33 protein-coding genes (1 of these 33 only partly in view) are annotated in these 57,671 nt (G+C 75.2%); 12 read left to right on the forward strand and 21 right to left on the reverse strand.

Translation table 11 applies throughout. The features are described 5' to 3' along the window. Nucleotides 1-308 precede the first annotated feature (308 nt). Nucleotides 309-2,444: a SpoIIE family protein phosphatase gene (locus ACIA8Q_RS15530; protein WP_360211017.1), complete on the forward strand. Its 2,136-nt coding sequence runs from the start codon at nt 309-311 to the stop codon at nt 2,442-2,444. 86 nt (nt 2,445-2,530) lie between these two features. Here the strand turns inward: ACIA8Q_RS15530 and ACIA8Q_RS15535 are convergent, their stop codons facing one another. Beyond that, a complete protein-coding gene (locus ACIA8Q_RS15535) occupies nt 2,531-3,604 on the reverse strand; it encodes a hypothetical protein (protein ID WP_360211019.1) in 1,074 nt (357 codons plus the stop codon). A 260-nt stretch (nt 3,605-3,864) separates the two neighbouring features. On the opposite strand from ACIA8Q_RS15535, the gene ACIA8Q_RS15540 reads away from it, so the two are divergent. Beyond that, nucleotides 3,865-7,164, forward strand: coding sequence for an AfsR/SARP family transcriptional regulator (locus ACIA8Q_RS15540; RefSeq protein WP_396317294.1), 3,300 nt, complete (start codon nt 3,865-3,867; stop codon nt 7,162-7,164). A 203-nt stretch (nt 7,165-7,367) separates the two neighbouring features. Here the strand turns inward: ACIA8Q_RS15540 and ACIA8Q_RS15545 are convergent, their stop codons facing one another. The 20 genes from ACIA8Q_RS15545 to ACIA8Q_RS15640 all read right to left on the reverse strand — a co-directional run bounded on the left by ACIA8Q_RS15545 (nt 7,368) and on the right by ACIA8Q_RS15640 (nt 47,218). Beyond that, nucleotides 7,368-7,607, reverse strand: coding sequence for a hypothetical protein (locus ACIA8Q_RS15545; RefSeq protein ID WP_360211023.1), 240 nt, complete (start codon nt 7,605-7,607; stop codon nt 7,368-7,370). A 123-nt stretch (nt 7,608-7,730) separates the two neighbouring features. Beyond that, the gene (gene ddaH / locus ACIA8Q_RS15550) at nt 7,731-8,543 is read right to left on the reverse strand and encodes a dimethylargininase (RefSeq protein ID WP_360211025.1); all 813 of its coding nucleotides are present in this window, start codon (nt 8,541-8,543) and stop codon (nt 7,731-7,733) included. A gap of 93 nt (nt 8,544-8,636) precedes the next feature. Next, entirely contained in the window at nt 8,637-9,932 is a 1,296-nt protein-coding gene (locus tag ACIA8Q_RS15555; RefSeq protein ID WP_360211027.1) for an MFS transporter, read from the reverse strand. A 6-nt stretch (nt 9,933-9,938) separates the two neighbouring features. Beyond that, nucleotides 9,939-23,318, reverse strand: a complete 13,380-nt coding sequence (locus ACIA8Q_RS15560) for an amino acid adenylation domain-containing protein (RefSeq protein ID WP_396317295.1) — start codon at nt 23,316-23,318, stop codon at nt 9,939-9,941. Nucleotides 23,319-23,362: 44 nt separating this feature from the next. Next, nucleotides 23,363-24,358 carry a TauD/TfdA family dioxygenase gene (locus ACIA8Q_RS15565; protein WP_360211031.1) on the reverse strand — a complete coding sequence of 332 codons (996 nt, stop codon included), beginning with the start codon at nt 24,356-24,358 and terminating at the stop codon, nt 23,363-23,365. 8 nt (nt 24,359-24,366) lie between these two features. Further along, nucleotides 24,367-24,579 carry an MbtH family protein gene (locus ACIA8Q_RS15570; RefSeq protein WP_360211033.1) on the reverse strand — a complete coding sequence of 71 codons (213 nt, stop codon included), beginning with the start codon at nt 24,577-24,579 and terminating at the stop codon, nt 24,367-24,369. 155 nt (nt 24,580-24,734) lie between these two features. Further along, nucleotides 24,735-25,919 (reverse strand): cytochrome P450, encoded by a 1,185-nt coding sequence (locus tag ACIA8Q_RS15575; RefSeq protein ID WP_360211035.1) that lies wholly within the window; start codon nt 25,917-25,919, stop codon nt 24,735-24,737. Beyond that, the gene (locus tag ACIA8Q_RS15580) at nt 25,913-26,698 is read right to left on the reverse strand and encodes a thioesterase domain-containing protein (RefSeq protein ID WP_360211037.1); all 786 of its coding nucleotides are present in this window, start codon (nt 26,696-26,698) and stop codon (nt 25,913-25,915) included. The genes ACIA8Q_RS15575 and ACIA8Q_RS15580 overlap by 7 nt, the downstream gene beginning before the upstream one ends. 7 nt (nt 26,699-26,705) lie before the next feature. Continuing rightward, nucleotides 26,706-28,502: a non-ribosomal peptide synthetase gene (locus ACIA8Q_RS15585; RefSeq protein ID WP_360211039.1), complete on the reverse strand. Its 1,797-nt coding sequence runs from the start codon at nt 28,500-28,502 to the stop codon at nt 26,706-26,708. A gap of 9 nt (nt 28,503-28,511) precedes the next feature. Beyond that, a complete protein-coding gene (locus ACIA8Q_RS15590) occupies nt 28,512-32,960 on the reverse strand; it encodes an amino acid adenylation domain-containing protein (protein WP_396317296.1) in 4,449 nt (1,482 codons plus the stop codon). 32 nt (nt 32,961-32,992) lie between these two features. Further along, nucleotides 32,993-37,834, reverse strand: coding sequence for an amino acid adenylation domain-containing protein (locus ACIA8Q_RS15595; RefSeq protein WP_396317297.1), 4,842 nt, complete (start codon nt 37,832-37,834; stop codon nt 32,993-32,995). A 137-nt stretch (nt 37,835-37,971) separates the two neighbouring features. Beyond that, nucleotides 37,972-39,255 (reverse strand): glutamate synthase-related protein, encoded by a 1,284-nt coding sequence (locus ACIA8Q_RS15600; protein WP_360211123.1) that lies wholly within the window; start codon nt 39,253-39,255, stop codon nt 37,972-37,974. A gap of 83 nt (nt 39,256-39,338) precedes the next feature. Further along, nucleotides 39,339-40,331, reverse strand: a complete 993-nt coding sequence (locus tag ACIA8Q_RS15605; protein ID WP_360211045.1) for an asparagine synthetase A — start codon at nt 40,329-40,331, stop codon at nt 39,339-39,341. 154 nt (nt 40,332-40,485) lie between these two features. Further along, nucleotides 40,486-41,778, reverse strand: a complete 1,293-nt coding sequence (locus ACIA8Q_RS15610; protein WP_396317298.1) for a methylaspartate mutase — start codon at nt 41,776-41,778, stop codon at nt 40,486-40,488. Continuing rightward, nucleotides 41,775-42,167: a cobalamin B12-binding domain-containing protein gene (locus ACIA8Q_RS15615; RefSeq protein ID WP_387900015.1), complete on the reverse strand. Its 393-nt coding sequence runs from the start codon at nt 42,165-42,167 to the stop codon at nt 41,775-41,777. Before ACIA8Q_RS15615 ends, ACIA8Q_RS15610 begins: the two co-directional genes overlap by 4 nt. Before the next feature lie 325 nt (nt 42,168-42,492). Further along, nucleotides 42,493-43,758, reverse strand: a complete 1,266-nt coding sequence (locus tag ACIA8Q_RS15620; RefSeq protein ID WP_360211051.1) for a helix-turn-helix domain-containing protein — start codon at nt 43,756-43,758, stop codon at nt 42,493-42,495. 402 nt (nt 43,759-44,160) lie between these two features. Further along, on the reverse strand, nt 44,161-44,814 hold the full coding sequence (locus tag ACIA8Q_RS15625) for a hypothetical protein (RefSeq protein ID WP_360211053.1): 654 nt from the start codon (nt 44,812-44,814) through the stop codon (nt 44,161-44,163). A 224-nt stretch (nt 44,815-45,038) separates the two neighbouring features. Next, on the reverse strand, nt 45,039-45,431 hold the full coding sequence (locus ACIA8Q_RS15630) for a nuclear transport factor 2 family protein (RefSeq protein WP_360211055.1): 393 nt from the start codon (nt 45,429-45,431) through the stop codon (nt 45,039-45,041). A 136-nt stretch (nt 45,432-45,567) separates the two neighbouring features. After that, nucleotides 45,568-45,954 carry a metalloregulator ArsR/SmtB family transcription factor gene (locus tag ACIA8Q_RS15635; protein WP_360211057.1) on the reverse strand — a complete coding sequence of 129 codons (387 nt, stop codon included), beginning with the start codon at nt 45,952-45,954 and terminating at the stop codon, nt 45,568-45,570. Nucleotides 45,955-45,988: 34 nt separating this feature from the next. Beyond that, nucleotides 45,989-47,218 (reverse strand): MFS transporter, encoded by a 1,230-nt coding sequence (locus ACIA8Q_RS15640; protein WP_360211059.1) that lies wholly within the window; start codon nt 47,216-47,218, stop codon nt 45,989-45,991. A gap of 268 nt (nt 47,219-47,486) precedes the next feature. On the opposite strand from ACIA8Q_RS15640, the gene ACIA8Q_RS15645 reads away from it, so the two are divergent. From ACIA8Q_RS15645 to ACIA8Q_RS15690, 10 genes are all read left to right on the forward strand, one after another. Next, nucleotides 47,487-48,080 (forward strand): TetR/AcrR family transcriptional regulator, encoded by a 594-nt coding sequence (locus tag ACIA8Q_RS15645; protein ID WP_396317299.1) that lies wholly within the window; start codon nt 47,487-47,489, stop codon nt 48,078-48,080. A gap of 411 nt (nt 48,081-48,491) precedes the next feature. After that, nucleotides 48,492-49,052, forward strand: coding sequence for a nuclear transport factor 2 family protein (locus ACIA8Q_RS15650; protein WP_396317300.1), 561 nt, complete (start codon nt 48,492-48,494; stop codon nt 49,050-49,052). A gap of 300 nt (nt 49,053-49,352) precedes the next feature. After that, nucleotides 49,353-50,327: a dTDP-glucose 4,6-dehydratase gene (gene rfbB, locus ACIA8Q_RS15655; protein ID WP_387899669.1), complete on the forward strand. Its 975-nt coding sequence runs from the start codon at nt 49,353-49,355 to the stop codon at nt 50,325-50,327. Between the two features lie 51 nt (nt 50,328-50,378). Next, a complete protein-coding gene (gene rfbA / locus ACIA8Q_RS15660; protein ID WP_360211067.1) occupies nt 50,379-51,248 on the forward strand; it encodes a glucose-1-phosphate thymidylyltransferase RfbA in 870 nt (289 codons plus the stop codon). Further along, the gene (locus tag ACIA8Q_RS15665; protein WP_387899672.1) at nt 51,245-52,180 is read left to right on the forward strand and encodes an acyltransferase; all 936 of its coding nucleotides are present in this window, start codon (nt 51,245-51,247) and stop codon (nt 52,178-52,180) included. The genes rfbA and ACIA8Q_RS15665 overlap by 4 nt, the downstream gene beginning before the upstream one ends. Continuing rightward, nucleotides 52,177-53,409: a hypothetical protein gene (locus tag ACIA8Q_RS15670; protein ID WP_396317301.1), complete on the forward strand. Its 1,233-nt coding sequence runs from the start codon at nt 52,177-52,179 to the stop codon at nt 53,407-53,409. The genes ACIA8Q_RS15665 and ACIA8Q_RS15670 overlap by 4 nt, the downstream gene beginning before the upstream one ends. Next, nucleotides 53,409-53,912 carry a hypothetical protein gene (locus ACIA8Q_RS15675; RefSeq protein WP_360211073.1) on the forward strand — a complete coding sequence of 168 codons (504 nt, stop codon included), beginning with the start codon at nt 53,409-53,411 and terminating at the stop codon, nt 53,910-53,912. Before ACIA8Q_RS15670 ends, ACIA8Q_RS15675 begins: the two co-directional genes overlap by 1 nt. Before the next feature lie 19 nt (nt 53,913-53,931). After that, on the forward strand, nt 53,932-56,133 hold the full coding sequence (locus ACIA8Q_RS15680) for a prenyltransferase/squalene oxidase repeat-containing protein (protein WP_360211075.1): 2,202 nt from the start codon (nt 53,932-53,934) through the stop codon (nt 56,131-56,133). Between the two features lie 139 nt (nt 56,134-56,272). Next, on the forward strand, nt 56,273-57,067 hold the full coding sequence (locus tag ACIA8Q_RS15685) for an amidohydrolase family protein (protein WP_360211077.1): 795 nt from the start codon (nt 56,273-56,275) through the stop codon (nt 57,065-57,067). Between the two features lie 221 nt (nt 57,068-57,288). Continuing rightward, on the forward strand, nt 57,289-57,671 hold the beginning of the coding sequence (locus tag ACIA8Q_RS15690; protein WP_360211079.1) for an aldo/keto reductase. Its footprint extends 469 nt past the window's final position; only the first 383 of its 852 coding nucleotides appear in the window; it begins with the start codon at nt 57,289-57,291; its stop codon lies beyond the right edge, outside the window.

A 57,671-nucleotide genomic window follows, 5' to 3' on the forward strand; every position in this document is an offset into this window, starting at 1 on the left:
GCGTCGCCTCGCCCGGTCCGGGCGGGTGAGGCGACAGCCACGCCGAGTGGTGGGACGGCCACGCGCCGGTCACCGTGGCGTACGACATCGGCGGCTGAGGTCACGGTCGGGTCCGCGGTTCGCGCGTCGATGCCGAGGCCGCGCCCCCTGGATAGACTGACCAGGCGTTCCAGGAACGGACCGGGCGCGGGCGGCGGAGCACCTACGGCGCCACGTCGTCGCGCGTGTACGCCACTCTCCGTGACCGCAGCGGGCAGGGGCGAGCCGGTCGTGGGGCGGCGGGCCATCGATCGGACGGGAGCCCTGCCATGGCAAACGCGTCCAGGTCTCCGGGCGGCTACGACCCCCGGATCACCCGCCCCGTGTCCGCCCGCGCCCCGTCGCCGTCGGCGGCCCGCCAGGGCGCCGCCGAGCCGACCGCGGCCAACGACCGGCTGGCGCTCAACGGCATGGGCAGCTTCGACTGGGACCTCGACAAGGACACCTACCACCTCGACGACGTGGGCCTGGACGTGTTCGACCTCCGGGCCGACGAGTTCGACGGACACCCCTCGTCACTCTCCGCCAGGGTGCTGCCGGCGGACAGCGAGCGGCTTGACGAGGCCGTCTCGCTCGCGCTGCGCGAGGGGCACCTGACCTTCGCGTGCTACTTCCGCCTGGTCTGCCGCGACGGGTCCCTGCGCTGGGCGCACACCCAGGGGCGCGTCCTGCGCGACCCGCAGGCCCGGCCGTACCGCATCGTCGGCATCGTCCGCAACGCCGAGGAGGAGCTGGCCCACGCCGAGGGGATGCGCACGCTCGCCGCCGACCGGCGCCGCCAGACCGACTCCGTGCGCGCCACCACCGAGGCCCTCGCCCGCGCCATCACCGTCCGCGACGTGACCGGCGTGCTGACCGACAGCGAAGGGCTGCGACGCTTCGGCGCGGACGGACTGGCCCTCGGGCTGGTCGACGGGGACGTGATGCGCCTCGTCGCCGCGACCGAGCAGCCGTCGGCGGAGCTCAGGGCCCGGGACGACCTGTCGCTGACCCACCTGGGCGACGGCCTGCCACTGTCCGAGGCCGTGCTCACCCGGCGCCCGCGGTTCGTCAGCACCAGGGAGGAGCTCACCACCCGCTACCCCCGGCTGCTGCCCTACGCCGAGGAGATGGGGATCGAGGCGGCGGCCTTCCTGCCGCTGGCCGCCCAGGCCCGCTCCATCGGCGCGCTGGGCCTGTTCTACCGGGACGGGCGCCCCTTCAGCACCGAGGACCGCAATATCTGCATCGCGCTCAGCAGTGCCGTCGCGCAGTCCCTGCAGCGCGCCATGCTCTTCGACCAGGAGCGCGAGTTCGCGACCACGCTCCAGAACACCATGCTGCCGCGCCGCATCCCCGAGATCACCGGCGGCGAGGTGGCCGTCCGCTACCGTGCCGGCCACAGCGGACGCGAGGTGGGCGGGGACTGGTACGACGTCATCCCCCTGCCCGGTCGGCGGGTCGGTCTCGTGGTCGGCGACGTGGAGGGGCACGACAGCCACGCGGCCGCCATCATGGGCCAGTTGAGGATCGCCCTGCGGGCCTACGCCACCGAGGGACACACGCCCGCCACGGTGATGGCCCGCGTGTCCAGGTTCCTCGCCGACCTCGACACCGAACGGTCCGCGACCTGCATCTACGTCGACGCCGACCTGGAGACCGGGACGCTGCGCCTGGTGCGGGCCGGCCACCTCGAACCGCTCGTGCGGCGCGGCACCGGCCTGACCGCCTGGGCCGGCGTCCGCGGCGGTCTGCCGCTCGGCGTGGCCACGGTGTTCGGCCAGGACTCCTACCCCGAGACCCGCCTCGACCTCAACCCCGCGGACACCCTGCTGCTGTGCACCGACGGAATGGTCGAACACCCCGGCCGGGACATCACCGACGGCCTCGACGCGCTCGCCGCCGCCCTGCGCGCCGGCCCGCTCGACACCGAGGCGCTCGCCGACCACCTCTGCGGCAGCCACCCCAGCCGCCTCGACAACAGCGACGACCTGGCGCTCCTGCTGCTGCACCGCGCAGCCGTACCCGGCGCCCACACCACCCGGCAGATGACCCAGCACGTCCACCAGGCCGACCCGGAGGGGCTGGCGGAGACCCGGGCCATGCTCCGCCAGGCCCTGGCCGCGTGGGGTGCGACCGACCTGCTGTCCGACGTCGAACTCACGGCGGACGAACTGATCACCAACGCCCTGGTCCACACCGACGGGGGCGCACTGCTCACCATCGAACTGCGGGCCGGAACCGCCCCCTGCATCCGCCTGGAGATCCGGGACCGCTCCAGCGTCCTGCCGCGCCGCCGGGCCCCCGGCGAGACCGCCACCTCCGGCCGCGGGCTGCTGCTGGTGGACGCCCTCGCCGGGAGCTGGGGCGTGGAGCCGCTCGGCAGCGGCAAGAACGTCTGGTGCGAGTTCCCGCTGGCGGCCTGACCGCCGCGCCTGACCGCCGCGCCCGGCCGACCGCGGCACGGCCCGCGGCCGCGGGGCCAGCGGCGGTGGGGTCAGCGGCCGCGGGGTCAGCCACGGTGGGGTTGCGGGGCGCCGAGGCAGGGGGACGGGTGCGGGGTGGTGGGGGCCGTCGCGTCCCAGGCCTGGAGGGCGGCGAGGGCGGCGGCGCGTTCGGCCGGGGCCGGCCGGTCGCCCTCCGCGGTGAGCAGGTAGTCGGCGACCGGGGTGAGCAGCAGGGTGGCGGCGCCGGCCGGCAGCAGGAGGGCCTCGTCCCAGCGGTGCCGGATGACGGTGCGGCGCAGCAGGGTGCCGTGCCGCGGCCGGAGCGGGCGGGCCTCGGTGCGGCGGCGCCGGAGCTCGGGGCCGACCTCGGCCTCCAGGACGGTGCGCACTCCGCCCAGCGGGCCCAGCGGCACGTGCTCGGCGGCGAGGTCGAGCAGGGCGACGGCCTCCGGGGCCAGCCGGTAGGCGGCGACCACCGCGGCGGTCTCGACGGGTTCGAAGGGCTGTCCGGCCAGCTGGGCCACGTCGATGACGTCGCCCGGGCCGAAGGGGCGGCGGAGCCCGTCCTCGGCGAGGGCGATCAGGCACTCGACGTGGTCGTCGGCGGCCAGGTAGGGGCGGACCGGGACGGTGGCGAGGTCGCCGGTGAGAGCGGCGGTCGCGACCCGTACCTGGTACCAGGGGTCGAGCAGCGGGTCCTCGGCCGGCCAGCGCAGGGTGACGGCGGTGTGCCGGGGCCGCTCGCCGAGAAGGGTGACCTCGACGGACTCCACCGGGTGGTCGGTGACCAGCCGGTTGACGGCCTGCCAGAGCGTGGCCTCGGTCGGGCTGACGAGGGCGAGTTCGCCCAGCGGCCGCGGCAGGTCGGACGGGTAGTGGGCGGCCAGCGGCAGGTCCCGGATCGGCCGGACCCCGGTGGCGTCGGCGAGGTCGTCGGCGATCCCGGCGTAACAGCGGGCCCGTTCGCGGGCGCGCTGCAGCTCGGCGCGGGCGTGCTCGCCCATCCGGACGCCCTCCCGGTCCAGCGCGGCGAGCACCAGGTAGGGGAGGTTCCGGCCTGCGCGGGCCCGGTGGAGCAGTTCGACCGGGCCGGCGCCCGGATCGAGCTCGAGCAGCCGGTAGAGCAGGTCGGTGTTCATGGGTGTCCGCCTCCGAGGGCCGTGGGTGGTCGCCGGGCGGTGGCGGGGCGACCGGGTGTGTGGCGGGTCCAGCGGTGCGTGCCGCGCCGACCGTGGACGCCACACCGGTGATTGTGGTGGGCGCCGATCAACACCGGATCACCACGGGCTCTACGATCCCTCGACATTTCGACGGGTGCCGTGGGTTGATAGGGGCTCATCAATCGGGGGCGGGCACGTGCTGGGGCGGGGGCGAGCACATGAAGCGGGCAGGTGCAGGAATGGGTGATTTCCGGTTCTCCGTGCTGGGGCTGATGCGGGCGCAGCGCGGTACCACCGTGTTGAAGGTCGGCAGCCCGCAGCAGCAGGCGATGCTGGCGGTGCTGCTGCTGCGGCCGGGGCACGGTGCGAGCGCCACGGACCTGATCGACGCCCTGTGGGGCGAGGAGCCGCCGAGCACCGCGATGACGACGGTCCGGACGTACGCCTGGCGGTGGCGCAAGGTGCTGCACGGCGAGGGGCCGGACGCGCCGAACGTGCTGACCTCGGTCGGGGACGGCTACCGGCTGGTGCTGCCGAAGCACGCCGTGGACGCGGCGCAGGCGGAGGAGCTGGCGGCGCAGGCCGAGCGGACGGCGGCGGCCGGGGGGCCGCAGCAGGCGCGTGATCTGTTGAACCAGGCGCTGGAGTTGTGGCAGGGCGAGCCGCTGGTCGGCATCCCGGGGCCGTTCGCGCAGCGGCAGCGGCAGCGGTTGCAGGAGCTGCGGCTGACGCTGCTGGAGGAGCGGATCGCCCTGGACCTCGCGCTGGGGCGGTTCTCCCGGTGCATCCCGGAGTTGACCTCGCTGACCACCGAGCACCCGTTGCACGAGCGGGCGTACGGGCTGCTGATGCGCGCGCTGTACCAGGCCGGAAGACAGGCGGACGCGCTGGCGGTGTACCGGAGCGCGCGTCAGTTGTTCCTGGCGGAGCTGGGGGTGGAGCCCGGGTCGGAGCTGGAACTGCTGCACCAGCGGATCCTGGAGGGCGACCCGTCGCTCGCCGCGCCGGCGCCGTCGGCGGTGGTCGTGTCCGGCCCGGACGGCGCGAACGGCTTGAACGGCTTGAACGGCGCGAACGGGCTGAACGGCCCGAACGGCGCGATCGGGCTGAACGGCGTGCACGGCCCGAGCGGCCCGAGCGCCCCGAACGGGTCGGCCGAGCCGCGGGTCGAGCCGCCGTACCCGCCCGCCGCGCCCGCCGTGACGGACAGGGAGTCGGCCGCCACACCCGCCGGGGCCCCGGCGACCGCCCCCCGCCCGGCCCAACTGCCGCCCGACGCTGCGGACTTCACCGGCCGCACGGTACTGGTCGAGCGGCTGGGCGAGGCGCTCGGCGCCCCGGACCGGCGGGCGCTGGTGATCGCGACCGTGGTCGGGATGGGCGGGGTCGGCAAGACCGCGCTGGCCCTGCACGTCGCCCACCGGGTCCGCGACGCCTATCCGGACGGGCAGCTCTACGCCGACCTGCGGGGCGCCGACGCCACCCCGGCGGACCCGGAGGCGGTGCTCTGCGGCTTCCTGGTGGCGCTCGGCGTGCCGGCCGACGCGGTGCCCGAGGGGCTGGACGCCCGCTCGGCGCTGTTCCGTTCGGTCGTCGACGGCCGGCGCCTGCTGCTGGTGCTCGACAACGTCCACGACACCGCGCAGATCAGACCCCTGCTGCCGGGTGCGGTCGGCTGCGCCGTGCTCACCACCAGCCGGACCCGGCTGTCCGGCCTGCCCGCGCCCGTCCAGGCCGATCTCGGGGTCTTCGAACCGGAGGAGGCCCTGGAGCTGCTGGGCCGCACCATCGGCGCGGAGCGGCTGGCGGCCGAGCCGGAGGCCGCCCGGGACCTCCTGGTCGTCTGCGGCCACCTCCCGCTCGCGGTCCGGATCGTGGCGGCCCGGCTGGCGGCCCGGCCGAGCTGGACGGTGCAGACGCTGGGCCGCCGGCTGGCGGTCGAGCGCCGGCGGATCGACGAGCTGCGCATCGGCGACCTCGAGGTGGAGGCGGCCTTCGAACTGAGCTACCGCCAGTTGTCGCCCGCCCAGGCCCGGGCGTTCCGGCTGGTCGCCTCGGTGGACGGGCCGGACATCGGGCTGCCCGCCGCGGCCGCCCTGCTGGACCTGGACGAGTACGACGCCGAGGACCTGCTGGAGGCCCTGGTGGACGTGGCGATGATGGAGTCGCCGTTCCCCGGCCGTTACCGCTACCACGACCTCCTGCGCGCCTTCGCCCGGCGACGACCCGACGGCCCCGGCACGACGCTGGAGGCCCGTGACCGGCTGCTCGACCACCTGCTGGCCACCGCCTGCTCGGCCTTCCAGTACGCCGTCCCCGGGGACCCGGCCGCCGGCGCGCTCGGTCCGGCGCGCGGGCCGGGCGTGGCGCTCGGCAGCCCGGACGGCGCCCGGGCCTGGGCCGAGGCGGAGGGCTCGGGGGCGATCGCGGTCGCCGCCCAGGTCGCCGCCTGGACGATGGCCGAGGCGCCGGCGGCACCGGACGGCACCGGCGCGCAGGGCGCCCTCCCGGATCCGCTGCGGGCCGCGATCGACCTGCTGATCGCGCTCACGCCCTTCGTGCTGGCCCCGCCCGGTGCCCGGCTGGCCGCCACGGCGGACGCCCTGGCGGCCGCGGCGGACCACCGCGCCGACCCCCGGGCAGCGGGCCGGGCGCACTTCCTGCGCGGCAACGTCGCCCTGGCCACCACCCGGCTGGAGGAGGCCGAGGCGGCGGGCCGCCTCGCCGTGGCCGCCTCGCGCTCGGCGGGAGACACGGTGATCCTGCGCCAGGCGCTGAACGACCTCGGTCTGGTCTGCCAGTTCCTCAGCCGCTACGACGAGGCCGTCGAGCACTACGACGAGGCGTTGCTGCTGGCCCGCGAGCTCGGCCACCGCTCGGGGGCGCTGGTGACGACGGTGAACGCGGCGCTGGCGCGGGTGCGCAGCGGCCGGGCCGCCGAGGCGGTGGAGATCTGCCACGAGGCGCTGGCCGAACTGCGTACCCGGCACGACGATCCGGGCCGGGCGTACACCCTGTACGTGCTGGGGCTGGCGCTGCACGGGCTGGAGCGGCACGAGGAGGCGGTGACCTGGTTCGGCGAGTGCCTGGCGGTGGCCACCGCGGCCGGTCTGCAGGCCCGGGCCGCGCACGCCCGCTACCGGCTGGCGGACAGTCTGCGGTCGCTGGGCCGGACGGAGGAGGCGTTCGAGCACGCCGGGCGGGCGCTGGAGCTGTGCGAGGAGCTGGGGGCGGAGCGGGACCAGGCGCAGGCGCTGGTGGTGCTGGGCCGGACGCTGGCGGACCTCGGGCGCGGGGCCGAGGCGCGGGGCCGGTGGCGGGCGGCGCACGCGATCTTCGTCCGGCTGGGGCTGCCGGACGCCCGGGAGGTGGCGGGGCTGCTGGCCCGGGGATCCGGGGAGGGCCCGTCGGTCGCGGGCGGGGACGGGGGCCCGTCGGTCCGGGAGGGGGACGCCGTCGCGTCGGTCCGGGAGGAGCGACGGGGGAAGGACCGGGAGGCGGCGGTCGTGCCGCTGACGGGCTGCCGGCCGGGGCGTTGACCTGCTGCGGCGGTCGAGGCGACGCGGGGGCGGGTCACACGCCGGGTGGCGCGGGGGCGGGTCACACGCCGGGTGGCGCCGGGCCGGGTCACCGCCGGGCGGGGTGACGGGTAGGGGCCGCTGCCGGGCGGGGTGATCCCCAGGGGGTCACCGCCGGGCCGGATGTCCCGGGAAGAATCGATCCTGCAGTCGGAGCCGCCCGCTCAGGAGCCGGTGCTGTTCCAGTCGCCGGTGCTGCCGTGCACGGTGGTGGAGGTCGGGGTCGGGGCGGCGGGGGTGGGAGTCGGGGTCGCGTCACCGACCACCACCGTCGCCGACCCGGTGCCGGCCGCCCCCGCCACCGCGGCCGTGGCGGTGACGCCTGCGCCGAGGGCGATGGCCACCCCGAGGCCGGCGGCGAACAGGCGGCGGCGGGCGGAGGCGGTGGCCGGACGCTTCGTCATCTCTGGTGCTCCCTTGGTCGCTTCCCTGGTGGGGAAGGGCTCCTTCGTGGTGTGGCACCAGTCTTGCGGGGGCCGTTCAACGGCCGATCTACGGCGGAGCACCGATGGTCACCGACCGCCGGATCAGGCCGCCGCGCGGATCTCCAGGGTGCAGCACTTGACGCTGCCACCGCCCTTGAGCAGCTCGCTCAGGTCCATCCCGATCGGCCGGAAGCCGCGCTCCCGCAGCCGCGCCGCCAGGCCCACCGCCGCCTCCGGCAGCACCACGTGCAGGCCGTCGCTCACCGCGTTCAGCCCGAAGACCTCGGCGTCGGCCTCGCTCACCAGCAGGGCGTCCGGGAAGAGCCGGCGCAGGACGGCCCGGCTGCCGGGCGAGAACGCCTCCGGGTAGTACATGATCTCGTCCCCGTCGAGCACCGACAGCGCGGTGTCGAGGTGGTAGAAGCGCGGGTCGACCAGCTCCAGGCCGACCACCGGCCGGCCGAAGAACTCCTGCGCCTCGGCGTGGCCCTCCGCCACGCTGCGGAAGCCCCGGCCGGCCAGCACGTAGCCCGCGGTCAGCAGGAGGTCGCCCTCGCCCTCGTTGACGTGCTCGGGGTCGTGCGTCGCGAAGCCGCGGTCGCGGAACCACTCCAGGTAGGCGGGGCCCTCCGCGGCCCGTTCGGTGTTGCGGAAGCGCGCGCCGAGCACCCTGCCGTCCACGACGGTGGCCCCGTTGGCCGCGTAGACCATGTCGGGCAGGCCGGGCAGCGGGTCGATCAGGTCGACCCGGTGGCCGAGTTCGGCGTAGAGGGCGTAGAGCCGCTCCCACTGGGCGACGGCGAGGTCGGTGTCCACCGGTTTGGCCGGGTCCATCCACGGGTTGATGGCGTAGGTGACGTCGAAGTGGGTCGGCCGGCACATCAGGTAGCGGCGCGGACGGGCGGTGCGGGTCATCGGGATCCTCCGGATGCGGGGCGGGGAGAGGTGGGGGAGACGGCGGGAGAGGGGACGGGGAACGCGGGTGCGGCAGGAGCGGATGACGGATGGTCAGGCCGCGGGCTTGGACGGCCGGGTCGGGAAGTCCCGCAGGCCGCGCAGCGGGCTGGCCAGCAGCAGCAGACCGGCCGAGAGCAGCACCCCGGCCATCACCCAGATGGTGGTGCGGGCGCCGAGCACCTCGCCCAGGTAGCCGCCGAGCAGGGCGCCCACCGGGATGGCGCTGTAGTTGAGGGTCGCGGAGCTGGCCCGGATCCGGCCGATCAGCTCGGGCGGGCAGTAGGCCTGGGAGAAGCTGCCGGCCAGGACGTTGCCGGCGACCACGCCGCAGACCGCGACGGCCCAGGCGAGCGCGCTCACCGCCAGCGGCAGCCGCTCGCCCGCCAGCGGCAGCAGCAGGATGAACGGCGCGGCCACCAGCTCGCAGGCCAGCAGGCCGCGCGCGGTGCCCAGCCGGCGGGCGATCCGCCCGGCCAGCATCGCCCCGGCCAGGCCGCCGACGCTCACCAGGGCGAACACCGCGCCCACCGCGCCCGGTTCGATCCCGACGCTGCGGACCAGGAAGACCGTCTGCACCGCCTGGATGCCGTTCAGCCCCAGGTTGCCGACCGCCGCGAAGCAGGCGAAGGTCCGCAGGTACGGGTCGCGCAGCAGGAACCGCACGCCCTCGCCGATCTCGCGCGGGATGCCGCGCCGCTCGGACGCCGGCGGGGGGTGCTCCTGCGTCCTGATCCGCCGCAGGCAGATCGCCGACACCAGGTAGGTCAGCGAGTCGACGAGCATCCCGCTGGCGGCACCGAAGGCCTGCGAGAGCAGACCGGCCGCGCCCGGCCCGGCGATCTCCGCCGCCGAGGCCCCGGAGCGCAGCTTGACGTTGGCCTCCAGCAGGTCGGCCTTCGCCACCAGGGTGGGCAGCACCGCGCCGTACGCGGTGGAGAAGAACACCTTCACCGCTCCGGTCAGCAGGGCCACCACCACCAGCTGGGCGAGCGAGAGCGCCCCCAGCCAGGCGGCCACCGGGACGCTGCCGAAGAACAGGAGCAGCAGGAGGTCGCAGACCAGCATCACCCGCAGCCGCGGCCAGCGGTCCACCCAGGCGCCGGCCGGAAGGCCGAGGAAGAGCCAGGGCAGCCAGGCGGCGGCGTTGATCACGCCCACCGCGAGCGGGCCTGCGCCCAGGGTGACCACGGCCACCAGGGACAGCGCCACGCTCCCGACGGCGGTGCCGAGGTTGCTGGTGGTCTCACCGATCCAGAGCCGGCGGAAGTCCCCGTGGGCCCAGAGCCCCCACCGGCTGCGCGGCGGGCGCGGCGGCGCCGGTGACTCGATCGGGACGGTGGTGGTCATCGCGGATCACGCTCCAAGCTTCTCGGCGAGCACGGCGGCGATCCGTGCGAGGGGTTCCGGCCCGGCCAGCTCGCCGTGCGCGCAGTCGAGGCGGTGGGGCTCGACCGCCCCGTCCAGGTACGGGTGCCAGGCCTGCTCGTACGGCCAGTCGGCGGGCTTGCCGGTGGTGGCCCCGAAGAAGACGGCGGGGCCCCGGTAGCGGTCGGGCACGTGCTCGGCCATCAGCTTGCGGTGCCGGTCGAAGACCTCCGGCAGGACGGCGACCGCCTCGCCGAGCACGGCCCGCAGGTCGGCGAGCCCCCGGCCGTCCGCCGGGTCGTAGCCGAGCGAGTGGAGCAGTTCGGCCAGGGTGTCGACGGCCTCGACGGGCGGGGCGTCGTCGGTGCGGGCCGCCGGCGCGCCGTCCAGCAGGGCGAGCAGGCCGACCTCGGCGCCCTCGGCCTGCAGGCGGACGGCCATCTCCTGCGCGACGACCGCGCCGAAGGACCAGCCCAGCAGGTGGTACGGGCCGTCGGGGCGGACCGCGCGGATCTGCCGCACGTAGTCCTCGGCGATCTCGGCGACGCTCGCCGGTGCGCCGCCGCGCAGGCCGCGGGCCTGGAGGCCGTAGACCGGCTGGTCGGGGCCGAGGTGGCGGAGCAGGCCGGAGTAGACCCAGCTGATGCCGGCCGCCGGGTGGACGCAGAACAGCGGGGGGCGGTCGCCGCCGGTGCGCAGCGGCAGCAGGACGTCCAGGGCGTCGGCGGCCGGGCCGTGGTCGAGCCGCCGGGCGAGCCCGGCCACGGTGGGCGCCTCGAACAGCGCCCGCATGCCGGGGTCCGTGCCGAGGGCGGTGCGGACGCGGGCGAGCAGCTTCATGGCGAGCAGGGAGTGGCCGCCGAGGTCGAAGAAGTCGTCGTCGATGCCGACGGTCTCCAGGCCGAGGGTCTCGGCGAACAGCTCGCAGAGGAGCTCCTCCTGCGGTGTCCGGGGGGCGCGGCCGCCGGTGAGCAGTCCGAAGTCCGGTGCGGGCAGTGCCGCCCGGTCGAGCTTGCCGCTGCCGGTGAGCGGCAGCGCGGCCAGCGGGACGACGGCGGCGGGCACCATGTAGCCGGGCAGGTGTCCGGCGGCGAAGGCGCGCAGTTCGGCGGTGTCGACCGGGCCGTCGGTGACGACGTAGGCGACCAGCCGCAGGCCGTCCGGGTCGGGCAGGACGGCGGCGGCGCCCACGCCCGGGTGGAGGGTCAGCACGTGCTCGATCTCGCCGAGTTCGATGCGGAAGCCGCGGATCTTCACCTGGTGGTCGGTGCGGCCGAGGTACTCCACGCCGCCGTCGCGGGTGCGGCGGGCGAGGTCGCCGGTGCGGTACATCCTCCCTCCTTGCCCGCCACCGGGCAGGAGGGGCCCGGCATCCGGCTCGAAGGGGCAGGCGACGAAGCGTTCCGCCGTCAGGCCCGGCCGGCCCAGGTAGCCGCGGGCCAGACCCGGACCGGCCAGGTACAGCTCCCCCGGCACGCCCGGGGGGACGGGGTTGAGGTGCTCGTCCAGGACGTACGCCCGCACACCGGCGATCGGGCCGCCGAGCCCGGGGCGCTCCACCGCGTCCAGCGGCTGGGCGAGGGCGTAGACGGTGGCCTCGGTCGGGCCGTACAGGTTGTGGGCGGCGGTGCCCGGTGCCGCGCGCAGGCTCGTCCACAGCTGCTGTCCGACGGCCTCGCCGCCGAGCACCAGCACCGGCGGTGCGGCGGCGTCGAGCAGGCCCTCGGCGAGGAGCTGCTCGGCGTAGGACGGGGTGACGTCCATGGCGCCGATGCCGGCCGCGCGGACGTGCCGGACCAGCGCGGCCGGGTCGCGGCGCAGCTCGTCGCCGATCAGGTGCAGCTCGTGCCCGGCGAACAGCCAGAGCAGGCTCTGCAGGGATCCGTCGAAGCCGAGCGAGGCGGTGAGCGCGACGCGCAGCCGGCCGTGGGCGGCCTCGGCGGTGGCGATCAGCCCGCCGCGGTGGGCGGCCAGCAGGGCGGCGATGCCCCCGTGCGGGACGACGACGCCCTTGGGGCGGCCGGTGGATCCGGAGGTGTAGATGAGGTAGGCGGCGTTGTCGGCCGTGGCGCGCGGTGCCGGGTCGGTGTCCGGTCCGTCGGCCGCGCCGAGGTTCAGGGTGGGCCGTGCGGTCAGGGCCTCGGGCTTCGGCCAGCCCTCGTCGGTGAGGACGAGGGCGGCGCCCGCGTCGGCGAGGGTGGCGGCGGTGCGCTCGGCCGGGTGGTCCGGGTCCAGGGGCAGGTAGGCGGCGCCCGCCTTGAGCACGGCGAGGATCGCGACCACGCTCCCGGCCGAGCGCGGCAGGGCCAGGGCGACCACCGACTCGGGGCCGACGCCCGCCCCGATCAGGTGGTGGGCGAGCCGGTTGGCGCGGGCGTTCAGCTGGGCGAAGGTCAGCCGGGTGTCGCCGCAGACCAGGGCGACGGCCTCCGGGGTCGCGGCCGCCCGGGCCGCGAAGGCGGCCGGCAGCAGCGGGACCTCGGCCGGCAGGGCGGGGCCGGCCGTGGGCAGGGCGGCCCTCTCCTCGGCGGAGAGCAGCTCGACCCGGCCGATCGGCAGCCCGGGCTGCGCGGCCACCGCGGCCAGCAGCCGGCCGAACCGGACGGCGATCGCCTCGACCGTCGCGCGGTCGAACAGGTCGGTGGCGTAGTCGATCGCGCACTCCAGCCCGGCGGGCGCGCCGTCCGCGTCGAAGGACTCGCCGAGGCCCACGCTCAGGTCGAACTTGGCGACCGTCCCGTCGGAGGACTCGACGGAGGCGTCGAGCCCGGCCGGGGCGAACGGCGCGGAGTCCCCCTGGCCCTCCAGCAGCAGCGCCACCTGGAAGAGCGGGTGGCGGGCCAGCGAGCGGGCCGGGTTGAGCTCCTCGACGAGCCGCTCGAAGGGCACGTCCTGGTGGGCGTGGGCGTCGAGTTGGGTCTCCCGGACCCGGGCCAGCAGCTCGGTGAAGCTCGGGTCGCCGGAGGTGTCGGTGCGCAGCACCAGGGTGTTGACGAAGAAACCGACCAGGTCGTCCAGGGCCTCGTCGGAGCGCCCGGCCACCACGGAGCCGATCGGCACGTCGGTGCCCGCGCCGAGACGGGTGAGCAGGGCGGCGAGCGCGGCCTGCAGGGTCATGAACATCGTCACCCGGTGCTCGCGGGACAACTCGCCCAGCGCACGGTGGAGTTCGGCGCCGTAGGGCACCACGACCCGGTCGCCGTGGTGGCCGGCGGTCGCCCGGCGCGGCCGGTCCACGGGCAGCGACAGCTCCTCCGGCAGACCGGCCAGCGCCTCGCGCCAGTAGCCGAGTTGGCGGGAGAGCAGGCTCTCCGGGTCGTCCTCGGCACCGAGCAGCCCGCGCTGCCAGAGCGCGTAGTCGGCGTACTGGACGGGCAGCGGCGCCCACTGCGGGGCGGCGCCGTCGGTGCGGGCCGCGTAGGCCGTGGCGAGGTCCCGCAGCAGCGGGCCCATCGACCAGCCGTCCCCGGCGATGTGGTGCAGGACCAGGGCGAGCAGGTGCTCGCCGGGCGCGGACGGGATGACGTGGGCGCGGACGGGCAGGTCGGCGGCCAGGTCGAAGGGCCGGGCGGTGCAGCTCGCCGGCGCGGTGCCGGGCGGCAGCAGCTCGACGCGGACCCGGGCCTGCTCGGCGGGCAGGATCCGCTGGTGGGGGGTGCCGTCCTCCTCGGCGATCAGGGTGCGCAGGCTCTCGTGCCGGGCCACCACGTCCCCGAGCGCCAGCTCCAGCGCGGCGGTGTCCAGCTCCCCCGCCACGCGCAGGACGAGCGGCAGGTTGTAGAGGGCGCTGGGGCCCTCCATCCGGTCGATCAGCCAGAGCCGCTGCTGGGCGAAGGACAGCGGCAGCCGCTCCGGCCGCGCACCGCCCCCGGTGAGTGCCGGGCGCCCGGAGCCCTCGCCGCCCAGGCGGGCGGCCAGCCCGGCCACCGTCGGCGCCTCGAAGACGTCCCGGATGCCCAGTTCCGCGCCCGACGTGGAGCGCACCCGGCTGAGCAGCTTGGTCGCCAGCAGCGAGTGCCCGCCCAGGTCGAAGAAGTCGTCGTCGATGCCGACGGAGTCCAGCCCGAGCACCTCCGCGAACAGCCCGCAGAGGATCTCCTCCTGCGCCGTGCGCGCCGCCCGGCCGGCCGACAGCGCACCGAAGTCCGGGGCCGGCAGGGCCCGGTGGTCGACCTTGCCGCTGCCGGTCAGGGGCAGCGAGTCGAGCAGGACGACGGCGGCGGGCACCATGTAGCCGGGCAGCGATTCGGCGGCGAACCGGCGGAGCTCGGCGGCGAGTTCGGGCGTGTCCCGGTCCACCGTGCAGTAGCCGACCAGCCGGTCGCCGGTCTCGCTCTCCCGGATGGTGACCACGCACTGCCGGACGGCGGGGTGGCGTGCCACCACCTGCTCGATCTCGCCGAGTTCGACCCGGAAGCCGCGGATCTTCACCTGGTGGTCGGTGCGGCCGAGGTACTCCACGCCGCCGTCACGGGTGCGGCGGGCGAGGTCGCCGGTGCGGTACATCCTCCCTCCTTGCCCGCCACCGGGCAGGAGGGGCCCGGCACCCGGCTCGAACGGGCAGGCGACGAACCGTTCCGCCGTCAGGCCCGGCCGGCCCAGGTAGCCCCGGGCCAGACCGGTGCCGGCCAGGTACAGCTCCCCCGGCACGCCCACCGGCACCGGGTTGAGGTGCTCGTCCAGGACGTACGCCCGCACACCGGCGATCGGGCCGCCGAGCCCGGGGCGCTCCACCGCGTCCAGCGGCTGGGTGAGCGCGTACACGGTGGCCTCGGTCGGGCCGTAGAAGTTGTGGCCCGCGGTGTCGGGGTGCTCCCGCAGCCGCTGCCACAGGGCCTGGCCGATCGCCTCGCCGCCGAGCAGCAGCAGGCGCGGGGCGGGCGCGTCCAGCAGGCCCTCCTCGATCAGCTGCTCGGTGTAGGACGGGGTGAGGTGCAGGGCGTCGATGCCGGCCTCGGCGGTGTGGCGGACCAGCGCCGCCGGGTCGCGGCGCAGCTCGTCGCCGATCAGGTGCAGCTCGTGCCCGGCGTACATCCAGAGCACGGGCTCCAGGGAGGCGTCGAAGCAGAGCGAGGCGGTGAGCGCGATCCGCTGCCGGCCGTGGGCCTGTTCGGTGCGCTGGATCAGGGCGGCCCGGTGGGCGGCCAGCAGGGCGGCGACGGCGCCGTGCGGGACGACGACGCCCTTGGGGCGGCCGGTGGAGCCGGAGGTGTAGATGACGTAGGCGGCGTCGCCCGGGTCGACGGCGCGCTGCGGGTCGGCGGAGCGGGCCGGGTCGAGGGCGTGCTGCGGGTCGGCGCTGCAGCGCGGGTCGGCGGCGCCGTCCGCGGGGGGTTCGGTGACGTCCAGGGTCCGCAGCCCGGCCAGGACCTCGGGCAGCGGCCAGCGGTCGTCGGTGAGGGCGAGCGCCGGGCGGGCGTCCGCCAGCATGTGGGCGGTGCGCTCGGCCGGGTACTCGGCGTCCAGCGGCAGGTAGGCGGCGCCCGCCTTGAGCACGGCCAGCATGGCGACCACCGTCTCCGCCGAGCGCGGCAGGGCGAGGGCGACCACGGACTCCCGGCCCGCGCCGGCGGCCAGCAGGTGGTGGGCGAGCCGGTTGGCGCGGGCGTTCAGCTGGGCGAAGGTCAGCCGGGTGTCGCCGCAGACCAGGGCGACGGCCTCCGGGGTCGCGGCCGCCTGGGCCGCGAAGGCGGCCGGCAGCAGCGGAGCCTCGGCCGGCAGGGCGGGGCCGGCCGTGGGCAGGGCGGCCCGCTCCTCGGCGGAGAGCAGCTCGACCCGCCCGATCGGCAGCCCGGGCTGCGCGGCCACCGCGGCCAGCAGCCGGCCGAACCGGACGGCGATCGCCTCGACCGTCGCGCGGTCGAACAGGTCGGTGGCGTAGTCGAGGGCGCAGTCGATCCCGGTGAGCTCGCCGTCGGGGCCGAAGGACTCCTCGGCGATCAGGCTGAGGTCGAACTTGGCCGATCCGTTGCCCGCTCCGAGGGGTTCGACGCGCAGGCCCGCCGTGGCCGGCTCGGCCTGCTCGTTGCTCTGCAGCACCAGCATGATCTGGAAGAGCGGGTGACGGGCGAGTGAGCGGGCCGGGTTGAGCTCCTCGACCAGGCGCTCGAACGGGGTGTCCTGGTGGGCGTAGGCGCCCAGGGCGGTCTCCCGGGCGCGGCCGAGCAGCTCGGTGAAGCTCGGGTCGCCGGAGGTGTCGGTGCGCAGCACCAGGGTGTTGACGAAGAAGCCGACCAGGTCGTCCAGGGCCTCGTCGGAGCGCCCGGCCACCACGGAGCCGATCGGCACGTCGGTGCCCGCGCCGAGACGGGTGAGCAGGGCGGCGAGCGCGGCCTGCAGGGTCATGAACATCGTCACCCGGTGCTCGCGGGACAACTCGCCCAGCGCACGGTGGAGTTCGGCGTCGAGGCCGAGCGCCACCCGGCCCCCGCGGTGGGAGGCGACGGGCGGGCGGGGGCGGTCCGCCGGCAGCGTGGCCTCCTCCGGGAGGTCCGCCAGGGTCGCTCGCCAGTAGGCGAGTTGGCGGGCGGCCAGGCTCTCCGGGTCGTTCTCCTCGCCGAGCAGCCCGCGCTGCCAGAGCGCGTAGTCGGCGTACTGGACGGGCAGCGGCGCCCAGCCGGGGGCGGCGCCGTCGGTGCGGGCCGTGTAGGCCGAGGTGAGGTCGCGGACCAGCGGGCCGAGGGACCAGCCGTCGCTGGCGATGTGGTGCAGCGCCAGGACCAGCACGTGCTCCTCCGCGGAGACCCGCAACAGGGTGGCGCGGAGCGGGAGTTCGGTGCGCAGGTCGAAGGCGTGCCGGCACAGCCCGGCCACCGTGTCGGGCACCTCGTCGGCCGGGCACTCCCGGGTGTCGAGCCCGACGGCGGCCTCGCCGACGGGCAGGATCCGCTGGTGGGGGGTGCCGTCCTCCTCGGCGATCAGGGTGCGCAGGCTCTCGTGCCGGGCCACCACGTCCCCGAGCGCCAGCTCCAGCGCGGCGGTGTCCAGCGGCCCGGTCAGGCGCAGCGCCAGCGGGGCGTTGTAGAGGGGGCTGGGGCCCTCCATCCGGTCGATCAGCCAGAGCCGCTGCTGGGCGAAGGACAGCGGCAGCCGCTCCGGCCGCGCACCGCCCGCGGTCAGCGCCGGGCGCCCGGAGCCCTCGCCCAGGCGGGCGGCCAGCCCGGCCACCGTCGGCGCCTCGAAGACGTCCCGGATGCCCGGCTCGGCGCCCAGCGCCACCCGCACCCGGCTGAGCAGCTTGGTCGCCAGCAGCGAGTGCCCGCCCAGGTCGAAGAAGTCGTCGTCGATGCCGACGGAGTCCAGCCCGAGCACCTCCGCGAACAGCCCGCAGAGGATCTCCTCCTGCGCCGTGCGCGCCGCCCGGCCGGCCGACAGCGCACCGAAGTCCGGGGCCGGCAGGGCGGAGCGGTCCAGCTTGCCGTTGGCGTTGAGCGGCAGCGCGTCCAGGGCGACGACCGCGGCCGGGAGCATGTAGCCGGGCAGCGTCCGGGCGGCGGCGGCACGCAGCCCGGCGGTGTCCAGCAGGCCGTCGGCGACCACGTAGGCGATCAGCCGCAGCCCGTCCGCGTCGGGCAGGACGGCGGCCTGGAGCACCTGCGGGTGGGCCGTCAGGGCGCGCTCGATCTCGCCGAGCTCGATCCGGAAGCCGCGGATCTTCACCTGGTCGTCGGTGCGGCCCAGGTACTCCAGCTCGCCGTCGCGGGTGCGGCGGACGAGGTCACCGGTGCGGTACATCCTGGCGCCCGGCTCGAAGGGCGAGGCGACGAAGCGCTCCGCGGTCAGGCCCGGGCGGTGCAGGTAACCGCGGGCCAGGCCGGCGCCGGCCAGGTACAGCTCCCCCGGCACGCCGACCGGGACGGGGTTGAGGTGCCCGTCCAGGACGTGGGCGCGGGTACCGGCGACGGTGCGGCCGAGGACGGGCCGCCCGGTCGCCGCCAGCGGGTGGGTCAGGGCGTCGACGGTGCACTCGGTGGGGCCGTACAGGTTGTGGGCGGCGGTGCCCGGGGCCTCGCGCAGCCTGGTCCAGAGCGCCTGGCCGACGGCCTCGCCGCCGAGCAGCACCAGGGCGGGTGCGGGCTCCTCCAGCAGGCCCTCCTCGATCAGCTGCTCCGCGTAGGAGGGGGTCACCTCCAGCACGCCGATCCCGTGCTCGCGCACGTGGCCGACCAGGGCCCGGGCGTCGCGCCGCACGTCGCCGCCGATCAGGTGCAGCTCGTGGCCGGCGACCAGCCACAGCAGGCCGTCCCAGGAGGCGTCGAAGCAGAGCGAGGCGGTGAGCGCGACCCGCTGCCGGGCGGTGCCCGCCATCACGCCGGTGCGGTGGGCGGCGAGCAGCGCGGCGATGCTGCCGTGCTGGACCACGACGCCCTTGGGGCGGCCGGTGGAGCCGGAGGTGAAGATGACGTAGGCGGCGTCGGACGCCGCGGCCCGCGGGGCCGGGTCGGTCTCCGGGGTGGCGGCGTCGTCGCCGAGGTCCAGCACCGGGTGCCCGTGGAGGACCTCGGGCAGCGGCCAGCGCCCGTCGGTGAGGACCAGCGCCGGGCCCGCCTGCGCCAGGGTGTCGGCGGTGCGGTCGGCCGGGTACTCGGCGTCCAGCGGCAGGTAGGCGCCGCCGGCCTTGAGCACGGCGAGGACGGCGACCACCGTCTCCGCCGAGCGGGGCAGGGCCAGCGCCACCACGCGCTCGGGGCCGATGCCCGCGGCGATCAGCCGGTGGGCGAGGCCGTTGGCCCGGGCGTTGAGCTGCGCGAAGGTCAGGGAGAGCTCGCCGCAGACCAGCGCCACGGCGTCCGGGGTGGCGGCGGCCTGCGCCTCGAAGGCGGCCGGCACCAGCGGCACCTGCCCGGGCAGCGGCGTGTGGGCGTCCGCGGCCCGCTCCTGCTCCGTCAGGACGTCCAGCTCGGCGACGGAGCGGCCGGGGTCGGCGGCGACCTGGCGCAGGATGGTGTCCAGGGCGGCGGCGAGCCGTTCGGCGGTCTCGCGGTCGAACAGGTCGGTGGCGTACTCGAGGACGCCGGCCAGCCCCTCGCCGGCGCCGCCGGCGCCCTGCCGCTCGACCAGGCGCAGGGTGAGGTCGAAGGTGGCCGTGCCGAAGTCGACCGGCTCCTCCGTCACCGTCACGCCGGGCAGGTCCGGGCCGTCCTCGGCGGCGCCGGCGAAGGCCAGCATCACCTGGAACAGCGGGTGGCGGGCGGTCGACCGGGTCGGGTTCAGCTCCTCCACCAGCCGCTCGAACGGCACGTCCTGGTGGGCGTGGGCGGCGAGGTCGGTCTCCCGCACCCGGGCCAGCAGGTCCGCGAAGCTCGGCCGGCCGGACAGGTCGGTGCGCAGCACCAGGGTGTTGGCGAAGAAGCCCACCAGCTCGTGCACGGCCTCGTCGAGGCGCCCGGCCAGCGGGGTGCCGACGGGCACGTCGGTGCCCGCGCCGAAGCGGTGCAGCAGGGTGGCGTACGCGGCCCGCAGGACCATGAAGAGGGTGACGCCGTGCTCGGCGGCGAGTGCGGTGAGCCGGGCGTGCAGGGCGGCGTCGAACTCCAGCGGGACGACGGCGCCGCGGTGGGTGGCGACCGGCGGCCGCGGGCGGTCCAGCGGCAGCGGCAGCTCCTCGGGGACGCCGGCCAGCGCCTCGCGCCAGTGCGCGAGCTGCCGGGAGACCGGGCTGTCCGGGTCCTCCTCCGAGCCGAGCAGTTCGTGCTGCCAGAGCGCGTAGTCGGCGTACTGGACGGGCAGCGGCGCCCACTGCGGGGCGTCGCCGTCCACGCGGGAACGGTAGGCCCGGGTGAGGTCGCGGTAGAGCGGGCCGAGTGAGGCGCCGTCCCCGGCGATGTGGTGGACGACCAGGACCAGGACGTGCTCCCCGGCTCCCTCGCTGCGCAGGTAGGCGTGGACGGGGAGGTCCGCGGCGAGGTCGAAGGTGTGGCCGGCGAGCTCGTCGGTCGGGCGGTCGGTGACGGTGAGCAGGCCGGTGGCGGGGGCGTCGAGGACCCGCTGGTACGGCGTGCCGTCCTGCTCGCCGAAGACGGTGCGCAGGGCCTCGTGCCGCCGGACGACGTCGCCGAGGGCGGCCTCCAGGGCGGCCGGGTCGAGCGGGCCGTGCAGCCGCAGGGCGAGGGTGACGTTGTAGGTGGCCGAGGGGCCGTCGGCCTGGGCGAGGAACCAGAGCCGGCGCTGGGCGAAGGAGAGCGGCACCCGCTCGGGCCGGGCGACGGGCCGCAGGGCGGGGCGGGCCGGGGCGGGGGCCTCGGCGGCGCGGTCGGCGAGCCGGTCGACGAGTCCGGCGACGGTGGGGGCCTGGAAGAGGTCCCCGATGGAGAGCTCGACGCCCAGCTCGGTGCGGGCCCGCCCGGTGAGGCGGGTGGCGAGCAGCGAGTGGCCGCCGAGCGCGAAGAAGTCGTCGTCGATGGTGATGTCGTCGATGCCGAGCAGCTCGCCGAAGAGCTCGCACAGGGCCCGTTCGCGCTCGTCGCGCGGGGCGCGGCCGGTGCCGTCGGCGGCGAGGTCGGGGGCGGGCAGGGCCCGGCGGTCGACCTTGCCGTTGTCGTTCAGCGGCAGGGTGTCGAGGACGACGACGGCGGCGGGGACCATGTAGCCGGGCAGCGAGGTGCCGGCGAAGGTCCGCAGCTCCTCGGGGGTGAGCGAGGCGTCGGCGGTGCAGTAGGCGACGAGGCGGGTGTCCCCGGGGCGGTCCTCGCGGGCGATCACGATGACCTGGCGGACGGCGGGGTGGCGGGAGAGCGCCGCCTCGATCTCGCCGAGTTCGATCCGGAAGCCGCGCAGCTTGACCTGGCCGTCGATCCGGCCGAGGAACTCCACGGCGCCGTCGGCGCGCAGCCGCACGAGGTCCCCGGTGCGGTACATGCGGGAGCCGGGTTCGTCGGACGGGTCGGCGAACGGGCAGGCGACGAAGCGTTCGGCGGTCAGGCCGGGCCGGTTGAGGTAGCCGCGGGCCAGGCCGGCCCCGGCGATGTACAGCTCGCCCGGGACGCCGGGCGGGACGGGCTGCAGCCGGGCGTCGAGGACGTGGCTGCGCATGTTGTCCAGCGGGCCGCCGATCGGCACCCGGGGGCCGTCGAGGTCGGCGTGGGTGAGCGGGTGGTGGGTGGCGAAGGTGGTGGTCTCGGTGGGTCCGTAGACGTGGGCGAGCAGCAGGTCGGGGCAGGCGTCGAGGACGCGGCGCATCAGGACGCCGGAGGCGGCCTCGCCGCCGGTGCAGACGACGCGCAGGGCGGCGAAGGTCTCCGGGGCCTGTTCGGCGACCAGGTCGAACAGGGCCTTGGTGAGGAAGGCGGCGGTGACGCCGTGGCGGCTGGTGACGGCGTGCAGGGCGGCGGCGTCGAGGGCGCCGGGCGGGGCGACCACGACGGTGCCGCCGGCCAGCAGCGGCGTCCAGATCTCGTAGGTGGCGGCGTCGAAGGCGTGCGGGGAGTGCAGCAGGACCCGCTGGTGGCGGCCGTCCTGCCAGCGGCGGTCGGCGGCCAGGTCGAGGACGTCGCGGTGGCGCACGGCGACGCCCTTGGGCCGGCCGGTGGAGCCGGAGGTGTACATCGCGTAGGCGAGCTGGTCCGGGTGGACGGGCACGCCGGGGCGGTGGGCCGGGGCGCCGCTCTCGTCGCCGGGGCGGACGACCGCGGCCCGGTGCGGGAAGCCGGGGTCGGCGCGGTCGGTGAGCAGCACGGGGGCGCCGGTGTCGGCGAGCACGTCGGCCATCCGCTCGGGCGGCAGGCCGGGGTGCATGGGCACGTAGCAGCCGCCGGCCTTGAGGACCGCCAGGGTGGCGACGACGACGTCGACGGAGCGTTCCATCAGCATCGCGACGGGGGTCTCGGTGCCGACGCCGAGGGAGATCAGGTGGTGGGCGAGCCGGTTGGCGCGGGCGTCGAGCCCGGCGTAGTCGAGGGTGCCGCCGTCGTGGGCGAGGGCGGTGGCGTGCGGGGTGAGGTCGGCCTGCTGCTCGAAGGACTCGGCCAGGGTGCCGGTGCGGCGCGGGGCGGCGGTGGCGTTCCACTCGGTGAGGATGCGGGTCCGCTCCTCGGGGCCGAGGACGTCCAGCGTGCCGATGGGGGCGTGCGGGTCGGCCGCGGCGACGGCGAGGAGGCGGCCGAGCCGGTCGGCCAGGGCGGCGACGGTGGTGCGGTCGTAGAGGTCGGCGGCGAACTCGATGGAGCCGGTGAGCCCGGCGGGGGTGCCGTCGGGGCCGTGCTGCTCGGCGATGCCGATGTTGAGGTCGAACTTGGCGACCCGCAGGCCGATCGGTTCGGGGGCGGACTCCAGCCCCGGCAGGTCGAGTCCGGCGTCCTGCCCGTGGTTCTGCAGGACGAGCAGGGTCTGGAACAGCGGGTGGCGGCCGAGGGCGCGGGGCGGGTTGAGCTCCTCGACCAGGCGGTCGAAGGGGATGTCCTGGTGGGCGAAGGCCTCCAGCTGGGCCTCCCTGACCCGGCCGAGCAGCTCGGCGAAGCCCGGGTCACCGGACGTGTCGGCCCGCAGCACCAGCGAGTTGACGAAGAAGCCGACCAGGTCGTCCAGCGCCTCGTCGGAGCGGCCGGCGACACCGGTGCCGAGCGGGATGTCGGTGCCGGCGCCGAGCCGGGTGAACAGGGCGGCCAGGCCGGCCTGGAGGACGGTGAACAGGGTGGTGCGGTGGGTGCGGGCGAGGTCGAGCAGGGCGGTGTGCAGGTCCGCGCCCCAGGCGAGGTCCACGGCGTCGGCGGCGCCGCTGGGGGCGGGCGGTCGGGGGCGGTCCGTCGGCAGCTCCAGTTCCTCCGGGAGCGCGGCCAGGACGGTTCGCCAGTGGTCGAGTTGGCGGGCGAGCAGGCTTTCCGGGTCGTGTTCGTCGCCGAGCAGGTCGCGCTGCCAGAGCGCGTAGTCGGCGTACTGGACGGGCAGCGGCTCCCAGTCGGGGCCGCGGCCGGCGAGCCGGGCCCGGTAGGCGGTGGCGAGGTCGCGCAGCAGCGGGCCGAGCGACCAGCCGTCACCGGCGATGTGGTGCAGGACGACGAGCAGCACGTGCTCGGTCGGTGAGAGGGTGAACACCGTGATCCTGATGGGCGGTTCGCCGCTCAGGTCGAAGGTCTCGGCGGCGGCCGCGTCCCGGTGGCCGGGGTAGTCGGCCGGTGCGCAGTCCACGACCCGGAAGCGCGGCTGCGCCTCCTCGGCCGGCAGGATCTGCTGCACCGGGACTCCCCCGACCACCGGGAACACCGTGCGCAGGGACTCGTGACGGGCGACCACGTCCGCCGTCGCGGCGCGCAGCGCGGCGGTGTCGAGCTCGCCGCGCAGACGCAGGGCGAACGGCAGGTTGTACAGCGCGGTCGGCCCCTCGATCTGGTCGATCAGCCAGAGACGCTGCTGGGCGTACGAAACCGGGATCACGGTGCTTCCTCTACTCACGTCACGGCACGGGGTGTTCGGAGGGGTCAGGCGTCGGCCAGGACGGGCCGGACACTGGGCCGGCAGTCCAGGACGTCGACGGGCTGCCCCATCGAGACGGCGATCCTGCGGTCGCCGCGGTACGGGTCGCGGCCGTGGGCACAGAGCACGTTGTCGACCAGCATCACGTCGCCGACCTGCCAGCGTTCGCGCACGGTCGCCGCGTGGTAGGCCTCGTTGAGGGCGTCGACGTCGGCGCGTCCGAGCGGTTCGCCGTCACCGAAGCCGGTGTTGAACGGGAAGCCGTCCGGTCCGAACTCGTCGGTCATCGCCTCGCGGATGTCCGGGTCGAGCGACCACTCGTTCCAGAACGCGAGGTGGTTGAACCAGACCTCCTCGTCGGTGGCCGGGTGGCGGATGGTGCCGGGGCGCAGCTGCCGGGTGCGCAGGTTGCCGTCCGGCAGCCACTCGCAGGTGATGCCGTTCTCCCGGCAGTAGGCCTCGACCTCGGACCGGTCCTCGGTGGCGAAGGCGGTGCGCCAGCCGAGCGAGACGTAGTCGGAGTAGTTGCGGGTGAGCGTCCAGCCGGAGGCCCGCATCCGCTCGACGAGGTGCGCGGGCAGCTCGTCGAGCACCCGGCGGCAGTCGGCGGTCGGGGTGGCCCCGCCCTCCTCCGGGGCGACCAGGCAGGCGAAGAGCAGCCGGCCGGGGAAGGTGAGGGTGTAGCTGTTCTCGTTGTGCATCCGGATCGGCTGGGCCGGCGGCAGGTCGGTGGAGGAGAAGACGCCGTTGCCGTAGTCGCTGCGCGGGGTGGCCTTCTCCCGGTACGGAGTGCGCTCGGGGATGAGGACGTCGCGCACGGCGGCGACGTCCTCGGTGCTCGCGACCGGCAGGCCGCGCAGGAAGATCGTGCCGTGCCGGTGCAGGGCCTCGGTGAGGCCCGCCTCGTTCTCGCGCAGCCACTCGCAGGCCTCGCCGAGGTCCGCGGTGCGCGGCGCGTGGGCGAGGGCCGGGCGGCCGGGGTTCAGTTCCCAGGTCGGCATGGTGGCACTCACTGACCGGCGAGGGAGGCGGTCAGGCTGGCGGGCCTGATGTCGGTCCAGTTGGCCTCGATGTAGTCGAGGCAGCCCTGGCGGGTGTCCTCGCCGTGGACGGTGGTCCAGCCGGCCGGGACGTCGATCCAGACGGGCCACAGGGAGTGCTGGTCCTCGTGGTTGGCCAGCACCAGGTAGCCGGCGTTGTCGTCCTCGAACGGGTTGCTCATGGTGTCCTCCTTGGGTTGCTTCGAAGGTATGGCCGGGGCGGGGGACGGAAGGGCAGGAGTCGAGGCAGGAACTGGGCAGTTCGGCCGGTGCGGGACGACCGCCCGGGCGGGACCGGCCGGCGCGGGCCGGGGTCGGGCGCGGGCGCGGGCCGGGCTCAGCGCGGGGTGAGCCGGACCGGGAAGTGGTCCAGGCCGAAGTTGATGATCGAGCGGTTGTGGGTGACCGGACCCGTCGGCTCGATCGTGGCCACGCGGTCGAGCATCGCGGTGAACAGGGCGCCGAGTTCGGCCTTGGCCAGCGGCGCGCCGATGCAGTAGTGGGCGCCGAGGCCGAGCGCGAGGTGCTTGTTGGGGGCGCGGTCGAGCAGGATCTCCTCGGGCCGGTCGAAGGCCTCCGGGTCCCGGTTGGCGGACCACACCCAGACCGCGACGCGGTCGCCGCGGCGGATGGTGCGGCCGTCGAGTTCGGTGTCCCGGCTGGCGGTGCGCAGGGTGTGCAGCCCGACCGAGGTCCAGCGCAGCAGTTCGTCCAGGGCGGTGTCCATGCCGACCTCGCCGCGCTGCAGCTGCCGCCACAGGTCCGGGTGCTGGACGAGCGTGTGCAGCCCCATGGCGGCGGTGTGGCGGACGGTCTGCACGCCGCCGACCACGATGTTGTCCAGGTTGAGGACGACGTCCTCGATCGGCAGCAGCCGGCCGCCGACCCGGTAGGTGGCCATCTTGCTGATCAGGTCGTCGCGCGGGTCGGTGCGGCGCAGCATCACCTGGTGCAGCAGGTACGGGATGAGCTGCTGGTGGCCGGCCCGGCGCTCCTCGGGGGTGCGGCCGAGGAAGGCGACGTCGCAGACCCGTTCGACCATCTCCCGGTCGCCCTCGGGGACGTCCAGGAGGTCGCACATGACGGACAGCGGCAGGGCGGAGACGGCGTCGACGAGGTCCACCTCGCCCAGCTCGACGGCCCGGTCGACGATCGAGGCGGCGAGGTCGGTGATGCCGCGGGCCGCGCCGCGCACCGGGCCGGGGGCGAAGAACGGGTTGGCGGGGGCGCGCAGTTCGCGGTGCCGGGGCGGGTCGGTGAGGGCCATCATCCGGCCGGAGCCGACCGGCACGTTGCCCTCGCCGGCGCCGAGCAGCGAGCCCTGTTCGGAGCTGTAGAGGGCGGCGTTGCGCAGCACCTCGGCGGAGTGCTTGTACGAGAGCACCGACCAGACCGGCCCGTCGTCGACGGTGTCGGTGCGGTGGACGGCCGCCTCGCTCCGCAGCTCCGCGACCAGCTCGGGGGTGTCGGGGCGGGCCCAGAGGTCCGGGTCGGTGAGGTCGATCGCGGTGGTGGTCAGCATGAGTACTCCGTGGTGGGCTGGTGGGCGGCGCCGCGCCGCGCGATGAGGGAGGTCAGCAGGTCGACCGGGCCGGGCCCGTCGACGGTGGCGAGCAGGTGTCCGCCGGGGACGACGTGGTGGCCGGAGCCGCCGCGGGTGTGCTCCGCCCAGCCCTCCAGCCGGGCGGCTCCGAGCATCGGGTCGTCGGCGCCGATGACGGTGTGCAGGTCGGAGCCGATCGGGGGGTGCGGGCGGGGCCGGTAGGTGGCGACCACGGCGAGGTCGGTGCGGATGCCGTGCAGCGCGTGTTCCTTCAACTCCGCCTCGCTCTGGACGAGTTCGCCCATCCCGGCGAGGCGCAGCAGGTCGTCGGCGGTGTGCTGGGGGCGGTCCCGGCCGGTCCAGGTGGCGGGCGGCGAGGCGGAGGCCGCGACGACCAGTTCGGGCCGCCGCTCGGCGGGCAGCGCCCGGGCGACCTCGTAGCCGAGCAGGGCGCCGAAGCTCTGCCCGTAGAAGCCGAACCGACCGGTCAGGTGCGGGGTGAGGGCCTCCACGACCTCGTCGACCAGGAGGTCGAAGCTCGCCGGCATCGGGTGGCCGAAGCGGCCGCCGCGGGCGGGCGGGCGCAGCGCCCAGACCTCCGCGGCCGGGGCGAGGGCGCGGGCGAGCGGGGTGTAGGCGGTGGCGTCCCCCCCGGCGTGCGGGAAGCAGAACAGCCGGAACGCGGGCCGGGGCTGGGGCGCGGGGACGAACAGCCAGTCCCCCTCGACGCGGGGTCGCACCCGCGTGGCGGTGGTCATGCGCCGCTCACCGGGCCCGGGCGGTCAGGGCCGGGCGGGGCGCGGCGGTGCCGGCCTCGACGGCCCGCCCGACGGTGGCGGTGAAGGCGGCCAGGTCGGCCGAGTCGAGCAGGTGGCGCAGCTGGAGCTCGATGCCGAGCCGGCGGCGCAGCAGGTGGACGACCCGCAGCGCGGCGAGGGAGTGCCCGCCGAGGGAGAAGAAGTCGTCGGTGGGCAGGACGCCGCTCACGCCGAGCACGGTGCTCCAGACCTCGGCGACCTGCTCCGCCAGCCCCCCGCCCCCCTCGGCCCCGGCGTCGGCGGCGGACGGCTCCGCGGCGGCGGCCGCGGGGGCGGGCAGCGCCACGAGGTCGACCTTGCCGTTCGGGGTGAGCGGCATGGCGTCCAGCACGGTGATCACCGAGGGCACCAGGTGGGCCGGCACGGTGGCCCGCAGCCGCTCGGTGAGCTCGGCGGCGGTGACGGCGCCGGTGACGTAGCCGGCGAGCCTGCGGTCGCCGGGGGCGGGCTCGTGCACGGTGACGGCGGCGGCCCGGACGCCGTCCAGCCCGGCCAGGGCGTGCTCGACCTCGCCGAGCTCGATCCGGTAGCCGCGCACCTTGACCTGGCGGTCCACCCGGCCGACGTACTCCAGCCGGCCGCCCTCGCCGCGCCGGGCCTGGTCCCCGGTGCGGTACATGCGGGAGCCGGGTTCGTCGGACGGGTCGGCGAACGGGCAGGCGACGAAGCGTTCGGCGGTCAGGCCGGGCCGGCCGAGGTAGCCGTGGGCGAGCCCGGGCCCGGCCAGGTAGACCTCGCCGACGACGCCGTCGGCGACCGGGGCGAGCTTCTCGTCGAGCAGGTGCAGGCGCACGCCCGGCAGCGGCTCGCCGAGGTGCGGGCCGGGGCCGCTGATCGGCGCGGTGACGGCGTCGACGGTGCACTCGGTGGGCCCGTACAGGTTGAGCGCGTCGATGCCGCCGTCGGCCAGTTCGCGCCAGGTGCGCTCGGGGACGGCCTCGCCGCCCATGAACAGCCGCGGCACCCGGGCGCCGCCGAGCGGCTCGCGCAGCAGCTCCCAGTGCGAGGGGGTGAGGTCGAGGTCGGTGACGCCGTGCTCGGCGAGCAGGGCGGCCGTCCTGGCCGGGTCGGCGCGCTGCTCGTCGCCGATGACCAGGACGGTGTCGCCGCGGCAGATCCGGGCCCACTGCTGGACGGAGGCGTCGAAGGAGACGCTGGCGTTCCAGCCGACCACGCCGGGCTCGGCGCGGTAGGCGCCGGCGGCCTCCAGCGCGGTCACCAGGGCCGCGACGGCGCCGCGGGACACCTCGACGCCCTTGGGGCGGCCGGTGGAGCCGGAGGTGTAGATGACGTACGCCGGGTCGAGCGGGTTCACCTGCCCGGGGAGGTCGTCGGCGGTCGGCTCGGGGCCGTCCTCGGCGGCGGCGTCGGGGTGCAGCACCGGCACGCCCTGGGCGGCCGGGAGGCCGTCGGCGCTGATCAGGGCGGCGAGCCGGGCGTCGGAGGCCATGAAGGCGAGGCGCTCGGCCGGGTAGGCCGGGTCGAGCGGGACGTAGGCGGCGCCGGCCCGCCAGACGGCGAGCAGCGCGACCGGCAGGTCGGCGGTGCGGCGGAGGTGGACGCCGACCCGGTCGCCGCGGCCGACGCCGAGCCCGCGCAGGGCGCGGGCCAGGGCGGCGGTGCGACGGTCGAGGGCGGCGAAGTCCAGGCTGGCGGTGCCGGTCTCCCCCGCGGGGGCGAGGACGGCGATGCGCGCGGGGTGGGCGGCGACGGCGGTGCGCAGGCGGTGCAGCAGGTCGGTCATGACGGTTCCTCAGGACTCTCGGGCCGCGGTGGCCATGGTGTGCAGGGCTGCCGTGTAGGCGTCGATGAACTGCTCGGCGGCGGTGTCGGTGACCAGGGACCGCTGGTGGTCGACGGCGAGCAGCACGCGCTGCGAGACCGGGTCCTGGATCAGCGAGGCGCCGAAGGCGAAGCTGTTGGGCTCGTGGCGCAGGGTCGGCTCGCAGCCGATCCGGCCGTCCACGATGCGGGCCGAGCTGAGCCGGCCCAGGGCGTGGAAGCGCAGGTAGCCGAACTGGCTGTCCAGCGCGGTGTCGGTCATCAGCCGGGCCAGGCGGGCGAAGGGCACCCGTCGGTGCGGCATCATGTCGAGCTCCTCCCGGTGCACCTCGCGGGCCAGGGCCAGCAGGTCGTCGGTGGGCTCGCAGCTGAGCGGGACGGTGTTGAGGAACAGCCCGTACACCTCGGTGCCGCCGAGCCGCTCCAGCCGGCCGTTGACGGCGAGGCCGGTGGTGACGCGCCGCCGACCGGTCATGGCGGCGAGGGCGTGCAGGTGGGCGGCGAGCGCGACCGACTTGATCGGCACGGCCAGCGCGTCGGCGACCTCCCGCAGCTGGTCGGGCGCCTCGGGCAGGACCCGTTCGACGGTGCGCGGCGCCTCGTGCACGTCCTCGCTGCCGGGGAACAGCTGGCCGCTGGCGCCGGAGAGCCGGTCGCGCCAGTAGGCGAGCGACTGCTCGTCCCCGGCGGCCCGCCGTTCGACGGCCACGAAGTCGCGGAAGGCGGTGCGCGGCGGCGGGGTGGGGGCGCCGAGCGGGTCGGCGGCGAGGGCGGTGTGGCGTTCCAGGATCTCGGTGAGCAGGGAGGTGAAGCTCCAGCCGTCCAGGATGGCGTGGTGCTCGGAGACGGTGAGCTGGAAGGCGTCCTCGGCGAGGCGCTGCACGGTGATCCGGAACAGCGGCGGGGCGGTGAGGTCGAAGGGGGTCCGGCGGTGGGTGTCGAAGACCTCCCGGACGGCCGCGTCCTGGTCGGGTTCGCCGCGCAGGTCGGCGAAGTCGACGGGGGCGGGCAGCCGGCCGTGGACGAGCTGCAGGGGTTCGCCGTAGCCGGACAGGTCGAGGCCGGTGCGCAGCACCGCGTGGCGTTCCATGGCCTCGGCGACGGAGCGGCGGAAGGCCTGTTCGTCGAGGTGGCCGGAGATCCGGTAGGAGTTGACGTTGTGGTAGCTGTCGGTGCCGCCGGCGATCTCCATGTGGAAGACCATGGAGAGCTGCATGGACACCATCGGGTAGGCGTCGGCGAGCCCGGGCGGCAGGTCGGCGCGGTCCTCCGGGGTGAGCAGGGCGAACGGCTCGCGGGCGTCCGCGTCCTCCTCGACGGGCTGCGCCAGGGGCAGCAGGGCGGCGACGGTGGGGGCGTTGAAGACGTCCCGCAGGGTGACCCCCCAGCCGCGCTCGTGCAGCGCGCCGGCGAGCTGGACGGCCCGGATGGAGTCGCCGCCGAGGTGGAAGAAGTCGTCGTGGACGCCGATGCCGTCCACGCCGAGGACCTCCGTCCAGACGGCGGCGAAGGCCTCCTCCTCCGGGGTGCGCGGCTCGACGTGGCGGCCGCCGGCGGCGGTGCTGCGCTGGCCGGGGGCGGGCAGCGCGGCGCGGTCCACCTTGCCGTTGACGGTGAGCGGCAGCGACTCCAGCACGGTGTAGCTCGCCGGGACCATGTACGGCGGCAGGGTGCGGCCGAGGAAGGCGCGGACGTCGGCGGGCTCGCGCCCGGTGACGTACGCGGCGAGCCGGTCCTCGTGCACGGTGACGACGCAGGCGTCGACGTCCGGGTGGGCGGCGAGCGCGTTCTCGATCTCGCCGAGCTCGATGCGGAAGCCGCGCAGGTTGACCTGGAAGTCGGCGCGCCCGATGTACTCGAGTCCGCCGTCGGGCAGTCGGCGGGCGACGTCTCCGGTGCGGTAGAGCCGGGCCCCGGGCGGGCCGTACGGGTCGGCGACGAAGCGGCCGGCGGTGAGGCCGGGGCGGCCCCAGTAGCCGTGGGCGAGGCTGCCGCCGCCGATGTACAGCTCGCCGGCGGCGCCGGGCGGCGCCGGCCGCAGCCAGTCGTCGAGGACCTGCGCGGTCAGGTGCGGCATGGGCGCGCCGATCAGGCTGCGCTCGAAGCCGGTGCTGCCGGCCAGGTCGTGGGTGGTGACGTGGACGGTGGTCTCGGTGATGCCGTACAGGTTGCAGAGCCGGGCCGGCGGGGGCGGGTCGAGTTCGAACCAGCGCTGGACGACGGCCGGGTCCAGGGCCTCCCCGCCGAGCATGATCCACTTCAGTGCGGACAGGTCGCGCGGGCTGCGGCGCAGCACGGGCTCCAGCTGGCGCAGCGCCGAGGGGGTGAGGCAGAGGAAGGAGACCCGCTCCTCCTCCAGCAGCTGGGCGAACTCCTCGGGCGAGCGGCTGGTCACGTAGGGGACGACGACCAGGCGGGCGCCGTGCAGCAGGGCGCCCCACATCTCCCAGACCGTCCAGTCGAAGGCGTAGCTGTGGAAGAGCGTCCAGGTCTCCTCCGGGCCGAACCCGAAGTGCTCCGCGCCGTCCGCCATGAGGCGGCTGACGTGCTCGTGGGCGACGGCGACGCCCTTGGGGCGGCCGGTGGAGCCGGAGGTGAAGATGATGTAGGCGACGTCGCCGGGGCGGCCGGCGGCGGGCGGGCGGGTGTCCGGCCGGGCGGCCAGGTCGGCGGCCTCGGCGGTCAGGTCGTAGGCCTGCCAGGGGCCCTCCGGCACGCGGTCCGGTCGGTCGGTGACGACGAGGGTGACGTCCGCGTCGTCGAAGACCAGCGCGGCGCGGCCGGCCGGGGCGGCCAGGTCGACGGGCACGTACGCGGCGCCGGTCTTCAGCACGCCGAGGACGGTGACCAGGACGTCGGCGGTGCGGTCCAGCAGCATGCCGATCCGGTCGCCGGGGCCGGCCCCGCGGGCGCGCAGGGCGTGCGCCAGGCGGTTGGCCCGGCGGTCGAGCTCGGCGTAGTCGAGGGTGCGGTCGGGGTCGCTGACGGCGGGCCGGTCGGGGTGGGCGTCGGCGGCCCGTTCGAACAGGTGGTGCAGGCAGTGGCCGGGGGTGTCGGTGGCCCGGGGGGCGTCGGCGCCGCGGGTGGTCAGCCGCAGCACGGTGGCGTCGGGTTCGTCCAGGGCCGCGGTGAGCAGGGCGTCGAACTCGGTGGCGAGGCGCCGGACGGTCTCCGGGTCGAACAGCTCGCTGCGGTACTCGGCCTCCCCGCGCAGCTCGCCGTCACCGCCGTCGGCGTCGCCGCCGTCGAAGACGGACCAGGTGAGGTCGAACTTGCTGGTGCCGTTGGAACGCACCCGGGTCTCGGCGGTGGCCGGGCCGAGCGCGAGCGGGGTGCGGTCCTCGCTGTGGGCCCCGAACACCACCTGGACCAGCGGCGGGTGCTGTGCGCTGCGGGGGGCGCCGAGGTGGTCGACCAGCTGGTCGAAGGGCACGTCGAGGTAGCCGTAGGCCTCGAAGGCGACGTCCTGGACGTGCTCCAGCAGGCTGCGGAAGCCCATCGCCGGCGCGAGCCGCAGGCGCAGCGGCAGCAGGTTGACGAAGTAGCCGAGGAGGTGCTCCAGTTCGGGGCGGTCGCGGGTGGTGACCGGGGTGCCGATGACCAGGTCGTCGGCGCCGGTCCAGCGGTTCAGCAGCAGGGCGAAGGCGGCCAGCTGGACGGTGAACGGGGTGACGCCCTCCTCCTCGGCCAGGGCGCGCACCCGGGCCGCCGTGCCGGGGGCGAGGCCGAACGCCTCGGTCCGTCCGGCCGCGCCGCGCTCCGCCGGACGGGGCCGGTCGGTGGGCAGTTCCAGCAGCGGGGGCGCGCCGTCCAGCTGCTCCTTCCAGTGGGTCAGGTGCTCCTCGTACGAGGTGCCGAGCAGCTCCTCGGCGTGGTCGGCGCACTGCACGGTCAGCTCCGGCAGCACGGCCTCCCGGCCCGCCACGGCGGCGCCGTACAGCTCGGCCAGCTCGCGCCCGAAGACCTCCGCCGACCAGCCGTCCCAGACGATGTGGTGCACGGTGAACAGCAGCGTGGTGCGCTCGTCGGCGAGCCGGAAGGCCTCGGCGCGCAGCAGCGGGCCGGTGGCCAGGTCGAAGGGCTCGGCGCAGCGGGCCGCGAGCAGCTCCTCCAGTTGCTCGGCCTGCCGCGGGCCGGCGGCCCGCAGGTCGGTCACCGCGAGCGGGACGGCGAGGGCGGGGTGCACCTGCTGGCGCGGCCCGTCGGGGTGCAGCGCGAAGGTGGTGCGCAGCGCCTCCTGCCGGGCCACCACGGCGTCCAGCGCGCCCTGGAGCAGCGGCAGGTCGAGCGGGCCGGTGACGTCCACCGTCCAGGGGGTGCAGTAGGTGACGGCCTGCGGGTCGAGGCGGTCGAGGAACCAGAGGCCGCGCTGCAGCCCCGAGACGGGCGCGGTGCGCTCCGGGTGGTCGGACGGGCTCACGGCCTCGTTCCCTTCGTGTGCGGTCCGGCCCGTCATCGGGCGGCCAGGCGTTCGGCGATGGCGCTCACGGTCCGGGCCCGGAACACCAGTTGCGGGGGGACGCGGGTGCCGGTCTCCCGGGACAGCCGCATCGCGACCCGGACGGCGGCCAGCGAGTTGCCGCCGATCCGGAAGAAGTTGTCCTCCCGGCCCACCTCGGCGAGGTCGAGCACCTCGCGCATCGCGTCGGCGACCAGCCGTTCGGCCCCGGTCAGCGGCTCGGTGGCGGCGGCCCGGCGCCCGGCGGGGGCGGGCAGCGCCCGTCGGTCCACCTTCCCGTTGTGGTTGAGCGGCAGCGCGTCCAGGACGTCGAGGGTGGCGGGCACCATGTGCTCGGGCAGCAGACCGGCCAGGTGGTCGAGCAGGGCGTCCGGGCCGGGCGCGTCGGCGCCGACGGTGACGTAGGCGGCGAGGCGGCGGTCGCCCGGGGCGGGCTCGTGGACGGTGACGGCGGCCTCCCGGACGGCCGGGTGGCGGGTGAGCGCGTCCTCGATCTCGCCCGGCTCGACCCGGAAGCCGCGGATCTTGACCTGGTCGTCGATCCGGCCGGTGACCTCCAGCAGGCCGTCGGCGCCGACGTGGCCGAGGTCGCCGGTGCGGTAGAGGCGTTCGCCGGGGGCGCCGAACGGGGAGGCGACGAAGCGCTCCGCGGTCAGGCCGGGCCGGCCGAGGTAGCCGTACGCGAGTCCGCCGCCGGAGGCGTACAGTTCGCCGGTCACCCCGGGCTCGACCGGGCGCAGCAGTTCGTCCAGGACGAGGACGCCCTTGCCGTTCAGCGCTCTGCCGATCGGGACGGAGGCGCCGGTGACGTCCTCCGGGCCGACCTGGTGGCAGGTGGTCAGGCCGAGGCTCTCGACCGGGCCGTAGCCGTTGGCGACCGCCAGGCCCGGGTGGTTCTCCAGGGCCTTGGCCACGTGGGTGACGGAGGCCCGCTCACCGGCCGTGATGGCGAGCCCGAGGCCGTCGTAGGTCTCCGGGAACTCCTCCAGCAGGAAGTTGAACAGGCTCGCGGAGAGCTGGAGCTGGGTGACGCCGTGGCGGCGGGTCAGTTCGGCGATGGTCTGCGGCTCCGGCCGCTGCCCGGGCTGCAGGACGCAGACGGCGCCGAAGCAGAGCGCGCCGTAGAGCTCCAGCGCGAAGGCGTCCCAGGAGACCGGCGAGCACTGCAGCCAGACCTCGTCCGGCCCGAAGCGGGCGTAGTCCTGGCCGAGGTAGGTGGTGGTGAGGGCGCGGTGCGGGACGGCCGTCGCCTTGGGGCGTCCGGTGGAGCCGGAGGTGAACATCACGCAGGCGAGGTCGGCGCCGTCCACCGGCAGGCCGAGGTCGTGCGGGGCGTACCGGGCCAGTTCGGCGGCCGAGGCGTCCAGGTCGACCCGGTTCGGCACGGCGAACGGCACCGGTCCGTTCCGGTGGGTGATCACCGTGGCGGCGCTCGTGTCGGCGACCGCGCCGGCCAGCCGCTCGGCCGGGAAGTCCGGGTCGAGCAGGGTGTAGGCGGCGCCGGTCTTGAGCGCGGCGAGCAGCCCCGTGACGAGGTCCGGTCCGCGCTCGGCCAGCACCGCGACGGTGTCGCCGCGGCCGATGCCCCGGCCCGCCAGGTGACGGGCCAGCCGGTTCGCCGAGGCGTTCAACTCGCCGTAGGTGACTGTCCGTTCGCCGGAGACCAGGGCGGTGGCCCGGGGCGCGCGGGCGGCCTGCGCCTCGAACAGGGCGTGCACCGGCACCTCCACGGCGGCGGCCAGGGTGCCCAGCCACTCCTCGCACAGGCCGGCCATGGTGGCGGCGTCGAAGAGGTCGCTGTCGTACTCGAAGCGGCCGGTGAACCCGGTGCCGCGGTCGTCCACCGAGACCGACAGGTCGAAGCGGGAGACCGGGTTGGAGTGCAGGGCGCGGGTCACGGCGTGCCCGCCGACCGTGAACGGCCGGGAGTCCAGCGGGTGCAGCTCCAGCAGCACCTGGCAGAGCGGGTTGCGGTCCTCGGGGCGCTCGTCGAGCACCGCGTTGGCGATGTCGTCGAAGGGCACCTCCTGGTGGCGGTAGCCGCCGATCGACACCTCCCGCACGTGCCGGACCAGCTCACGGAAGGAGACGCCCTCCTCGACGGTCAGCCGCAGCGGCAGCAGGTTGACGAAGTAGCCGATCAGGCCGTCGAGTTCGGCCCGGCCGCGGACGTTCACCGGCGAGCCGAGCACCAGGTCGCGCTGCCCGGAGCGGCGTTGCAGGGTGAGGGCCAGCCCGGCGAGCAGCACCATGAACGGGGTGGCGTCCTCGCTCCGGGCGAGCGCCCGGACGGACTCGGCCACCGGGCCCGGCATGGTGAACCGGTGGAAGGCGCCGCGGAAGGCCTGTTCCTCGGGCCGGGGGTGGTCCGGCACCAGCGCCGGGGCGGTCGGCGCGTCGCGCAGGGTCTCCCGCCAGTAATCGAGCTGGCGTTCCGCGATGTCGTCCCGGTACTGCCAGGCCGCGTAGTCGCCGTACTGGACGGCGAGGTCCGGGAGCTCGGCGGGCCGGTCCTCGGCCAGGGCGGCGTACAGCTCCTGGAGTTCGGCCTCCAGGACGGGCAGCGAGCCCTCGTCCCAGACGATGTGGTGGAGGAGCAGCAGCAGGGTCGTCGCGCCGTCCGCGCGGAAGACCCGGGCCCGCACCAGCGGGCCCCGCGCGAGGTCGAAGGGTTCCAGGGCGGCCTCGGCGACCAGGTCGTCCACCCGGTCCGCGGTGGTCTCGGTGAGCGTGAACGGCAGCTCCACCGCCGGGTGGACGACCTGGCGCGGGCCGTCCTCGGCGAGCTCGAAGGTCGTCCGCAGGCTCTCGTGCCGCGCCACCACCCCCTCCAGCGCCCGCCGCAGCAGCTCGGGATCGACCGGCCCCGAGAAGCGGAACACCCAGGGCACCACGTAGGTCGGGGCGTCCGGGTTCCACTGGTCGAGGAACCAGAGGCCGCGCTGGAACTTGGACAGCGGGGCCTCGGTGGCGCCCGAGCGCTCCAGCGCCGGGCGCTCGCCGCCGGCCGCGGAGCTCACCGCGGCGGCGAACTCGGCCAGCGTCGGCGCGTCGAAGATGGTGTACGGCGACACCATGCCGAAGACGTCGAAGACCCGGCCGACCACCCGCACGGCGGTCAGCGAATCGCCGCCCAGGTGGAAGAAGTTGTCGTCGGCGCCCACCTCGGGCACGCCGAGCACGTCCGCCCAGACCGCCGCGATCAGCTGCTCGGCGGGGGTGCGCGGCGGCCGGCCGACCGGCTTGCCCTCGGGCACGGCCTGCGGCTCCGGCAGCGCCCCGCGGTCGACCTTGCCACCGGCCGTCAGCGGGAACGCCTCCAGCGCGGTGACCGTCGCCGGGACCATGTGCTCGGGCAGCCGCTCGGCCAGCCAGGCGCGGAGCTCGGCGTACCCCGGCACCTCGCCGGTCGCGTAGGCGGCCAGCCGGCCCTCGTGCGCCACCACGACGCTGCCGGTGACACCGGGGTGCCCGGCCAGCACCTGCTCGATCTCACCGGGCTCGACCCGGAAGCCGCGGATCTTCACCTGGTGGTCGCTGCGCCCGAGGAACTCCAGCGGCCCGTCCTCGGCGGTGCGGCGCACCAGGTCCCCGGTGCGGTACATCCGGGCGCCGGCGCGGCCGGCGGCGGCGTCGGCGGGTGCTCCGGCGGGCGGCTCCACGGGCTCCTGCGCGACGGCCGCCGCGAACGGGTCGGCGACGAAGCGCTCGGCGGTGAGGCCGGGGCGCCCCAGGTAGCCGGAGGCCAGCAGCGGCCCGCCGACGTACAGTTCGCCGGCCGTGCCGGGCGGCACGGGCCGCAGCCGCTCGTCCAGGACGTACAGCCGGCGCGCGCCGACCGCGTCACCGATCGGGACCAGGGCCTGCGGCTCCTCTCCCGCCAGCCGGTGGGTGGTGGCGGTGACGACCGTCTCGGTCGGCCCGTACGCGTTCAGCAGCGGCACCCCCGTCGCATCCCACCAGGCGGCGGCGGTCGCGGGCTCCAGCTTGTCGCTGCCCGAGATCATCAGCCGCAGGGTGCGCGGCGCCCGGCCCCCGAGGGCCGCGACCACGTCGCCGAAGTAGCCGGCGGCCAGGTTGGCGACGGTGACGCCCTCGGAGTCCAGCAGGTCGGCCAGCGCGGCCGGGGCGAGCAGCCCGTCCTCCGGGAGGACCAGGCAGGCGCCGACGGACAGCGCGCCGAGCACCTGCTCCACGGCCACGTCCACGGTCGGGCGGGCGAACTGCAGGACGACGTCGCGCTCGGTGAGCCCGAAGGTGTCGACCACGGCCGCCAGGTGGCCGGTCAGCGCGGCGAGCGGCACGTGCACGCCCTTGGGGCGGCCGGTGGTGCCGGAGGTGTAGATGACGTAGCCGGCGCCGCCCGCCGCCGGGCGCCCGGGCCCGGACGCCTCACCGGCCCCGGCGCGCCCGGTCGGCTCCTCGCCGTCGAGGACGAGCGAGGCGCCGGCGTCCTCGGCGATCCAGCGGTTGCGGTCCTCCGGGGCCTTCCGGTCCAGCGGCAGGTAGGTGCCGCCGGCCCGCAGGACCGCCAGCAGCCCGACCACGTGGTCCAGCCGGTCCCGGCCGGAGACGGCGACCGTCCGCCCGGGGGCGAGCCGGGCCGCGAGGGCGGCGATCAGGCCGTCCAGCTCCCGGTAGCTGATCGTCCGGCCGCCGGTCCGGACGGCCGGCCGCTCCGGGAAGCGCCGGACGGCGGCGGCGAAGGGCGCGAATCCGGCTTCCGCGAACCCGGTCTCCGTGAATCCGGTCTCCGTGAATCCGGCTTCCGCCGGTCCACCGTCCGCGAGTTCGTGTGCGGTGAATTCGGCAGGGAATCCGCGTGAGGACATCATCCACCCCAGATCGTGAGAATGTTCGGCGACGAGAACGACGATAGGGGGAATGTCGTGGCCCTATCGGCAGAATGAGCGGAGGGAAATCGGCAGTTTCCTGGTGCCGCCTCCCGAACAGGCAGGACGTACGGCAGGAACTACCGGCTCGGGGTTCCCGGGAAATCCGCGGGGGACCACACGTCATCCCGGTCCAGGTCCTCCGGGGCGTATTTCCCGAGCGCACTGATCAGCAGTCGGAGTTCCAGCGCCAGGCATTCCGCGAAACGGTGGAGCCCGGATTCCCGGTCCTCCGCGACGGCGATCAGCGCCGCACGTCCGAGGCCCACCGCGCGGGCCCCCAGCGCCAGGCTCTTGACCGCCCGGGCGCCCTCCCAGATCCGCCCGGAGACCAGCAGGGAGGGCGGCGGCGCGGGGGCCAGCCGGCGCAGGCACTCCGCGAGCGGCAGCCCGACGTGCGGCAGGAACACCCCGGGCGCCCAGCCCGTGCCGCCCTCCGCACCGTCCACCACGACGGCGTCCGCCCCGGCATCGTGCGCCACCCGGGCGGCCTCGGCCACGTCCCGGCCGGGGTAGAGCTTCACCCAGATCCGCACCCGGGGGTAGTTGTTGCGCATCAGTCGGATCTGCTGGCGCAGGATCTCCGCGGTGAAGGTGCCGGGGGTCGCCGAGCGCAGCACCCGGCCGTCGCCGAACAACGGGTCCAGCCCGAAGCGGTCGCCGAGCGCCGCGGCGGCCGCGGCGTCGAGCACGGTCATTCCGCCCAGGCCCGGCTTCGCGCCCTGGCCGACCTTCAGCTCGAAGGCCAGCCGGCCGGACTCCAGCAGCGGCAGCGCGGCCGGATCGCTGTGCACGAGGTTCCACACCTCGGCGTCGGCGTCCTCGGTGCTCTGCTGGACGGCCACGCCGCCGAGCCCGTCCGGGAGTTCCTCGGCGTAGGCGCGCAGCCGGCCGAGCAGCGTGCGGTCGGCCGCCTCGCCGAGCCGGCCGTAGCCGTTGACCGGCACCACGTTCTCGCCGATCACCATCGGGATCCCGAGCGCACCGGCCTGCCGGCTCAGCGCCAGCCCGACGTCGCCGCCGGCGGCCCGGGTGGAGCCCGTCGCGGAGACGTAGACCGGCAGGGAGGAGGCGAACCCGCCGATGGGGGTGGCGAGTTCGACGTCCCGGTAGTCCGGCTCCCGGCCGAGGTCGATCAGCTTGGCGAGCCGCTTCGGCAGGAACAGCGGCGGGACGATCCGCAGCGCGTCCAGTGCGTCGGGCTCCGCCGCCGCCCCGTCCGCCGGCCCGGGCCGGCCGGCGCCGAACAGCACCCGGCCGTAGTCCTCGGCGGGCGGGAAGGCGGCGGCCGCCCCGGCCCGGGCCCGGCGCCGGACCTCCTGCTCCGGGAACCCCGGTGCGCTGAGGTCCCGCTCGGTGTCCACGCCGCCCGGACCGGCGGGGGTGGGCTGCCCGGCAGGGGCGGGCGTTCGCCCGCCCGGCTCGGCGAGGGCCTCGCTCGGCGCGGTCACGGCGACACCACCCCGGCGACCTTGGGGAAGGCGCTGGCCTGCCAGACGGCGTCCAGCCCGGCGACGTAGCGGGTGAACCGCTCGACGCCGATGCCGAAGCCGGCGCTGGCCGGCACGCCCTCGCGCACCAGGTCCAGGTACCAGCGGTACTTCTGCGGGTTCTCACCGGTCTCCCGCATCCGGGTGATGATCTCCGCGTAGTCGTTGGTGCGCTGGCTGCCGCTGCACAGCTCGCCGTAGCCCTCCGGCGCGAGCAGGTCGAAGTTGCGCAGCAGGCCCGGGTCGTCCGGGTGCTCCCGGTCGTAGAAGCCCCGTGAGCCCTTCGGGTAGTCGGTGACGAAGAACGGCCGGTCCCGCCGGGCCGACAGCAGGGCCTCGCCCTCCCAGTCGAGTTCGGCCTCGGCGCTCTGCGGGTGCCCGATCCCGCGCAGTTCCTCGACGGCCTCCGCGTGCCGGAGCCGGCCGAAGGAGCCCTGCAGGAGCTCGGCGAACGCCTGCGGGTCGCGGCCGAGTTCGGCGAACTCCTTGGGCAGCTCGCGCACCGCGCCGTCCACCATGTGCACCACCAGCTCCTCGGCCAGCTGGACGACCTCGTCCCGGCTCGCGCCGGCGACCTCCACGTCGAGCTGGTGGAACTCGGCCAGGTGCCGGTTCGTCCCGGCGGTCTCCAGCGGTTCCAGCCGGACGTTCGGGGCGATGCAGAAGATCTTGTCGAAGGCGAGCAGCGAGGCCTGCTTGTACAGGATCGCGCTGGTCATCAGCTTGTAGCGGTGGCCGTAGAAGTCGATGTCCACCTGCTTGGAGCCGCGCGCACCGGGGTCGGTGACCGGGCCGATGATCGGCGGCAGCAGCTCGGTGAAACCGCGGCCGCGCAGGAACTCGCGGGCGGAGGACAGCAGTTGCTGCTGGACGCGGAGCGCGCTCCGGGTGGTCGGCGCGGTCAGGTGCCGGCCCGGGTCGGTCGGGGGCAGGGGCGTGGCGTCGGGCATGGTCGGGGTCCTCTTCTCGCGGGGGGTCGGTGGGCGTGCGGGTGCTGGGTGATGGGAGGCCCGGCGCGCCCGGGGAGGGGCGGGGGCCGTGGAAGGGCGCGAGCCGTGGTCGGGCCGTGGTGAGCGGTGGACGGGGGGTGCGCCGCCGGTCGGCTCAGCGCGCGGCCGGAACGCTGCGGGCGGCGGCCGGCTCGGAGGCGTCCCCGGCCCGGCCGTCGTAGCTCCGCTGGACGTGGGAGAGCGCGGTCAGCAGTCCGGCCGAGCCGAGGATCGGCGGGCGGCCGCCCTCGACGAGCCCGGCGATCGGCATCGAGCCGACGGCGGACCAGTACAACCGCCCGTCCGGGCCCAGCGAGCTGCGCGCCCGCCCGGCGTTGTCGGGGTGCAGGCAGTAGGGCACGTCCAGGTAGCCGGCGGCGAACGCCCGGACCAGGGCCCGCCCGAGGTCGGCGTCGAGGTCGAGCACCGCGCCGATCAGCGCCCTGGCCTCGGCCTCGATGCCGGTGTCCGGCAGCGCGGCGGGCCGCGGGCGGTCGCGCTCGGCGGCGGCCGCCGCCGCGGCCGTCTCCAGCGCCCGGACGTTCTCGGCGACGGTCGGGATGCGGTGTGCCTCCGCCGTGGTCTTGACGATCAGTCTGGCGGCGCCGCCGCGCACGGCGAGCCGCGCCGCGTCCTCCAGCAGCAGCCGCGCGCCGCCGGGCGAGCGCGGGTAGACGCCCATGTAGGCGTAGACCACGAGGTGCCGGTCGACGTCCGGGAGCAGCTCGCCCGAGATCCGGCCGAGGGCGGCCAGCGCCTCCTCGTCCTGGCGCGCGTCGGCCTGCTGGGCGTAGCTGAGCGAGATGCTGCGCAGGCCGTGCTGGCGGAAGAACAGTGCCTCCAGCACGCTGATGGCGATCAGCAGGGAGGGCGGGCAGAGCTGGCCCATCATGCAGCCGCCGAAGGTCTCCAGGTGCGGATCCGCACCGAACTCCCGCACCGAGGCCAGGAGTTCGCAGCTGCGCTGCCAGTTGGACACGGCCTTGTGGAGCGGGGTCCGGCCGTACGGCAGGCAGTAGGAGACGGGCCCGCCCTCGGTGGCGTCCAGGCCGACGGCCAGCAGCGCCTCGACGATCCGCTCCGGCGCGGCCGAGCCGTGCCGCACCTGCACCGGGAAGCCCGCGTCCGCCACCCCGTGCAGCACCGCCCGGGTGACCTCGACCGGATGGGTGGCGATCGGGTAGCCGTTGAGGCCCGCCCCGGCCGCCAGGGCGCGCCGCGCCGCGTCGAGGTCGCCGGTGCGGGTGTAGCTGTCCAGGGTGATGGTGCCGACGGTGACGGCGGCCGCCCCCCGGGTGGCGAGCAGGCCCTCCCGCATCCGGGACGCCTCCGCCATCCCCATCCGGGGCTGGACGACCAGGGCGCCGGCCTCCGCGGCCTGCGCCACGAACCCTCCGAAGCTCGTCACAGCAGGACCCGGGAGCGCAGCCCGCCGACGAACTCGCGGAACCCGGCCACCGAGCCGCCCTCCTCGAAGACCGCGTCGAATCCGGCCTCCAGCAGGGTCCGTTCGCGGTCGGGGTCGTCGGCTCCGGCGATGCCGAGCTTGCCGCCGATGACGGTCGGGGTGGTCCGCAGCTCCGGGCAGGCCCGCAGGGCCGGGATCACCCTGAGGCCCTCCTGGTGGCCGTGGCCGTTGACGCTGCTGATGACGATCAGGTCCGGTTCGATCCGGCGGCACTCGGCGAGCAGCAGCCCGTCCGGGACGCAGGCGCCCAGGTTCGTCACCCGGTGGCCCAGTTCCTCCAGCAGCAACTGCAGGAAGACCAGGTTCCAGGTGTGCGAGTCCGAGGCCATCGTCGTCACGACGACGTCCAGCCCGGTCTGTTCGGCATTTCCGTGCTCCACAACTCAGCCCTCATCGGTAGAGATCGTCGATGGCGTGCCGCCGACGCCCCGGCCGGCGGTCCGGGAACTCCGGCGCGTGTTCCGCGGCGGCCCCGGCCCCGGGGAGAACGTTAGGAACGATCGGGCCCGGCAAGCGGCAGGTCGGGCGGCAGGTCAGGCGGCAAGAAGCGGCAGAACCGGCGCCGGCGGAAGCGCCGCCGGCACGGCCGGCCGGCCCCGGGCGGGCAGGCGGGCGCGGCCGGTGGGCACGGCCGGCCGTTCGGCCTGCCGCCGGTCAGACCGCGGCGGCCAGCAGCGGGAGCTCCCCGGACGGTGCGAGCCGGAATCCCGGTTCCTCCCGGACGAGGCGCCGGCACAGGTTGAGCACCGTGAAGCGCACGCCGTCGCGGGCGGGCACGCTGCGGATCAGGCCGCGCGAGAGCAGTTCGTGCACCGTCTCCAGGCAGGTCTGCAGCGACCAGCCGCTGCGGACCACCGCGTCCTCCCCCGACCAGTCCCCCGGCTCGTCCACCAGCACCTCCAGCAGGTCGCGCTGGCGGTCGGTCAGCCGCCGGATCGCCGGTTCCACCTCGTCCCGCACGTCACCGCGCGCCCCGAACACCACCGGCGGGGCCGCCAGCGTGAACGGGACGGCCGTCAACCGGGCCACCAGCTGGGACGTGGACTGCACCAGCGCCCACCCGGCCGCGCGCTCCAGCGCACCCGGCAGGCCGTCCAGGTGGCGGCAGAGTTCCGCGACGGCGGGCGCCTCGGAGGGCTCCAGGGTGTAGCCGGGCCGCAGCCTGCTCAGGTGCGAGAGCAGCAGCCGGACGGCGCCGACCTGCGCCAGCGCCTCCGGATCGGCGTCCAGCTCCGGCTCCGGGACGGGCAGCGGCGCGAGCGGGATGACCTGACCGCCGGGGAGCGGGCGGGCCTCCCGGGCGGTGATCAGCACCCGCAGCCCCGGGCAGTGGTGGAACAGCTCGTCCAGCCGGCCGGCGTCCACCCCGCCGTCGGCGCCGTCCAGCACCAGCAGGGCGGGCTGGTTGCCGAGGTTCCGGATGATGTCGTCCAGCAGCCCGCGCCAGGGGTGCGGGCCCCCGCCGCAGTCCACCCACCGCACCGACCAGCGGGCGGCCAGGTGGAGCCGGCCGGCCACCTCCAGGGCGAGCCGGGTCTTGCCGACGCCGCCGAGCCCGACCAGGGAGACCAGCCGGTCGCCGTGCACCGCGAAGGCGTCGGCCAAAACCTGGGCCTCCATCTCCCGCCCGACGATCGCCCCGCGCGCCACCGGCGGCGCGGCCGGTGCGGCCGGCGCGTCGTCGGCGAGCGGGTGCCGGCGGGCGGCCTCCTCGAAGTCCGTGCGGCTGCGGCCCTCCAGCCGCAGCGCGTCCGCCAGCAGCCGGACCGTCTCGTTGCGGGGCCTGCGCACCCGGCCGCTCTCCATGTCCCGGATGGCCCGCACGCTCAGGGTCGCGTGATCGGCCAGGCACTGCTGGGTCAGCCCGACCCGCTCGCGCCGTAGCCGCAGCAGCTCGCCGAAGCCCGCCGCCGTTCTCACCGCTTGCACCGACTGCCCGCCGTCCATGCCTCGTCTGCCCTTCGTGGTCCGGACTCCTACTGGGGTCGGGTCCGGTGACGGCATCAGCCCCGGGTACCCGCGCGGCCCGTGGTCCGGCCGCACGGGCACCGGTGGTCAGGCTGTGGCCTCCGAACCGGTTCCCTCTGGTCCCCGATGCTCCAGGCTTGCCGTCTACGCACGATCAACGGCCGATCACCGGCCCCACCCACGACCTTCACGGCTGCCTCACAGCCCTCCCGGAACCCCTGCTCACGGCCCCGCCCGGAGCACCGCGCGGCCCCGCGCGGCCCCGCCCCCGGCCCCATGACGAGCGCCGCCCGCTCCGCCGTCGGAGTGACGGCGGAGCGGGCGGCGCTCGTGTCCTGCGGTGAGCCGGCCGGGTCAGTACCGCTGGGCCTGGGTGACCTTGGCGACCAGTGCCTTGTCCCGGTCGATCGGGCTGAAGGCCGTCCGGGTGGCCTTGGCCCCCGCGGCGACGTCCGGGATGCCGAGGTAGGAGGTGTCCACGACCTTGCCGGTCTCGTCGAGGAACTCGACCTTGACCGCGTACGACGTCGTCGAGCCGGTGCTGTTGACCACCGTCACCAGGGCGGCGTTGAATCCCGCGGCCTGGGCCTTCGGCAGGCCGGTGAGCGTGACGTCCGAGACGGCGTTGCCCGCACCCCCGGTCTTCGACAGGACGTCCTGCGCCTTGGCCCGGTCCGCGGCCACCTGGGCCGAGACGGACGACTCGAACGCGGACGCCGCCGCCGACAGCGACTCCATCGCCTTGGAGGCGGCGGCCGAGGCCGCGGACGCGGCCGCCGAGGCCGACTCCAGCAACGAGGACTTGGCCGAGGCCACGGAGGAGGGCAGCTGGCCGGAGAAGGAGTTCACGTCCGGGGAGAAGGAGCGCGACGGTGTGGGCGAGGAGGAGCCCGAGGAGCCGCAGCCGGCGGCGACCAGCACCGTGCAGCCCAGCGCCACCGCGGCGAGTCCGGCCCTGCGGCCCGTCCGACCCGACGCCCGTCCCGGCCTGTCGTTGAAACGCGGCATGCCCCTGTCCCTGCCTCACGGCCGAACCCTCAGCGGCCCGATCCTGCTCGGCACCAGCCTCCGCCGCTCCCCGCCGTTCCCGCCACCGGGCCTGCTGCGAACAGGTCACCGCGGGCCGGCGGCCGGAGTCCGGGCCCGGGTACGCGGCAGGGCCCGTACGGTACGACCGGTCGTACCGTACGGGCCCGGTTCCGGGGGGCTCGGCCGGGAGAACCCGCGGGTTCTCAGTTGGCGGCGAGCTGGGCCGCGAAGATCGCGTGGTTGAAGTAGGCCTTGGCCTCCTGGATCAGGCCCTCGCCGTTCAGCTGGTAGACGTTGATGCCCGACCAGTTGACCGGCTTGCCGTCCTTCGCGACGGCCGCGCCGTGCCAGGAGACGGCGGTGAACTCGCCGACGTTGTGGGCCTCCAGCGGGGTCAGGCCGAGGAAGGGGTCGAAGTTGGGGATGACGGACTTGATGAAGGTCCGGATCGCCTCGCGACCCTTGATCGGCTCGGTGCCCACCGGGTCGTGGAAGAGCGCGTCCTCGGCGAAGGCGTCGGCCCAGCGGTCGGCGTCGGCCGACTGGGAGGCCTCGAAGAACTGCAGGACGGCCTTGGGCATGGCGGGGAGAGTCATCGACTCGCCTTTCTGTCGGGGTGTTCGGGATATCTCGTGATGGCTGCCGAACGGGCTCCGGGCCCGTCGGGCAGGTCTGGGGGGTGAGGGCGGCCGCCGCGGTCCGGCGGCCGGCTCAGGGGGGCGGGCTGCCCGGTCAGGCCGGGCCGGCGTCCACGGTGCGGCGCTGCCGCAGCAGGTCGACCCGGCACAACTCGTCGGCCTGGAGGCGGTAGTAGAGCCGGGTGCCCTCGCGCCGCCGGGTCAGCAGGCCCGCGTAGAGGAGCATCTTCAGGTGGTGGCTGATCGTCGGTCCGGACTGCTCGAAGGAGTCCAGGAGTTCGCCGACGAAGGCCTCGTTGGCCTCCCGGCCGAGCAGGATGGAGACGATGCGCAGCCGGATCGGGTCGCCGAGCGCCTTGAACAGACCGGCCAGTTCGTCGTGCGGGAGCGTCTCGGTCGCGGCTGCCGCCCGGGTGCCGGCGGCGGTGCCGGCGGCGGCGCCCGTGGCGCTCGGGAGGGGACGGACGGAGTGGGGAATCATTGCTCTCCTCACGGGCGAGTGGGCGGGAACCGGCTCAGCCGGCCACCGGGTGGCGGCGGTCGTGGCGGCGCATCAGCGGGACGGTCAGCAGACCGACCGCCGCGAGCACGGCCTGGACCGCGCAGACCCCGCCCCACCCGTAGGAGCCGAAGCAGGCGCTGGCGACCGCCGCGGAGACCGCCCCGCTGAGGAAGACCGCGACCATGTAGACGGTGTTGGCCCGGCTGCGGGCGTTGGGGACGTAGGCGAAGATCCGGGCCTGGTTGGCGATCTGGCTCCACTGCACCCCGACGTTGGCCAGGACGATGGCCACCACGAGGGCGACGAGCAGCGAGCCGCCGAGGGCGTAGGCGCCGGCCGAGACCAGGGTGAGCACCAGCGAGGCGATGATGATCGGCTGCGCGCCCTTGCGGTCGATGTAGCGCCCGGCCCACGGGGCGGACACCGCACCGGCCAGGCCCAGCACGCCGAACAGGCCCGCCACCGCACTGCTGTAACCGTAGTGACTGTTCGTCAGGACGAGCACGAGGGTGGTCCAGGTGGCGCTGTAGGCGCCGAACAGCGCGCCGTGCAGCACGCAGGCGTGCCGTACGGCCGGCTCGTCGCGCACCAGCCGGGGCAGCGAGGCGAGCAGGCTGCCGTAGCTCATGGCCGGGCGGGCGCCCTCCTTGGGCAGCAGCGAGACGGTGAGGGCACCGGTGGCCGCGGTCAGGACGGCGGCCAGCAGGTAGACGGCCCGCCAGCCGGCCAGTTGCCCGACCGCGCCACCGATCACCCGGGAGCCGACGATGCCGGTCATCAGGCCGATCTGGACGTTGGCCACCACGGCGGCGCGCTTCTCCGGCGGTGCGAGTTCGGAGGCGAGCGGCACCAGGACCTGCGGGATCACGGTGGCGGCGCCGATCGCCGCGGTGGCGGCGGCCAGCACCCCGAGGCCGGGGGCGGCCGCGGCCACCAGCAGCACGGCGGTGGTGACGCCCAGCATGGTGGCGAGCAGCGGCCTGCGCCGCCGGACGTCGCCCATCGGGACCAGGAAGAGGATGCCTGCCGCGTAGCCGAACTGGGCGCAGGTGACCACGATGCCGGCGGAGGAGTGGGAGATCCCCAGGCTGTCGCTGAACAGTTTCAGCAGCGGCTGGGCCAGGTAGACGTTGGCGACGGTGGCTCCGCTGCACACCGCCATCACCAGGAACAGCATGGGGCGGACGGTGGTGGGGCCGGGAGGGTCGGCCACGGCACGGGGGAGAACCGGAGTGTCTGTCATGACAGATCCTTGGTCACGCGGATGGGGTGAGCGGGCTGGTGCGCTGATCGCGCCGGGGAAGGACGGATCCCCGGGCACGGCGAGGGTGTTGAACCGGCCGTGTGGCACCGGCGGAGGAGGCAGCCGGTCGGTCGGCGGCGTCACGACGAGTTCTACACCAACCAGATGGTTTATTCAATCGGTTGGTCGGGCTTGACCCGGCCGACTAAACTAACCAGTCACTTGTTTACCCCTCCCCCCGTCCGCGAGACCCGAGGATGCCTGGCCGATGACCTCACGCTCCGAGCAAACCCGGAACCGGATCTACCAAGCCGCGCTCGACGAGTTCGCGCGCTACGGCGTCGCCGGCGCGCGCGTGGACCGGATCGCTCGGGAGGCCCAGGCCAACAAGCAGGCGATCTACCTCTACTTCGGCGACAAGGAGACGCTCTTCGCCACCGTGCTCAAGCGGTCGCTGGGCGACCTGGCGGCCGCCGTGCCGCCGCCCACCGCCGACGGCGAGGTGGACGTCACCGACTACCTCGACCGCCTCTTCACGTACCACCAGAACCACCCCGAGGTGACCCGCCTGCTGCTCTGGGAGGCGCTGGAGTTCACCGACCAGACCGTCCCGGACGAGGAGTCCCGCCGGGCGCACTACCAGCAGAAGGCCGCCGACCTGAACAGCGTGCGGTCCGCCGAGTCCGAGCAGATCAGCGCGATCGACGCGCCGACGCTCCTGCTGATCTTCACCGGGCTGGTGGGCTGGCCGATGGCCGTCCCGCAGGTCAGGCGCATGATCGTCGGCGACGACGAGGGCGCCCTGGAGCGGGTGAAGGCCTCCGTCATCGCCGCGGCCGTGGCCATCGCCGGCCAGAAGTGACCCGGCCCGCCCGGGGGTGCCGCACGCACCCCCGGGCGGCCTGACCGGGCGGCCCGACCGGCTCCGCACCCGGCCGGCGGACCGGCACCGGACGCCCTCCCGGCCCGCTCCGCACCCGGCCGGCGCCGGTACTTCCACCTTCATCGAAAAGCTTGTCCGGGCGCGGGGCCCGCCCTAGGTTGGGGGCTCAGCCACGGCTCACGCGTTCCCCGCGGGCCGGAGGCCCCCGAGCCGCTCCCCGGCAGTCCGCGGGTCGAGCCCCCGCCTGCCCGGATACCCCTGCGAGGTGCCCCGGCCTCGATCCCGGCGGCGCGCGACCGACCCCGCCGGGGAGCGGCGTCCCCGTGGTTCGGGGCCCACCGACCGAGAGGCGGCCGCGGGCCCACCGACCGAGAGACAGGTGAGTACCCCATGAGTACGGCAGAGCAGGCCCTGGTCGGCCGTCGCACGGCCCTCGGCTTCGGCGCGCTGCTGGGCGCCGGCGCGCTGACGGGCGGCCTGGCCGCCCCGGCCTCCGCCGCGCCCGCCCGCGACGAGGCGGCCCCCGACGCGAAGCACTACCAACCGCCGCACGGCTACGCCGGGTTCCCCGCGATGCCGGCCTCGGTGCTGCAGTTCTTCGCCGCCTCGCAGCGCGCCGACGCCCGCGCCTGGGCGAACGCCTTCGCCGAGGGCGCGGTCTTCCACGACCCGGTCGGCCGGCCCCCGATCACCGGCCGCGCGGCCATCCGGGCCCGGATCGCCTCGGTCCTGCCGAACTTCCGCCCCTTCCTGGGCATCACCCCGCTGGAGGCGCACGCCACCGCCGACTTCGTCGCCGTCACCTGGCGGGGTGCGGCGGTCACGCTGTCCAACCGGCCCGTCAACTGGTCCGGGATCAACGTCTTCCAGCTGGATTCCGCCGGTCTGATCAAGGAGTGCAGGGCCTACTTCGAGTACGCCGTCTTCCAGGCCCAGCTCGACCCGAAATAGACAACCACCTTCGACAAATCCACCACCGGATCCGCGACGGAGCTCCCGCGGACCGCACGCCGCCCCGCCCGGGCCGGCACCGCGGTCCGCGGGAGCTCTTTTGCTTCCGCCGTGTTTCGGGCCGCCATTCCGGTACCCGGAAGGTAGGTCGCCGGTAGGGCGAAAGAACGTTCGACTGTTTCGATGGGAACTGTCCTCGAGGGGCCCGTGCGGGTCTCCGACGGTGGGTCATCACCGCACCTCAGGACCGGACGGCGCCAAGTCCGTCGCCTTCTCGACAGCTACCAGAGGAGCTTTCCCATGCACATTCTGGTGACCGGCGGCGCCGGATTCATCGGTAGCAACTACGTCCGCCGTCTGCTGACCGGCGGACTGGGCACCGATGTGACCGGCGTCACCGTTCTCGACAAGCTCACCTACGCCGGGAATCTGGAGAATCTCGCCCCCGTCTCCGGCGACGGCCGACTGCGGTTCGTCCACGGCGACATCGCCGACGAGGAGCTGGTCCCCAAACTGCTCTCCGAAGTGGACGCGGTGGTGAATTTCGCCGCCGAGTCCCACGTGGACCGCTCGATCGGCAACTCCGGCGAATTCGTGCGCACCAACATCGTCGGCACGCACAACCTGCTGCGGGCCGCCCTCCAGGAGGGCCTGGCGCGCTTCGTCCACGTGTCCACCGACGAGGTGTACGGCTCGATCGACGAGGGCTCCTGGACGGAGGAGTGGCCGCTGGAGCCCAACTCCCCGTACGCCGCCGCCAAGGCGAGCGCCGACCTGCTGGTGCGCGCGTTCGCCCGCACCCACGGCCTGAACGTCAGCATCACCCGCTGCAGCAACAACTACGGCCCGTACCAGTTCCCCGAGAAGGTCATCCCGCTGTTCGCCACGACGCTGATGCGCGGCGGCACCGTCCCGCTCTACGGCGACGGGCTGAACGTGCGCGACTGGCTGCACGTGGACGACCACTGCCGCGGCATCGACCTGGTGCTGCGCGAGGGCGCCCCCGGCGAGGTCTACAACATCGGCGGCGGGCGGGAGTTGACCAACAAGGAGCTCACCGGGGTACTGCTCCACGCCCTCGGCAGGGACTGGAGCTCGGTGCGCGCGGTCGCCGACCGCAAGGGGCACGACCGCCGCTACTCCATCGACGACAGCAAGCTGCGCCGGCTCGGCTACCGCCCGCAGGTCAGCTTCGAGGACGGCATCGCGCAGACCGTGGCCTGGTACCGGGAGAACTCCGCCTGGTGGCAGCCGCTGCTGGCGAACGCCGCCTGATCCGACTCAGTTCCGGAAGACGCACACCTCCGCACCAGGAAGGAACAGCTCATGCGCGGCATCATCCTCGCCGGCGGGTCCGGCACCAGACTGCGCCCGCTGACCAGCGTGCACTCCAAGCAACTTCTGCCGGTCTACGACAAGCCGATGATCTACTACCCGCTCTCGGTGCTGATGCACGCCGGGATCCGCGAGGTCCTGATCATCTCCACCCCGCACCACCTCGACGTCTACCGCGAACTGCTGGGCGACGGCGGGGACCTGGGCATCGAGCTCAGCTACGCCGTCCAGGAGAACCCCGGCGGCCTGGCCCAGGCCCTGCTGATCGGCCGGGAGTTCGTCGGCGACGAGGACCTCTGCCTGGTGCTCGGCGACAACATCTTCTACGCCCACGAGCTGCCGACCATGCTCCGCCGCGAGGTCGAACGGCTGGACGGCTGCACCCTGTTCGGCTACCCGGTCAGCGACCCGGAGCGGTACGGCGTGGCCGAGATCGACGAGAACGGCGCGATCGTCAGCCTGGAGGAGAAGCCGGACCGGCCGAAGTCCAACCTGGCCGTCACCGGTCTGTACATGTACCACAACGAGGCCCTGGACCGGGCCGCCCGGCTCACCCCGTCGGCCCGCGGCGAGCTGGAGATCACCGACCTCAACCTGACCTACGTGCGGGAGAACCGGGCCCGGCTGGTCAACCTCGGGCGCGGCTCGGCGTGGTTCGACACCGGCACCCACGACAGCCTGCTGGAGGCCTCGACCTTCGTGCAGATCCTGGAGAAGCGCCAGGGCATCCGGATCTCCTGCGTGGAGGAGGTGGCCTACCGGATGGGCTTCATCGACCGGGAGCAGCTGACCCTGATCGGCAAGCGGCTCTCGTCCTCCTCCAGCTACGGCCAGTACGTCCTGGAGCTGGCCGGCGCATGACCCCGCCGACCGACACCGCACCGCACGACGACGCGCTGGTGGAGCCCCGCACCCGTACCCACGGTTCGACCGTGGGCCCGGGCTGCTGGGTCCGCCACGGCGTGTCCCTGGAGGACAGCACGCTGGCCGCCGGCGTCTTCATCGGCTTCCGCAGCGCGATCGCGGCCGCCGACTTCGGGCCGGGCGCGATGGTCGCCTCCCTGGCCCGGGTCGGGGAGCCGGGCGGCGCCCGGGTCACCGTCGGGGCCGGCGCCTGGATCGCCGCCCGGGCCGTGGTCGCCCCCGGCGTCCGGCTCGGCCGCGGCGCGGTGGTGGCGGCCGGCGCCCACGTCACCCGCGACGTCCCCGACGACACCATCGTGGTGGGCCGGCCGGCGCGGATCCTGCGCCACCGGACACCGGTCGAGGACGGCCTGCCGGACCCGTCGGCGATCGTCGCCCTGGTCCGCCGCCGCGCACCCCGCGCGGTCACCCTGCCGCCGAGCTGGCGGGTGGGCACCGGCGGGCTGCTGGACGCCGAGTTCGGCGGCGGCGTGGACGTCCGGATCGGCCCCGGGCCGATCGCGCTCGGACGCCCCGACGGGCCGTCGCCCCTGGGCGGCATCCGGCTCGGCACCGGCGTGCGGATCGGCGCCCGCGCCGTCCTGGAGGCCGGCGGCGGACTGTCGGTCGGCGACCGCACCGTCCTGGGCCCCGACGTCCAGGTCCTCTCCAGCGGCCACGACCTGGGCCGGCGTTCACTGCCCTGGCGGGCCGGCCCGGTCTCGATCGGCGCGGACGTGCTGATCGGCTCGGGCGTCACCGTCATCGGGCCCTGCACGATCGGCGACCGGGCCCGGGTGGCCGACGGCGCGATCGTGGTGGGCGACGTGCCGGAAGGCCGCACCACCCACGGAGTACTCACCCCTTCCGACACCAGGAGCCCGCGATGAAGATCCTGTTCGCACCCGCCGCCACCGGCTCGGGACACAACATGCGCGTCCTGTCGCTGGCCCGGGAGATCCTGGCCCAGCAGCCCGACGCCGAACTGACCGTGCTGCTCGGCTCGTTGCAGTCCACCTTCACGCCGCTGTTCACCGAGGCCGGCGTGACGGTGGTGGACCTCGCGGCCGGCCGGCCGGTGGACTACGCCACCAAGAGCAACCTGGGCCGCCGGATGGACTGGGACGGCTACATCGGCGGCTACCTCGCCCCGGCGTTCGTCAACGGCGAGCGGATCCTGCAGTACCTGGCCCTGATCCAGGAGCACCGGCCCGACCTGCTGGTCAGCGACTACAACATGTCCGCCAGCATGGCCGCCGCCATCCTCGGCACCCGGCACGCCCTGGTCACCGAGCGGTACGACTTCACCCTGTACCAGCTCGACGACCAGACCCTGGTCGACGGCGGCTTCGACATCGAGCCGGAGGACCTGCGGCGCGGCCGCCAGGCCCTGCACGCCTGCTTCGAGTGGATCGTCTCCGGCGCCGAACTGGTGCTGACCGACAAGCCGCTGGTCCCCGAGCTCGACGAGGGCACCGCGGTGGCCCGGGCCCTGCGCCCGGGCGGCAACGCGGTGTTCACCGGCCCGATGGTGCGCCGGATCCCGCCGTCCGACGCCGAGGGCAAGGCCCGCGCCGAGCTCGGCATCCCCGAGGGGCCGCTGATGGTCGGCTCGGTGGGCGGCACCACGATGTTCCTGGAGAACAAGCAGAAGGTCGTCGACCGCTACCTGGAGGCCTACGAGCTGCTCCGCGGGCAGCACCCCGACCTGCAGTTCGTGCTGCTGGGCCGGGAGCCCGTCCCGGCGCCCGAGTCGGTGATCCAGCTGCCCTACCTGCCGGAGTGGATGCCGCTGCTGCGGGAGGCCAACGTGCTGCTCTCCGCGCCCGGCTGGATCACCGTCACGGAGGTGGCGGCGATGCGCATCCCGACCGTCTTCGTGCTCGGCAGCCTCGGCGAGTACCACGAGGTCGAGGCGGCCCGCAGGCTCGACCTGCTCGGCTTCCCGACCTGCATCGACCCCACCGCGGAGCAGCTCGCCGCGACGGTCGCCCCGCTGCTGGCCGTCCGGCCCGACCACGAGGCCCCGACTCCGGGCCAGCTCGCCGTCGCCCCCGAGGGCCCGGGCACCGCGCTCGCCGCCCGGCACCTGCTGGCGGCCGCCGGCCGCGCCCGCTGATGGCGGCACCCGCCACCCTCGCACTGCCCGTCGCGACCCGGATGCTGCTGGCCAGCGACGGCTCCACCACGGTGCTGCTGGAGTCGCTGCTGGGCCGCCGGCTGTCGGTGCGGGTCTCGCTCCAGCACCGGGTCGGCGCCGGCCAGGCACCGCCGCAGGCCCTCGCCTCGCTCGGGCTCGGCCCCGAGCACACCGTGGTCGAGCGCCACTCGGTGCTGGTCACCGACGACGACGAGGTCGTCAGCCGCAACCTGGTGGTCTTCACCGCACCCCCGCGCGGCTGGTCCGGCGCCGCCAACGACGCCGTCCCGCTCGGCCACCGGCTGCGCGACACCCTGACCCTGCAGCACCGCCGGCTGCTCGGGAGCGGCACCGACCGCTGGAGCCCGGACGACGAGCCGTGCGCCTACAAGGAGTACCTGATCAGCTGCGACGACGGCGCCCGCCTGTACGTCCACGAGCGCTTCGACCCGCGCTTCGTCCCGCTTCCCGAAACCGTCTGAGACCGACCGAGGAGTCCCGATGTCCCGACCGCCCTCCCTGCACGACTTCTTCACCGAGAACTTCGTGGACGCCCGGGGCCGCGTCCCGGCCGTCCTCGGCCGGGACGCCGCCGACCCGGTCACCCCGGACCGCACCCTGCGGGACGCGGCCCTGGCCGTGCTGGTGCTCGCGAAGGCCGAGGAGCCCGAGCTCACCCGCACCCTGCTGACGGCCCTGCGCGAGTTCGACGACGCACAGGCGGCCGGCTTCCACGAGCTGCTGGACGTCACCGGCACCGTGCACCCCGTCGGCGACGTGCGCACCCCCGCCACCCAGGCGCTCGCCTGGTGGGCGCTGCACCACGCGGGCACCGCCCTGGACGACCCGGCGACGGCCGCCGAGGCCCGGGCGGGGCTGCGCCCGCTGGCCGAGTCCGTGCTCGCCGGCGGCTGGCCGGCCCGCCTGCACCGCGACGGGGCGACCGTGCTGGACGGCGCGAGCCTGCTGGAGCAGGTCGCGGTGCTGGTGCTGGCCGCGCACGCGGTGGACGACGGCGACGCGTTCTGGGCCTCGTTCCTGACCGCCGCCGCCGAGCAGCTGGCCGCGTTCGACTCCGCGGACGGCGCCTGGGCGGCACTGACCGCGCGCGGCGAGCCGGACGCCTTCCACGGCTACCGGCTGCGCTCCAGCGCCCTGGCGGTGCTGGCCTGGTCCGCCCTGCACGAGCGCGCCACCGCCGCCGGATCGCCGGACCTCGGCGCCCTGGAGCACGCCCGCAAGGTGCTGCGCCACCTGGACACCCACGAGCACACCCGCGGCCGCGGCCTGTGGGACCGGGTGTCCGCCGACTCGCAGACCCGGGTCGACCCGCTGCTGGCGCAGTACGGCCGCCCCGACTCGCCGTTCCCCGCGAAGCTGATGCCCGACCACGCGCTGGCCGTGCTGGCCGCCGACCGGGTCGCCGAGCTGTCCGACGACGTGTGGGCCAAGGAGCTGTCCGCGCTGGCCGCCGCCGAGCTCTGGCGCTACACCGACACCGCGGTCGGCGGGATCTTCCAGGGCCAGGGCAGCTGGTTCTCCACCCCGGTGGACGCCACCGTCCCGCTCGCCCGGCACGTCATGGTGCCGCCGCGCTCCGCGGGAGCCTTCTCCGTCGGCAACACCGCGTACGTGCCGTTCCACGAGAAGCACGCCACCACCCAGCTGCTGGCGCTGGCCGCCCTCGGCGACCGCGAGCAGCCCGCGCCGACCGTGCCCGGCCCGGCCCCCGAGCTGAAGCCCTGGCCGCTGGAGCGCGACCTCTCCTACGTCTCCCGCGAGCCGCTGTCCGAGGGGCTGATCGACCTGCCGGCCTACCTGGCCTGGCTGCGCTCGACCGCCTCGGGCCTGGGCTACGGCCTGACCCCGTACCGGGCACCGCTGGGCCTGCGCTCGGACCGCACCGCACAGACCTTCTCGGTGCTGCACGTGGTGTCCGACCTGATGGCGCTGAACGAGCCGATCGCCAACCGCGACCAGCTGCTGGCCGGCATCTACGCGACCCAGAACCCGGACGGCGGCTTCGGCGAGCAGCCCAGCCTGCTCTCGGAGGCGTTCACCACCTACTGCGCGGTGCTGACGGCGACCGTGCTCGGCGGCACGGACTACGACACCGACCAGTGCGCCGCGTTCCTGCAGGCCTGCCAGCACGCCGAGGGCGCCTTCGGCAACGCCCCCGGCTACCCGGGCGACGCCTGGCACTGCAACCTGGCCGTCCTGGCGCTGCTGGCCCTGGGCCGGCGCCCGGAGCGGGAGGCCGACCTGGTCGCCTACTTCGCCGCCTGCCGCAACCAGGACGGCGGCTACGGCAACCAGCCCGGCCACCCCTCGGACACCTTCGCGACCTTCCGGGTGGTCGACACCCTGATCGCGCTCGGCCTGGAGCCGCCGCGCCACGAGGAGACCATCGCCTGGCTGCGCGGCCTGCAGACCGAGGCCGGCGGCTTCCGCTACCGCCCGTCGGGCCCGGAGAGCTTCGTCGGCTCCTACCACGCGATCGCCTCGCTGTACGTGCTGGGCTCGGAGCCCGCCGACCCGGCCGCCTGCCGGGCCTGGATCGCCGCGCGGCAGAGCTCGGACGGCGGCTTCGGCCGGGTGCCCGGCGGCGCCTCGGAGACCACCGACGAGGGCTTCATCGCGATCCAGGCGCTGCACATGCTGGAGGGCAAGCTGAACCCGTACTGGGCCGTCATCATGACCTGATCCCGGGTCACCCCGGGCGACCGCGCGGGGCTCCGCACGCCCCGCGCGGTCCACCACCCGCCATGCGCCGTTCCCCACGGGCCGCAGGCCGCTCGCCGCACGCCGCACGCCGTTCACCACGACCGAAGGACACCTTCCGATGATCTTTGACTGCCACCAGCACGTCGTCCTGCCGACCTCCGCCCAGATCGCCGCGATGGACGAGGCGGGCATCGACCGCGCGGTGCTGCTGTCGACCCTGCCGCACATCGAGCACTCCACCGACATCGCCTCGTTCAAGAGCGAGATGTCCGTGCTGCACCGGGTCCTGCAGGGCGAGGCGGACGGCCGCGAGCGGCCCAGCCGGGAGCTGCGGGAGGCGCTGGCCGAGGGCGGCGACCGGTTCGTGGCCTTCGGCAAGGTGCCCGTGGGCCTGTCGTACGAGGACACCGTCAAGGCGCTCCAGCAGGAGGTCCTCGAGCCCGGCTACGCCGGCGTCGGCGAGCTGACCTTCGGGTCCGACGAGGCGGCCAAGCTGGAGCCGGTGTTCCGGGCCGTGCAGGAGGCCGCGGTCGGCGGTCGGGCGCTGCCGCTGCTGGTGCACGGGTTCGCCCCGCAGACCGCCGGGGACATCCGCACCACGGCCGAGCTGGCCCGCCGCTTCCCGTCCGTACCCGTGGTCATCGGCGTGCTGGGCGGCCTGAACTGGCTGGAGACCATCGAGCTGGTGAAGGAGATCCCCAACCTCTACCTGGACCTGGGCTCCTCCTTCGTCTCGCTGGCACCGCGGCTGGCCGCCGCGGAGGTGCCGGAGCGCTGCCTGTTCGGCTCCAACACCCCGTTCGCCGACATGTACACCAACCGGATCCTGGTGGAGCGGGTGATCCCGGACGCCGGCGCCCGGGCCCGGGTGATGGGTGAGAACCTCGCGGAGCTGCTGGGGATCGCGGGCTGAATCTTCACCGAATCTGACGATTCGACAGTCTGACTGAACGTCAGAATCCTTGCAGGGGGCGGACGGGAGCGATTCCCGCCCGCCCCCGCTGTCATGTAGGTCACGTTTCACCGGCCCGGGGCGGCCATGGCGCGGATTTCCGCTGGTCGCAGACCTCGTGACGCTCTGTTATTTAAACCAACCAGTTGCATGAAAAGGACTGATTGAGTCACCCTTACGTCATGCTAGTCCCCGAGATCCCCGCCAAAGCTTCACAGACCCCGGCCGCACGCCGGCTCGGCCGAACCGGCCCCCACCTGCCCTGCGTAGGACTCGGCACCTGGCGCCGCTTCGACCTCCCCGCCGGGCGCGAGCACCTGGCCCGCGAGATCGTCGCCCTCGCCCTCGCCCACGGGGTGCGGGTCTTCGACACCGCGCCCGTCTACGGACGCTCCGAGGAGGTGCTGGCCCGCGCCCTGGGCACCGCCCGGCAGGAGGCCTTCGTCGCGACCAAGATCTGGGCCGACGGCCCCGCCCGGGGGAGGCGCCAGTTCGAGAACCAACTGCGCCTGTTCGACGGCCGGGTCGACCTGCTCCAGCTGCACCACGTGATCGGCTGGCGCAA

It is taken from the genome of Kitasatospora sp. NPDC051705 (assembly GCF_044453265.1).
Taxonomy (GTDB): domain Bacteria; phylum Actinomycetota; class Actinomycetes; order Streptomycetales; family Streptomycetaceae; genus Kitasatospora.

What these genes read in the sequence shown, in the direction of transcription:
- ACIA8Q_RS15530 (WP_360211017.1), top strand. Translation starts at nt 309, where the DNA reads ATGGCAAACGCGTCCAGGTCTCCGGGCGGCTACGACCCCCGGATCACC.
- ACIA8Q_RS15535 (WP_360211019.1), bottom strand. Translation starts at nt 3,604, where the DNA reads ATGAACACCGACCTGCTCTACCGGCTGCTCGAGCTCGATCCGGGCGCC.
- ACIA8Q_RS15540 (WP_396317294.1), top strand. Translation starts at nt 3,865, where the DNA reads ATGGGTGATTTCCGGTTCTCCGTGCTGGGGCTGATGCGGGCGCAGCGC.
- ACIA8Q_RS15545 (WP_360211023.1), bottom strand. Translation starts at nt 7,607, where the DNA reads ATGACGAAGCGTCCGGCCACCGCCTCCGCCCGCCGCCGCCTGTTCGCC.
- ddaH (WP_360211025.1), bottom strand. Translation starts at nt 8,543, where the DNA reads ATGACCCGCACCGCCCGTCCGCGCCGCTACCTGATGTGCCGGCCGACC.
- ACIA8Q_RS15555 (WP_360211027.1), bottom strand. Translation starts at nt 9,932, where the DNA reads ATGACCACCACCGTCCCGATCGAGTCACCGGCGCCGCCGCGCCCGCCG.
- ACIA8Q_RS15565 (WP_360211031.1), bottom strand. Translation starts at nt 24,358, where the DNA reads ATGCCGACCTGGGAACTGAACCCCGGCCGCCCGGCCCTCGCCCACGCG.
- ACIA8Q_RS15570 (WP_360211033.1), bottom strand. Translation starts at nt 24,579, where the DNA reads ATGAGCAACCCGTTCGAGGACGACAACGCCGGCTACCTGGTGCTGGCC.
- ACIA8Q_RS15575 (WP_360211035.1), bottom strand. Translation starts at nt 25,919, where the DNA reads ATGCTGACCACCACCGCGATCGACCTCACCGACCCGGACCTCTGGGCC.
- ACIA8Q_RS15580 (WP_360211037.1), bottom strand. Translation starts at nt 26,698, where the DNA reads ATGACCACCGCCACGCGGGTGCGACCCCGCGTCGAGGGGGACTGGCTG.
- ACIA8Q_RS15585 (WP_360211039.1), bottom strand. Translation starts at nt 28,502, where the DNA reads ATGACCGACCTGCTGCACCGCCTGCGCACCGCCGTCGCCGCCCACCCC.
- ACIA8Q_RS15595 (WP_396317297.1), bottom strand. Translation starts at nt 37,834, where the DNA reads ATGATGTCCTCACGCGGATTCCCTGCCGAATTCACCGCACACGAACTC.
- ACIA8Q_RS15605 (WP_360211045.1), bottom strand. Translation starts at nt 40,331, where the DNA reads ATGCCCGACGCCACGCCCCTGCCCCCGACCGACCCGGGCCGGCACCTG.
- ACIA8Q_RS15615 (WP_387900015.1), bottom strand. Translation starts at nt 42,167, where the DNA reads ATGGCCTCGGACTCGCACACCTGGAACCTGGTCTTCCTGCAGTTGCTG.
- ACIA8Q_RS15625 (WP_360211053.1), bottom strand. Translation starts at nt 44,814, where the DNA reads ATGCCGCGTTTCAACGACAGGCCGGGACGGGCGTCGGGTCGGACGGGC.
- ACIA8Q_RS15630 (WP_360211055.1), bottom strand. Translation starts at nt 45,431, where the DNA reads ATGACTCTCCCCGCCATGCCCAAGGCCGTCCTGCAGTTCTTCGAGGCC.
- ACIA8Q_RS15635 (WP_360211057.1), bottom strand. Translation starts at nt 45,954, where the DNA reads ATGATTCCCCACTCCGTCCGTCCCCTCCCGAGCGCCACGGGCGCCGCC.
- ACIA8Q_RS15640 (WP_360211059.1), bottom strand. Translation starts at nt 47,218, where the DNA reads ATGACAGACACTCCGGTTCTCCCCCGTGCCGTGGCCGACCCTCCCGGC.
- ACIA8Q_RS15645 (WP_396317299.1), top strand. Translation starts at nt 47,487, where the DNA reads ATGACCTCACGCTCCGAGCAAACCCGGAACCGGATCTACCAAGCCGCG.
- ACIA8Q_RS15650 (WP_396317300.1), top strand. Translation starts at nt 48,492, where the DNA reads ATGAGTACGGCAGAGCAGGCCCTGGTCGGCCGTCGCACGGCCCTCGGC.
- rfbB (WP_387899669.1), top strand. Translation starts at nt 49,353, where the DNA reads ATGCACATTCTGGTGACCGGCGGCGCCGGATTCATCGGTAGCAACTAC.
- rfbA (WP_360211067.1), top strand. Translation starts at nt 50,379, where the DNA reads ATGCGCGGCATCATCCTCGCCGGCGGGTCCGGCACCAGACTGCGCCCG.
- ACIA8Q_RS15665 (WP_387899672.1), top strand. Translation starts at nt 51,245, where the DNA reads ATGACCCCGCCGACCGACACCGCACCGCACGACGACGCGCTGGTGGAG.
- ACIA8Q_RS15670 (WP_396317301.1), top strand. Translation starts at nt 52,177, where the DNA reads ATGAAGATCCTGTTCGCACCCGCCGCCACCGGCTCGGGACACAACATG.
- ACIA8Q_RS15675 (WP_360211073.1), top strand. Translation starts at nt 53,409, where the DNA reads ATGGCGGCACCCGCCACCCTCGCACTGCCCGTCGCGACCCGGATGCTG.
- ACIA8Q_RS15680 (WP_360211075.1), top strand. Translation starts at nt 53,932, where the DNA reads ATGTCCCGACCGCCCTCCCTGCACGACTTCTTCACCGAGAACTTCGTG.
- ACIA8Q_RS15685 (WP_360211077.1), top strand. Translation starts at nt 56,273, where the DNA reads ATGATCTTTGACTGCCACCAGCACGTCGTCCTGCCGACCTCCGCCCAG.